This is a genomic window from Micromonospora wenchangensis, assembly GCF_002210435.1.
Classification (GTDB): Bacteria; Actinomycetota; Actinomycetes; order Mycobacteriales; family Micromonosporaceae; genus Micromonospora; species Micromonospora wenchangensis.
On sequence record NZ_MZMV01000049.1, the window covers coordinates 1 to 52,379 of the forward strand.

The following is a 52,379-nucleotide window of genomic DNA, read 5'->3' on the forward strand; positions in this document are numbered from 1 at the left end:
CCCGGCTCGGCGCGATCGAGCTGGTCAGCCGCCCACTGGCCCGGCCGGCGGCGGAGCTGCTGGCCGCCGCCCTGGCCGCCGGGCTCCGCCAGGCGGGCCTGGACCTGTTGACCTGGACCCCGGCGGCCCGGTCGCTGCGCCAGCGGCTGGCGTTCTGCCGGCAGGCGCTGGGCGGGCCGTGGCCGGAGGTCACCGACGACGCGCTGCTCGCCGCCGCCGACAGGTGGCTCGGGCCGGAACTGGCCGCCGCCCGCCGCCGGGCCGACCTGGCCCGGATCGACGTGGTCGGGGCGCTGCGCCGGCTGCTGCCCTGGCCGCAGGCGGGCCGGCTGGACGAGCTGGCCCCGGAACGCGTCGAGGTGCCCAGCGGCTCCCGGGTCCGGGTCGACTACGCCGATCCGGCCGCGCCGGTGCTGGCGGTGAAGCTCCAGGAGACGTTCGGCTGGCAGCAGACGCCCCGGCTGGCCGACGGCCGGGTGCCGCTGCTGCTGCACCTGCTCTCCCCCGCCGGCCGGCCGGTCGCGGTCACCGCCGACCTGGCGTCGTTCTGGCGTACCGGCTACCCGCAGGTGCGCGGCGAGCTGCGTGGGCGGTACCCGCGCCACCCCTGGCCGGAGGACCCGGTCACGGCCGCGCCGACCCGGCACACCACGCACCGCCGCCGCTGAGCCGGCGCACCGCCGGTCGCGGTCACTCGTCGACGACGTCGGCGATGAGCACGGTGATGTTGTCCGGGCCGCCGGCCCGCAGGGCGAGGTCGATCAGGCGGCGGGCGCATTCCTGGCGGTCCGGGGTCTCCCGCAGCACCTCGGTGAGGGTGTCCGGGCGGACGACGTTGGACAGGCCGTCGCTGCACAGCAGCCAGCGGTCGCCGGCCCGGGGCACCATCGTGGCGTACGACGGGGAGACCTGTTCGCCCTGCAACGCCTGGGTGACCACGGCCCGCCGGGGGTGGCTGGACGCCTCCTCGGGGCTGATCACCCCCTGGTCGACGAGCATCTGGACGAAGGTGTCGTCCCGGGTGACCTGTTTGAGGGTGCCCTCGCGGAACAGGTAGGCCCGGGAGTCGCCGACGTGGGCCAGCGCCAGGCAGCTGCCGGTACGGGAGAACAGCAGGGCGGTCAGTGTGGTGCCCATGCCCTGCCGCTCGGGGTCCTCCCGGACGGCCTGGTGGATCCGCGCGGTGGCCAGCTCGATGCCGGTCTGCAACGCCGCCACCAGGGCGTCCTCGGGGGTCTCCACGTCCAGTGGGGCGACCGCGTCGATGGCGATCCGGCTGGCCAGGTCGCCGGCCGCCATCCCGCCCATGCCGTCGGCGACGGCGACGAGCCAGGCACCGGAGTGCAGGGCGTCCTGGTTTCCGCTGCGGATCAGCCCACGGTCGCTCGTCCCGACGGAACGAAGCTTCAGGGTCATGGGTGGCAGCCTGCCAGGCGGAGGGCGGTGTTGTCTCTAGGAGATCAGGACGACTGCGCGTGGCGCGGTGAATCTCACTGCCGCAGGCGTCGGTCCGGGCCGCTCCGGCACGCCGCGACCAGCCCGAAGGTCATCCAGTCGAATCGATTGACAGAGACGAGACGCGCTGGAAACATCTGGCTGATAGCTGGGAGCGCTCCCAGTGACAGGCATCGACGGCACACCCCACCACTACCCTTCCGCCCGGAAAGGAATCCCGTGATCCTGACCCGACGACGTCGGCGGCATCTCGCGGTACTGGCAGCGACGACCCTGATCCTCACCGGCGCCGGCACCGGCGTGGCCCACGCCGAGGTCCCGCCGGACGCCCCCGAGCAGATCAGCAACGGCGACTTCAGCGAGGGCGTCGCGCCCTGGTTCTCCTACGGCACCGGCCCGCTCGACGTCGTCGACGGCCGGCTCTGCGTCACCGTCCCCGCCGGGCTGGCCAATCCGTGGGACGCCGGCATCGGCCACGACGGGGTCCGGCTCAACGCCGGCGCGGAGTACAAGCTGAGCTTCGACATCTCGGCCACCCCCGGGCTGAGCGTCAACGCCGTGCTCCAGCTCGGCAGCGCCCCCTACACGTCGTACGCGAGCGTGCCCGCGGTGGCCGCCCCGACGAGCAAGCGGGTCGAGCAGACGTTCACCGTCCCGGACGACAACCCCAACGCCCAGCTCATCTTCCAGGTCGGTGGGGCCGCCGCCGAGCAGCGGATCTGCCTGGACAACGTCTCGTTGCGCGGTGGTGAGGCCGCCCCGCCGTACGTGCCGGACACCGGCCCCCGGGTACGGGTCAACCAGGTCGGCTACCTGCCCGGCGGCCCGAAGAACGCGACCGTGGTGACCGAGTCGACCGGTGCGCTGCCCTGGCAGCTCAAGTCGGCCGCCGGCACGGTCGTGGCCAGCGGCCAGAGCACCCCGCGCGGGGTCGACGCCGCCTCCGGGCAGAACGTGCAGACCGTCGACTTCTCGTCCTTCCGCACCCCCGGCACCGGCTACACGCTGGTCGCCGACGGCGAGACCAGCCACCCGTTCGACATCTCCGGCGACCTCTACGACCGGCTGCGGGCCGACGCGATGCAGTTCTTCTACGCCCAGCGCAGCGGCATCGAGATCGACGGTGACCTGATCGGCGACGAGTACGCCCGCCCGGCCGGCCACCTCGGGGTGGCCCCCAACCAGGGCGACACGCAGGTGCCCTGCCAGCCCGGCGTCTGCGACTACTCGCTGGACGTGCGCGGTGGCTGGTACGACGCGGGCGACCACGGCAAGTACGTGGTCAACGGCGGTATCGCCGCCTACCAGCTGCTGAGCGCCTTCGAGCGGACCAAGACGGCGGAGACCGCCGCCGGTGGCGCCGCGCTGGGCGACTCGACGCTGCGGGTGCCCGAGCGGGGCAACGCGGTGCCGGACATCCTCGACGAGGCCCGCTGGGAGATCGAGTTCCTGCTCCGGATGCAGGTGCCGGCCGGCAAGCCGCTGGCCGGGATGGCCCACCACAAGATCCACGACAAGGCGTGGACCGGCCTGCCGCTCGCCCCGCAGGACGACGCCCAGCCGCGTGAGCTGCACCCGCCGTCGACCGCCGCCACCCTCAACCTGGCCGCCGTCGCCGCGCAGTGCCAGCGCCTGTTCGCCCCGTACGACGCGGCGTTCGCCGCCCGCTGCGGCACCGCCGCGACGACCGCGTACGCCGCGGCCAAGGCGCACCCGGCGGTCTACGCCGACCCGAACGACGGCATCGGCGGCGGCGCGTACGACGACACCAACGTCACCGACGAGTTCTACTGGGCCGCGGTCGAGCTGTACCTGACCACCGGCAAGAAGGCGTACCTGGACGACCTGACCGCCTCGCCCCAGCACACCGGCGACGTGTTCGCCACGGGCGGCGCGTTCAGCTGGCAGAGCGTGGGCGCGGTCGGCCGGCTCGAACTGGCCACCGTGCCGAACGGCCTGCCGGCCGCCGACCGGGCCCGGGTCCGCGCCTCGGTGACCGCCGCCGCCGACAACTACCTGGCCACCCTGCACGCCCAGGCGTACGGCCTGCCGGTGCCGGGCGAGGCGGCCAGCTACGTCTGGGGCAGCAACAGCAACATCATCAACAACATGGTCGTGCTGGCCACCGCGTTCGACCTGACCCGGGACGCGAAGTACCGGGACGGTGCCGTGCAGGCGACCGACTACCTGCTCGGCCGCAACGCGCTGAACATGTCGTACGTGACCGGCTGGGGCGAGCAGAACGCGCGCAACCAGCACAGCCGGATCTTCGGCAACCAGCTCAACCCGGCCATGCCGAACCCGCCGGTGGGCTCGCTCGCCGGTGGCCCGAACGCCGCCCTGCAGGACCCGTTCGTCGCCCAGTTGCTCAAGGACTGCGCGCCGATGTTCTGCTACGTCGACGACATCAACTCGTACTCGACCAACGAGGTGGCGATCAACTGGAACTCGGCGCTGGCCTGGCTCGCGTCGTTCCTCGCCGACCAGGGGGAGGCCAAGGCGGTGGCCCCGCGCACCTGCGCGGTGAGCTACCAGGTGCACGGCACCTGGCCGGACGGCTCCAACACCCAGGTCGTCCTGCGCAACACCGGTGACACCGCGATCGACGGCTGGACCCTGCGCTACGCCTACAACGGCGACCAGAAGGTCACCCAGGCGTGGTCGGCGAAGGTGACCCAGTCCGGGGCCACCGTGACGGCGAAGAACGAGTCGTACAACGCGAAGATCGCGCCGGGCGGCAGCATCACCTTCGGTCTGCTCGCCAAGACCGGCACGCTGGCCAACCCGGAACCGGATCTGATCACCGTCAACGGCGGCGCCTGCACGGTGTCCTGACCGGCACTCCTACCCTCGGACCCCGGGCTGCCACCCGGGGTCCGAGCGCGCCGGGCGGTCGTCCCCCGACCGCCCGGCGCCCCCGCCCGACCGCCCGGCACGCCCGGCCCAGCAGTGGAGACGAGTCCGATGCCCGAGCAGACCACGATCTCCGACGCCGAGCGTCGGCGCATCGTCCACGAGTTCGTCGACGGGACCGTCGGCGACGCCCACCCCGAGGTGGTGGCGATGGTCCGTGACCTCACCCACCGGGTCCGCGACACCGTCGAACTGGCCCGCGCCGCCGGCATCGCGCCCGAGTCGCCCCGCGCCGGTCACGTGGTGGCCGCGCTGGTCTGCGCGTACGGCGAGGTCTTCGACCGGGTCGACGACGCCGCCTACCGCAGCGCGCTGCTGGCCCGGCTGGAGGTCGCCAACGACCCGCGGACCGAGCGGTACTTCCAGCTCCTCGCGACGGTCAACGGCTGGACCGCGCCACCCACCCTGACCCCGGTGCTGGACTGGTTCATCGCCGCGCTGCGCCACCACCCGGCACCCTGACCCACGCCTCGCCGGCCCGGTGACGGCGGCGGGCGGGCCGGTCAGCCGGCCTGTCGCGTCGACCGGGCCAGGCGCAGGAAGCCGCGCCAGGCAGCCGGGGTGAAGGCCAGGGTGCCGCCCGCGCGGTCCTTCGTGTCGCGGACGAGGACGACGCCGGGCAGGTTGTCCGCCACCTCGACGCAGTTGCCACCGTTGTTGCCGCTCCTGGTGCTCGTGTGCCACCGGACGCCGCTCAGCTCCATGATGCCGCCGCTTTCCTGACGAGTTCCAGGGATCGCGCCCGGGGTAGGGCCTCCCCCACTATGCGCGCCCACCGGCGCTCCAGGACAGCGATATCCGTGCGCTGGTCGATGATCTGCGCGCGTACCTGCCCGTCGACGTGTGCCACCCGCGTGCCGTCGTCCAGCTCGGCGACGACGAACGGCCCGCCGAGGCCGGCGTACATGCCCGTCTCGGTGGGGACCACGTGCACCTGTACGGTCGGCAGCTCGGCGCAGGCGGCGAGGTGGGCGCACTGCTCACGCATGAGGTCGGGCCGTCCCGGCACCGGGCGGTGCAGCACCGACTCGTCGATGACGGCGACCAGCAGCGGCGGGCGGTCGCGGTGCAGGATCGCCTGGCGGGCGAGGCGCGCCGTGATGAGCTGGTCGACCTCCTCCTCGGTCAGGGTCTCCCCGGCCAGGGTCGCCCGTGCGTACGCCTCGGTCTGGAGCAGGCCGGGCACCCAGGCCAGCTCGAAGCCGCGCAGCACGACGGCCTCGCGTTCGATGTCGGCCCACGGCCGGAACCACGCGGGCTCGTGCCGCTTGTGCAGGTCGGGCCAGAGGTCGAGGACGTCCCGCTTGAGCAGCGCGGCGACCTCGGCACGATGCCGGGTCTGGGGGATCCTCCCCTGGCTGGCCCAGCGCGCGGCGGTCTTCGGGTCGACCCCGATGCGGGCGGCGAGGCTCTCGGCCGTCTCGCCCGCCTCGGCCATCGCCTCTTTGACTGCCAGATTCATCCTGACCCTCCCCGGACATCCTGGATATCCGGAGCCATCTTGCTACGCGGTGTGATCATGTCGCAACCCTTCGGCACGGCGGGATCAGGGCGGCGTCGCCGACGGGCCGGACCCCCGTCGGCGGCACCCCACCCGGGCCGCTCCCGGCCAGCGGCGGGAACGGCCCCTCCACCGTGGACCGACGGGGCTCAGGAACCGACGGCGACCGACGCGGGGGCACCGTCGCCCCGCCAGACGTAGCTGACCCCGGCCGGCGCGGTGAGCGAACCGGCGAACAACGCGTTGACCCGGGACGCCTCGGCGCTGCTGGGTGTGGCGTTGCGGCACGACACCGGGGCGCTGCTGCCCGACATCAGGTCGGTGCACAGGCCGGTCCGGTTGTCCGGCAGGCCGAGGATGTGACCGATCTCGTGGGTGGCGATCCGGGTCCGGTCGTACCCCTGGTCGACGGCCTGGGTGCCCATCCAGACCCGGCCGTTGCCCAGGCTGGTGGTCTGCGCCCGGGGCCAGCCGGTGTCGACGTAGATGGTGATGTTGCCGGGGGTGCGGGCGACCAGCCGGACGTTGCTCACCGAGCTGTTCCAGATCGTCGCGGCCTGGTCGAAGTTGGTGCGGAACTCCCCCGCCCGGCTCGCGTCGTAGTAGACCGTCCGCGCGGCGGCGGACGCCGCGCCGCCACCCGCGGCGACCGCGCCGGTCGCCGTGAGCACCAGCGCCAGCAGGGTCCCGGCGGTACGCGAGAACTGTCGTCGGCGCATCGTCCGACCTCCCATCGATAGAAGTTCACCGATGTTATGCGGTCGGTCGGAACCCGGTCGAATAGCGGTTACGTCATACCGCCACCACCTGACGGCTCAGCCGATCTCCTCGTCGACGAAGCACCAGCGCCAGGACTCCCCCGGCTGGATGGACCGCATCACCGGGTGCCCGCTGGACTCGAAGTGCTTCGTCGCGTGCTGGTACGGCGACGAGTCGCAGCACCCCACCTGCCCACACTCCACACACGACCGCAGGTGCACCCAGTCGTCGTTGCCGACGGCCACGCACTCCGGGCAGGCGTCGGTGACGCTCGGCTCGGCGGTTCCCGCCCCGGTCAGGTGCGCACAGCTCATCAGTCACTCTCCCGTCGCAACAACGACTCCTCCAGGTCCAGGTCGCGGTACGCCCGCACCAGCACCTCCTCGGGAATCCGTCCCTCGTCCCGGGCGGCCCGGAAGACCTCCCGCTCGGCGTCGATCATCTCCTGCCGCAGCCGACCGTACGCCTGCGACGGCGTCTCCCGGTCGCTGCCGCCGAGCCGCTCCCACGCCAGGTTGGTGCGGCTCTGCACCAGCCCGCGCAACCGCTCCACCACGGCCGGCGGCGCGCCCTCGGCCAGTTCGTCCAGCTTCTCCCGGGCCGCCCGGCCGGCCTGCTGCTGCACCGTCGCGGCGGAGAGCGCGTCGGCCACCGGGTCGTCCGGGGGCAGCTTCAACCGGCGGGCCACCCACGGCAGGGTCGCCCCCTGCCCGACCAGTGTCGCCACGATCACCGCGAAGGCCAGCCAGATGAACAGCGCCCGCTGGTAGGGCTGCTCCCCGGCCAGGGTCAGCGGCAGGCCCAGCGCGGCGGCCAGCGTCACCACCCCGCGCATCCCGGCCCAGCCGATGACGATCGGGAACTGCACCGGCGGCCCCGGGTCCCGCTGCCGGACCCGGGGCACCAGCCGGGCCAGGTAGGTGGCCGGGAAGACCCAGACGAAGCGGGCCAGGAAGACCGCCGCCAGCACCGCCGCGGTGATCCCCACCAGCCGGCCGGTCGGCTCGTCGAGATCCTGCAGCACCTCGGGCAGTTGCAGGCCGACCAGCAGGAAGACCAGCCCCTCCAGCAGGAACTGCACCAGCCGCCAGAACGCGCCGGTCTGCAACCGGGAGGCGGCCGACAGCAGCAGCGGCATCTTGTGGCCGATCCCCAACCCGGTCACCACCACCGCCACCACCCCGGAGGCGTGGATCTCCTCGGCCGCGAAGACCACCGCGAACGGCACGATCAACGACAGCGCGTTGTCCAACAGCGGATCGGTGGTCCGCTTGTGCAGGTAGCCGAAGACCACCACGCCCAGCAGCCCGACCAGCACCCCGCCGCCGGTGGCGACCACCACCTCCTGCGCCACGTACCCGAAGCTCACCGAGCCGGCGCTGGCGGTGGCCGCGACGATCGCCACCCGCAGCAGCACCAGCGCGGTGGCGTCGTTGACCAGGCTCTCCCCCTCCAGGATGGTCACCACCCGCCGGGGCAGGCCCACCCGCCGGGCCACCGCGGTGGCCGCGATCGCGTCCGGCGGGGCCACCACCGCGCCCAGCGCCACACAGATCGCGTACGGCAGCTCGGGCAGGAACAGGTGCACCACCGTGCCCACCACGAACGCGGTGAAGATCACCAGCCCCACCGCGAGCAGCAGGATCGGCCGCAGGTTGAGCCGGAACGCCGGCACCGAGGTCTCCAACGCCGCCACGTAGAGCAGCGGCGGCAGGATGCCCACCAGCACCAGGTCGGGGTCGAGCCGCACGTGCGGGAAGCCCGGCAGGAAGGACAGCCCGAGGCCGAGCACCACCAGCAGGATCGGCGCGAGCAGACCCAGCTTGCGGGCCAGCGCGGCACCGAAGGTCGCGATCGCCAGGAAGACCACGACCTCGAACAGAGCTTCCATGGAGTAGCAGCCTAGGCGTACGGAGGGGCCAGGGTGATCACCCGGCGGCGCGCAACTTCGGCAGCACCTCCGCACCGAACGTGTCGATGAAGGCGCGCTGCTCCTGCCCGACGTGGTGCAGGGCGATCTGGTCGAAGCCCAGCGACAGGTACTCCTCCAGCCAGCCCACGTGCCGGCCGAGGTCCGCCGACACGTTCACCACCTCGGCGACCTGCTCCATCGGCACCCGCTCGCTGACCGCGTCGAAGTGCTCGGCGGTGTCGAGGTCCCAGCAGACCGGCGGCGCGAAGACGTTGCTGCGCCACTGCTCGTACGCGATCGCCTCCGCCTCGGCCTGCTCCGGCGCCCAGCTCACGTGCACCTGGAGGTGCAACGGTCCCCGCCCGCCCGCGTCCCGGTAGGCGTCGATCATCTCGCGCAGGTGCGCGGTCGGTGCGTTCACCGTGATCAGGCCGTCCGCCCACTCGGCGCACCACCGGGCGGTGGCCACGCTGACCGCCGCCCCGATCAGCGCCGGCGGTTCCTCCGGCCGGGTCCACAGCCTCGCCCGGTCCACCCGGACCAGGCCGTCGTGGCTGACCTCCTCGCCGGCCAGCAGCGCCCGGATCACCTCCACGCACTCCCGCAGCCGGGCGGTCCGCACGTCCTTGCGCGGCCAGCCGTCGCCGGTGATGTGCTCGTTGCTCGCCTCGCCGGTGCCCAGCGCCGCCCAGAACCGGCCCGGGTACATCGCGCCCAGGGTGCCGATCGCCTGCGCGATGATCGCCGGGTGGTAACGCTGGCCGGGGGCGTTGACCACCCCGAACGGCAGCCCGGTGGCCTGCAGCGCCGCTCCCAGCCAGGACCAGGCGAAGCCGGACTGGCCCTGCCTGGTGCTCCACGGCGAGAAGTGGTCCGACGACATCGCGGCGTCGAAGCCGGCGCGTTCGGCGTGCACCACCGCCTCCAGCAGGCGGCTCGGATGGATCTGCTCGTGGGAGGCGTGGAAGCCGAACACCGTCATGGCGTCCTTCCGTACCCATGACGGTGTCCGGTTAAAGCTCGCCCGCGCCGGTCACCCGGCGCGGGGTCACTCGGCGTGCGCGCCGGCCCCGGCGGTGGCCGCGCCCTCCCCCACCCAGACGGTCTTGGTGTTGCAGAACTCCCGCATCCCCAGCGCCGACAGCTCCCGGCCGTAGCCGGAGTTCTTCACCCCACCGAACGGCAGTTCCGGGTACGAGGTGGTCATGCCGTTGACGAACACGTTGCCGGCGTCCAGGTCGGTGGCGAACCGCTCCTGCTCGGCCGGGTCGGTGGTCCAGGCGTTCGCGCCCAACCCGAACGGCGTGCCGTTGGCCACCGCGACCGCCTCGTCGTACGACGACACCCGGTAGAGCCCGGCGACCGGCCCGAAGACCTCCTCGGCCCACATCCGCATCTGCGGGTTCAGGTCGGTGACCACGGTCGGCGGGTAGAACCAGCCGTCGCCGTCCGGCTTCTCGCCCCCGCAGAGCACCGTCGCGCCGTGCGCCACCGCGTCCTGCACCTGGGCGTGGATCTCGTCCCGGCCGCTCTCGCTGGCCAGCGGGCCGACGTCGGTGCCGGCGTCCATCGGGTCACCGACCCGCAGCGCGGCCATGTTCGCGGCGAACTTCCCGGCGAACGCGTCGAAGACGTCGGTGTGCACGATGAACCGCTTGGCGGCGATGCAGGACTGGCCGTTGTTCTGGCAGCGGGCGGTGGTGGCCACCTCGGCGGCCCGGTCCAGGTCGGCCGAGGGCATCACCACGAACGGGTCGCTGCCGCCCAGCTCCAGCACCGTCTTCTTCAGCTCCCGGCCGGCGATCTGGGCGATCGAGCGGCCCGCGCCCTCGCTGCCGGTCAGCGTCGCCGCCCGGACCCGGGGGTCGCTGAGGATCCGGTCGACGGCGTCCGAGCCGGCCAGCAGGGTGGTGAACGCGCCCTCGGGGAACCCGGCCCGGCGGAACACGTCCTCCAGGTAGAGCGCGGTCTGCGGCACGTTGGACGCGTGCTTGAGCAGGCCGGTGTTCCCGGCCATCAGGGCCGGCGCGGCGAACCGCATCACCTGCCAGAGCGGGAAGTTCCACGGCATCACCGCGAGCACCGCCCCGATCGGCTGGTAGCGGACGAAGGCCCGCTTCGCCTTCACCGCGGCGGCGTCGGCGGGCTCGTCGGCGAGCATCCGCTCCGCGTTCGCCGCGTAGAACCGGCAGGCGGTGGCGCACTTGGTGACCTCGGCCTGCGCCGCGGCGTAGGTCTTGCCCATCTCGGTGGTCATCAGCCGGGCGGTCTCGTCGCGTTCGGCGTCGAGCAGGTCCGCGGCGGCGTTCATCCACTGCGCCCGCTGGGCGACAGTGGTCCGGCGCAGGTCCCGGAACGCCAGGTCGGCCCGTTCGATGGCGGCGTCGATCTGCTCGGTCGACATCGGCTCGTACGACTTGAGCACCTGACCGGTGGCGGGGTTGGTGGTGGCGATGGGCATCTCGTACTCCTGTCACTCGAAGAGTGAGTGCCGCGCGCCCGGCTGCTCACGGCGGCGGGCGGCACGGCGGCGCTGGATGACGACCAGGTCGACCACCGCCACGACGGCGAACAGCGCGCAGGGCACGCCCAGCCAGGCCAGCCCGGCCCAGAACGCCACGACCGCGAGGATGGTCATGGTGACCAGGCCGAACAGGGCCAGCGCCAGGCGCAGGTTCAACGCGCTGTAGGCGTGGCCGACCGTGCCACGGGCGCGCCGGGGCTGCGATCTCGTCATCGTCTCGGCCTACCCCGGCACGGACGCCACTAACCGGCCCCGACGCCCGGATCACCCGCGAAGGCGCTGCCCACCGGGTCGGCGGCGGAGGACGACCCGCCCGGAGAGCCCCGGTCCGACCTGTTCTTACCAGATTCATGTTTCGAGCTGTTGAATCTGCCCGGAAGTCGACACGAGCGGGCCGCCGCACCCCGTACGGCCCGTAGAGTGACCGGGCTGTCGCTCTGCGCCGCCTGACCGGGGGAAGACGCATGCCTCGACGCTGGGTCGCCGCCGTGGCCTGCCTGTTGGCGCTCACCGCGCTCGCCTGCGAGGAGGGCGGCGGGGCCTCCCCCCGCCCGACGAAGAGCGGATCGACACCGACCGGTCTGCCCGGCACGATGGCCGCCCTCGGCGACTCGATCACCACCGGGTTCGGTTCCTGCCTGGTGCTCACCTCGTGCCAGCGCAACTCCTGGTCCACCGGGGACGGCATCCGGGTGGAGAGCCACTACCGGCGGCTGCTCGACGCCGGCGCGCCGATCCGCAACCGGGCCCGCAACCACGCCGTGCCGGGGGCCCGCGCCGAGGCCCTCGCCGGGCAGGCCGGCGCCGCCGTCAAGGACAAGGCCGACTACGTCACCGTGCTGATCGGCGCGAACGACGCCTGCCGCGACGACATCGACGCGATGACCGCGACCGCCACCTTCCGCAGCCAGGTCGACCGGGCGCTGCGGGTGCTGCGCGAGGGCCGCCCGAAGGCCCGGGTCCTGGTGGCCAGCATCCCCGACCTGAACCGGCTCTGGGAGGTCGGGCGCACCGAGTCCCGCGCGGTGCGGATCTGGAAGACCGGGATCTGCCCCGCCCTGCTGGCCAATCCCACCTCGGACGCCAAGGCCGACCGGGACCGCCGGGCCCGCTTCGCCGAGCGGATCGACGCGTACAACAGCCAGCTCAAGGCGGCCTGCCGGGCGTACGGGTCGCGGTGCCGCTACGACGGCGGCGCGGTGCACCGGGTGCGGTTCAGCCTGGACGAGGTCAACGCGCTGGACTGGTTCCACCCCAACGTCGCCGGGCAGAACCGGCTCGCCGACGCGACGTTCCCGGCGGCCGGCTGGCGGCTCTGAGCCACCCCGGCACCGCGCCCGCTCGCGGGCGGGCGTCGCCCCGCGGTCGTGCCCTGCGCGGGCCGCGCCCGGTAATGGGCCGGACGCGGCGTGGCACCGGCTCCGGTCAGGAGCGGCGCGGGTGGGGCACTCCGCCCCGGTGCTCCCGGTAGAGCGCCTGGGCGCGCTCGGCCAGATCCTTGGTCGCCGACGAGTTGGCCCAGGTGCCGAGGATGATCGCGGCACCGGGGACGACCTTGGCGAAGACCCGCTTGGCCGCCCGCACCCCGGCCATCCGGGCCAGCCGGACGCCGAGTTGCAGCATCACCCGCCCGAGCGGGTTCTGGGCGGCGTGACCGAACAACGCACCCGCCCGCTCCCGACCGGCCGCGACGCCCAGCGCCAGCCGGGCCGTCTCGGCCGCCTTGTGCACCTTCTGCAGGACGAGCAGGTCGGTGGCCCGGTCGGGGTGCACCGGGTCCGCGCCGTACGCCGCGGCCACGTGCAGCACCAGCCGGGCCTGGGTCCAGGCCAGCACGCCGACGTCGATGACCGCACCGGGCAGCCCCGCCGCGCCCGAGACCGCTCCGGACAGGCGGGCCCGGTTGACGAAGCGCCGGACTGCCTGCTCGGCCAACTGGTCGGCGGTGGCGTCGGGGCGTTCCGCCCGGGTCCTGGCGACCCACTGCGCCGCCTCCGGGCCGAGCCGGCGGACCGCCTCCAGGGCCAGGTGCTCCGGGGCGTACTGCGGGTCGTCCCGCATCCGGTCCCAGAGCCGGGCCGGCGGGGCCTCCGGCGCGTCGCCCGGATCAGCGGCCGGCACCGCCGGGACCGGAGCCGACGCCCCCACGGTCGCCGGGACCGTGGCGGTCGGTGTCACGGGGACGGCCGCCGGGCCGGCGGTGTCCGCCGGTACCGGCGGCGTGGGGACGGTCGGTTCGTCGTCGACGGGGACGGCGTCGGTCACAGATGCTCCCGGGCTGGAATAGGTTCGCGGACGGTCAGCGGCGACGGCCCGACAGCCTGCCTGCCGCCTGCTTGAGCCGCGCCTGGTTCTCCGGCTTGGCCAGCTCGCGCCGACCCCGGTCGACCAGCTGCTGCCCCTTGGGTGAGCGCAGGAAGGCGCTGATCCGCTGCATCAGTGCTGACATGTCGTCCTCCGATCGGGTGTCCTGCGTCATGTGTACCCGATCCGAGCAACCACCAACCGTCCACTGTGTCCGGTCGAGGGTAGCCATCAGGCGACCCCGACGCGAACCGGCCCGGCCCACTCCGCGGGGTGGGCCGGGCCGGCGACTCAGACCAGGATGGCGGCGACCACCTCGGTGGCCCGCCACTCGTGCTGGGCGTAGAGGTCCGGGTAGGCGGAGATCTGCACGGCCTGCGCGGCGACGGTGAGCGGAAGGTCCGCCCAGCCGGGGATCTCCAGCAGCGCGGTGAGGAACGCCCGGGTGGCGAACGCCGGGTCCATCAGCTGGCCGACCTCTCCCCAGCCGCTGCTCGGCCGCTGCTGGAACAGCCCGACCGAGTCGTGGTCCCAGCCGATCGCCTGGTGCGGGTAGTTCTGCGACTCGGGCAGCACCCCGCTGGCGTAGTTGTAGAGGTTGCTCTCCTGCATCGCGGTGGCCACCGCGATGATCAGGGCCCGGCGCGGCACGCCCATCGCCCGGCCGGCCCTGACGATCTCCTTGGCGTTGTCCATCTGGGCCTGGTCGAGGCCGGCCACCGGGACGATCCGCTTCGGCCGGGGCTTCGGCTTCGGCCGGGGCTTGGGCTTGGTTGTCCTGGTCGCGCTCGGGGTCGGGCTCGGGGTGGCGGCGGTCGGGCTGGCGGCGGCCGGGGTGCTCGGCACGATGGTGACCGGGGTACGGATCTCGGCGCGGGAGGCGGCCTGCTGGCCACGCTCGGCGAGGGCGGCCTCGGTGCCGGCCCGGTCGTCGGCCCGCTCGTCCGGCCGGGCCTGGACGCCCGCGACGGCGGTGACGCCGAGGCAGCAGAGCACCCCGGCGGCGAGGAGCACCGGCCGGCGGCGGCGGAGGTTAACGAGCCCGCCGAGGCGGGTACGGAGGGAACGGGGTTCACGGAGAACGCCGACCTGAACGGACGAGGGGGTGTCGTCCGAACGGCCAGTCATGCCCTGGGGGGCGCCCTGGTCGTCGATGGTGTCGTCGTCACGCATCCGCCGAGGCTAGGCATGCCCTTTCCCGGCCACCCACCAGCAGGAAGTGGCCCTCGCCACATTTTCCGGCAGGGCGGCGGGACGCTCACCCCGGACGCGGGACCGGGGCGACAGACCACTCCCAACGGGCATTACGGTCAGCAACCGCGCGCGCCGTCGTCGGAGCGGGTCGACCACCCAGACCACCCCGGCCGACCGCAAGATCCATCATGTCCCCCTTTCGGGCGACACGCCGGAACCGTCCGGCCGGGTTGTCCCGGCCCGTCCGGCGAATTGGTGGCTTCCTCCGGGTTTGATAGCCGGATCGGTCACGACGCGCCCAGTGATGGAATGGATGACGCCGACGGGTACGTTCCCCGAACCGGGTGCCGTCCGTGCGCGGTCGCCCGTAGGCGCATTTCCTCAGGAGGTCCGACCGGTGCTCGACCCACACGAGCTGTACCAGCTCACCGACGATCTGCCCGACCTCGGTCAGCCGGTGCTGATCCAGGCGCTCACCGGCTTCGTCGACGCCGGCAACGCCACCCGGCTGGCCCGCGAGCAGCTCCTCACCTCACTGGACGCCCGTACGATCGCCACCTTCGACGTCGACCAGCTCTTCGACTACCGGTCCCGCCGCCCGGTGATGACCTTCGTCGAGGACCACTGGGAGGACTACGACGCCCCCGAACTCGCCCTGCACCTGCTCCGCGACGACGACGAGACGCCCTTCCTCCTGCTCACCGGCCCCGAGCCGGACCTGCAGTGGGAGCGGTTCGTGGCGGCGGTCGGCGCGGTGGCCGCCCGGCTCGACGTCCGGCTCACCGTCGGGCTCAACTCGATCCCGATGGCCGTCCCGCACACCCGGCCCACCGGGGTCACCGCGCACGCCACCCGCCGCGAGCTGATCGCCGGCTACGAACCGTGGTTGCAGCGGGTGCAGGTCCCGGGCAGCGTCGGTCACCTGCTGGAGTACCGGCTCGGCGAGGCCGGTCGGGACGCCCTCGGGTTCTCCGCGCACGTGCCACACTACGTTGCCCAGACGGAGTACCCGGCCGCCGCCGAGGTGCTGCTCGCCTCGGTGTCCCGCAGCACCGGGCTACTGCTGCCCAACGAGAGCCTGCGCTCCGCCGCCGAGGTGGTCCGGGTGGAGATCGACCGGCAGGTCGCCCAGACCGACGAGGCCGCCGCGCTGGTCACGGCCCTGGAGGAGCAGTACGACGCGTTCGCCCGGGGCCGGGGGGAGAAGAACCTGCTCGCCGCCGAGACCGGCCCCCTGCCCACCGCCGACGAGCTGGGCGCCGAGCTGGAGCGTTTCCTCGCCGAGCAGACCCGACCCGGGGAGACCCCGGGCGCCTGACCCCGCCGGCCGGGTGGCGGCGACCCGACCGGGACGCCGCCGCCCGCAGCCACCGGTGCGCCGGGGCCGGTCCGACGGCGGGCCGGCCCGGCGGGGTGGGCCGCGATGCGGCAGGCTGGGCACATGCGCCTGGCGACCTGGAACGTGAACTCGGTGAAGGCCCGCCTGCCCCGCCTGCTCGACTGGCTGGCCGGCACCGCCCCCGACGTGGTCTGCCTCCAGGAGACCAAGTGCCCCGACGGGGCCTTCCCCGTCGCCGAGGTCGGCGAGCTGGGCTACGAGGTGGCCAGCCACAGCGACGGCCGGTGGAACGGGGTGGCCGTCCTGTCCCGCGTCGGGCTGACCGACGTCGCCGTCGGGCTCCCCGACGAGCCGGGCTTCCCCCGGCCCGAGGCCCGCGCCATCGCCGCCACCTGCGCCGGGGTCCGGATCTGGTCGGTGTACGTGCCGAACGGCCGCGCCACCGACGACCCGCACTACGCGTACAAGCTGGCCTGGCTGGCGGCGCTGCGGGACGCGGTGAGGCCGGCGGTGGCCGCCGGTGGTCCCGTCGCCGTCTGCGGGGACTTCAACGTCGCCCCGACCGACGACGACGTCTGGGACCCGGCGCTCTTCGTCACCTCGACCCACGTCACCCCCGCCGAGCGGGCCGCCCTGGCCGCCCTGCGCGACCTCGGCCTCAGCGACGTGGTGCCCACCCCGATGAAGGGCCCGCACCCGTACACCTACTGGGACTACCGGGCCGGCATGTTCCACCAGAACAAGGGCATGCGGATCGACCTGGTGTACGCCTCCGCGGCGCTGGCCCGCGCGGTCCGCTCCGCGTACGTCGACCGGGAGGCCCGCAAGGGCAAGGGCCCCTCCGACCACGCCCCGATCGTGGTCGACGCCGACCTGCCCTTCGCGGAGCCGACCGGCCCGACCGAGGAGCGGTAGCGCCGCATCCCGGCCGGTCAGCGCCCGCCCGGCTGCTCTGCTACCGCGTCGGCGGGCTGCTGCTGCGCCGCATCGGCCCAGAGCGCCTCGAAGTGCTCGACATACCTGCTGAACGGCCCGTCGCTCTCCCGCCGGCGCAGATGGAACGTGACGGAGTCCTGGCCCAGCGCGCCGCCGATGTGGGTGGCCACGATCGCGTCGTCGTCGAACACCCAGACCGACATCGCGACGTGCCGGTCGGACAGCCGCACGGCCAGCGGGGTGGGCGATTTGGCGATCTCGGCACGCGTCATGGCGATCCGGGTCCCGAGGTCGAGGGGGGTCGCCTCGACCCGGTCCCGACCGGCGGTGACCGGGCTCGCCGGGTCACCGAGCAGAAACCGTACGTCCGCTCCGGCCTGTGCCTTCGCCCCCAGGGTCCCGGCGGCGTTCGGCACGTCCAGCCAGACGAAGTAGCTCGTGTAGCCGCCGAACCAGAGGCGGGACCGCGCTCCCTCGATCAACTCCCGGAGCAGCGACCGGGGCAGGTCGGAACGGCGGGCATAGACGCCCACCAACTCCCGGTCCGCACCCAACTTGACAGCGCGACGCACAGCATCAGGCCACAGCACGTCTACATCCTTACCCAGAACACCTGCCACCCGCACCCGCGAGCGTGGATGCGGCAGGCGACCCCGGCTGACCCACCGCTGCACGGTCTTGGCATCGACGTCACACTTCTCCGCGAGCTGGCCGACCGTGAGCCCGGCGGCGGTCAGCGCGTCCCGTAGAGATTCGTTCTTCGGCACCGGAGGGGACCTTTCCTAGACGTCCCTCGATGGTCGCATACGGGCGGTTAACTCGTCCGTCACCCACTGCGATGGTTCTTGCCGCAGCGACATCACTGGCGCTCCCTCCGCCAGATGCCCAGAAGGGATGGCCACCGTGATCGAGAGGCGCCCGATGCCACCGTCCGCCCCGGATGACGAGCATCGTCACGGTCCGTCGCCGGGCAGGAAGCCGGCGTCACCGCTGCCGGCGGCAGCGGTGCGTGCCGGTGAACTGCTGCACCTCACCAGAGACGCGAGCGTGCAGTTCATCTGGCCGATAACCGTCCGGGTCATCCGGGTGCTGACCGACTGGCACACGTACGACGGGTGGGTGTGGGTCGACGCGTACCAGCTGAATGCCGCCGGTGACGCGGTCCGGCGGCGGACCCTGTTCCTCAGGTCAGCCGGTGTCCGACGGTCCGCCCCACGACCAGAACCGGTGGCCGGCCGGCAACCAGGGGAAGCCGACCGGCCGGGACCGGCGACCCGGCGGCGCAACGCCCGGCCGGACCCGGCAGCGGTACGCGCCCCGGCGGCGACCCGGTGACCGGAGCGCTGCCGGGTCGGCACACGCCGCTGCGGCCGATCTGGTTGTGCCGGGTCGATGCCCGGCCCTGGCCCTGCGGGGAGGCGAAGCTCGCGCTCCTGGCCAGGTACGACGGTGACCGATCCGGCCTGTTGGTTCTCCTGGCCGAGTTGTCGGTGGAGGCTACCGAACACCTGAGGCAGCTCGACTGTGGTCGTCAGGTCGACCTGACCGACCGCTTCCTGGCCTGGCTCCACCCACCCACCGACTGATCGTTTCGCCGGGACGGGCCGGCGGCAGGTGGATCGTGGAGAGTTGTGGCGGGCGGGGCCACGACAACTCTCCACGATCCGTTCACCGGACGCGGCGCACCAGCCGGGGACCGGCCCGGTGGCGCGGGGCTAGGGTGGGGAGATGGCAGTCGTGAAGATCAACGCGATCGACGTCCCGCCCGGTGCCGGCGAGGAGCTGGAGAAGCGGTTCGCCGCCCGGGCCGGCGCGGTGGAGAACTCCCCCGGTTTCCTCGGCTTCGAACTGCTGCGCCCGGTGGCCGGTGAGAGCCGCTACTTCGTGTACACCCGCTGGGAGACCGAGGAGGCGTACCAGGCGTGGGCGGCCGGGCCGTCGCGCGCCGCGCACGCCGGTGGTGGGGGCGGCGAGCAGCAACGGCCGGTCGCCTCCGGCGCGACACTGCTGGAGTTCGAGGTGGTCCAGCAGGTGACCGGCAAGGGCTGAGCCGGCCCCGGGCGGTCAGAGCCAGGGCAGGACGGGCGCGGTGGTGGGGGCGGCGAGCCGGGCGAGCCAGCTGGCGATCCCGGCGGCGCCCTGCATGAACCCGGGCTCCGGCGGCAGTTCCGCCGGGGTCCGGGTGTGCTCGGTGTTGGACCAGGCGACCCCCGTCGGGGTGGACACCGTCCGGGCGAGCACGTCCTCGGCGAGCCGGTGCGCCCAGGCGAGCAGGGCGGGGTCGGCGGTGGCCCGGTAGCGGTCCACCAGCAACTGTCCGACCCCGGCCGTGCCGCAGCACCGGGCGAGGTTGTCCCAGTAGCCCGGGTACCGCCGCTGCGGCAGGCCGCTGTCGCGCAGCGCCCGCAGGCACCCGTCGACGGCCCGCTGCCAGCGGGGCTGCGGGTCGACGGTGTCGAGCAGGGTGAACAGCCGCACCGTGCCGGTGGGGCCGTGGCACCAGCCGAAGTTGACCGCCGGGCGGTCCGGGCGGGGCGGGACCAGCAACGGCAACGCCCAGCCGTCCGGCTGGTCACCCATCGCCAGCAGGCCGTCGGCGGCGCGGACGGCGGTGTCGAGCAGGTCGTCGCGGCGCAGGGTGACACCGGCGACGGCGAGGGCGTAGGCGACCCCGGCGGTGCCGTGCGAGAAGCCCGGCATCAGGCGCTCGTCGCCGGCCCGCATCCGCCAGTGCGGCCCGTCCGGGTGCTCCTCGGCGAGCCCCACCAGCCCGTCGGCGAGGACGTGCGCCGCCTGCGCCACCACCGGACGACCGGTGTCGTCGAGCAGGGTCAGCAGGATGCCCGCGTCGCCGGAGATGACGTCGGAGCACCGCTCCGGATCCACCGGGCGGTCCCGCAGCCGTTCGGCGATGCGTGCCGTCACCGACGCGGCGGCGTCGCGGGCGACCGGGTCACCGGTGACCCGGCCCCAGGCGCGCAGTGCGACGGCGGCCCCGGCCCAGCCGCCGAACACCCCGTCGTCGGGCAGCGTCGCGGCGTCCGGCTTGTGCCGGGCGAGGTGCACCAACCGGTCCCGGGCACCGGCCGCGACCCGGTCGAGAGCCGACCCGGCCCCGCTGCCCGAGCCGGTGACGGGGGGCGCGGCCCCGGCGGGCACCCCGCCCGGCGGGTAGGCACCGGCGGCGACTACCTCGGCGCAGCCGAGCAGCACCCCGGCGGTGCCGGCGTACAGGTCGTCGAAGGGTTCGCCCGCCTCCCGCCAGCACGGGCCGCCGTCGGCGGGCACCGCCACCGACTCGATCCAGGTGAAAGCCTGCCGCACCACGTCCGCCGTCACCGCGCGATCCTGCCATCCGCCGGCGGGCGGCGTCGCCGCAATATCGCCAGGCGGTCAGGGTGACCGGGTCGCCGCCAACGAGGCGAACGCGATGACGTTGTCGGCGTATCCGGTGCGTCCGCCTATCCACTGACCGCCGCAGGTGATCAGCCGCAGGGCCGGTGCGCCGTCGCGGCCGTAGACCCGGTCGGCGGGCAGGGCCGACTTGTCGAAGAACTCCACCGAGTCGACCCGGAACACCACCACCCGCCGGTCGTCCCGGGTCACCTCGATCGTGTCGCCCGGGTTGAGTTTGCGCAGGTCGTAGAAGACCGAGGGGCCGTCCTTCGAGTCGACGTGGCCGACGATGATCGCCCGGCCGGGCTCGCCGGGGGTCGGGCCCCGGTCGTACCAGCCGGTCTCGTCGTGCCGGTCGAGCGGCGGTACGTCGATCGAGCCGTCGCGGGCCTGACCGACCGGGGTCACCGGGGCGGCCACCTTGATCGCGGGCACGGTGAGCCGTACCGGGCGGCTGGCCGGCAGGCTGCCCGGCACGGGGCTGCGCCGGGCGTCGGCGGCCGGGCGTTGCGACGGCGTGCCCGTCCAGTCCAGGGGCCCGACTGAACGCCCCAGCCCGGCGCCGGTGGCGAAGATCCCGAGCAGCACCAGCGCCACGGCCAGCGGCACCGACCAGGGCCCGCGCGTCGAGGACCGCCCGCCGCGCGGGGCTGCCGGGGCCGGGCCGGCAGCCGTCGGGCCGCCGGTGGACGGGACCGGGGCACGGAACGGGGGCGACATCGGATCGTCGGGCGGCCGGGCCGGGGTGCTGCGCTGTGCAGTCGCCGCGACGGATGGCGGCGGACCGGGCACCGGGCCGGCCGGCGGGGGGATCAGACCGACCCACCGGGGGCGGGGACCGGGGCCGCCGGAGGGGGAACGGTGCGCCCGCGTGCCACCGGGGGGCGGGCTGCCGGGGGGCGGGAGCGGGCCGTTGCCCGGCCCCGGGGAGGCGGACGGCACGGTCACTGCCCGGCGACGCCACGCGGCCGGCGGGCCGCCACGATACCGACGACGGCCCCGGCGATGGTCAACGCCAGCCCGCCGGGCACGAGCAGCCCGCCGGGCATCCCGCCGCCGCCGGCCGCGCCGCCGAAGCCGGTGTGCGGCCCGGGGCTGGGCTTGACCTTCTTGACCACCTGGAGCGCCGTCGAGGCGGTCGCCCCGTCGGGGCATTCCAGCTTGACCCGGTAGTTGCCCGGCCGGACCCGCTCCCTGACCATTGGCGCGGCGGTGAGCAGGCCGTGCTGCGGCTGCACCTGGACCCGGCCGAAGGCGTCGGACACGACCGTCGCCGGGATCGAGTTGTCGTGGCAGCTCGCCCGGATACCGACCAGGTAACCCGGCTCGACGGTCCCCGGGGTCACCTCGACGAAGAGCACGCCGGGCGGCGGCTGCGGGTCACCGCCCCCGTCGGGCGGGGGTTGACCCGGCCCGGGGGCCGCAGCGAGGGCCGGTGGGGCGACCGGGACCGGGGCGGCGGATGCCGGGGCGGTGTGCCACAGGGCGGGGACGAGGGCGCCGACGGCGACCGCCAGCGCGGTGCGGTGCAGCGGAATCGACACGTCTCCCCCTTCCGGCGCCCCGGGGCAGCGCCGGACCGACCCGGACGCCGACCTGCCGTACGGGATGAATCGTCTCACCCTCCGACCGACGGCACATCCGATACGGCGGAACCGTCGCGTACGCTCGGGTCGCTGTGACCTCCATCGACCAGAACCCCGCCGTCCCGGTGGCCCGGCCGGGCACCGGGACGATCCGCACCTTCCACCCCCGACGGGGCCGGATGACCAGCCGGCAGACCGACGCGCTGGCCCGGCTGCGGCCGGCGTACGGGATCGAGATCGCCGACCTCGACGGGCCGGTCGATCCGGCCGGGTTCTTCGGTCGGGGCGCGCCGGTGGTGCTGGAGATCGGTTCCGGGATGGGTGACGCCACCGCGGCGATGGCCGCCGCCGACCCGGACCGGGACTACCTGGCGGTCGAGGTGCACACCCCGGGCATCGCCAACCTGCTCGACCTGGTGCAGCGCCACGGCCTGGGCAACGTCCGGGTCGCCCAGGGTGACGCGCTGGACCTGGTCCGGGCCATGCCGGAGAGCTGCCTGGACGCGGTGCATGTGTTCTTCCCCGACCCGTGGCCCAAGTCGCGGCACCACAAGCGGCGGATCATCCAGCCGGAGCACGTGGCGTTGCTGCGGTCCCGGCTGGCCGGCGGCGGGACGCTGCACTGCGCCACCGACTGGGCCGAGTACGCCGAGTCGATGCGCTCGACGCTGACCGCCGACCCGGAGCTGGTCGACGTGCACGGCGGGTACGCTCCCCGGCCCGCCCACCGCCCGGTGACCAAGTTCGAGCGGCGGGCCCTGACCGCCGGCCGTGCGGTCTTCGACCTGGTCCACCGCCGCCGCTGAGCCTGCTGTGTCGCCCGTCCGGCGGTGTCCGACCGCTGGCGATACCGCCACCTCGCCCCACCGGTGCTTCGGCCGGGCGGCCCGGTTGGCGTACGGGGTGGTGGTGCGGGCACGATGGGGGGCGCTATGACGCTGACTGCCGCGCTGCCTCGAAGCGCCGACCCCGACACCCTCTTCGACGCGTTCGCCGGCTGGGCGTCCGCGCGCGGCCTGGACCTCTATCCGCACCAGGAGGAGGCGATCATCGAGATCGTCTCCGGCGCGAACGTGATCATGAATACCCCTACCGGTTCGGGCAAGAGCCTGGTCGCGATCGCGGCGCACTTCACCGCCCTGGCCGACGACCGGACGAGCTTCTACACCGCGCCGATCAAGGCCCTGGTGTCGGAGAAGTTCTTCGCGCTCTGCGAGGTGTTCGGCGCGGAGAACGTCGGCATGCTGACCGGCGACGCCAGCGTCAACGCCGACGCCCCGATCATCTGCTGCACCGCCGAGATCCTGGCCAACCTGGCCCTGCGCGAGGGGACCCGGGCCGACGTCGGCCAGGTGGTGATGGACGAGTTCCACTTCTACGCCGAGCCGGACCGGGGCTGGGCCTGGCAGGTGCCGATCATCGAGCTGCCGCAGGCGCAGTTCGTGCTGATGTCGGCCACCCTGGGCGACACCACCCGGTTCGTCGACGACCTGACCCGGCGTACCGGCCGGTCGACCGCCGTCGTCCGGTCGGCCGAGCGGCCGGTCCCGCTGATCTTCTCGTACGCGATGACGCCGCTGCACGAGACCCTCGAAGAGCTGCTGGAGACCAAGCAGGCCCCGGTGTACGTGGTGCACTTCACCCAGGCCGCCGCGCTGGAACGCGCCCAGGCGCTGATGAGCGTGAACGTCTGCACCCGGGCCGAGAAGGACATGATCGCCGCCGCGATCGGCAGCTTCCGGTTCACCTCCGGCTTCGGCAAGACGCTGTCGAGGCTGGTGCGGCACGGCATCGGCGTGCACCACGCCGGGATGCTGCCCAAGTACCGCCGGCTCGTCGAGACGCTGGCCCAGGCCGGGCTGCTGAAGGTCATCTGCGGCACCGACACGTTGGGCGTGGGCATCAACGTGCCGATCCGCACGGTGCTGTTCACCGGCCTGAGCAAGTACGACGGGGTGCGCACCCGGCTGCTCAAGGCCCGCGAGTTCCACCAGATCGCCGGCCGGGCCGGGCGGGCCGGCTTCGACACCCTCGGGCGGGTGGTGGTGCAGGCCCCCGAGCACGTGATCGACAACGAGAAGGCCCTGGTTAAGGCCGGTGACGACCCGAAGAAGCGGCGCAAGGTGGTGAAGAAGAAGCCACCGGAGGGCTCGGTCGGTTGGGGCGAGCCGACGTTCCAGCGCCTGGTCGAGGCCGAGCCGGAGCCGTTGACCTCCAGCTTCCAGGTCAGCCACTCGATGCTGCTCAACGTGATCGGCCGCCCGGGTGACGCGTTCGCCTCGATGCGGCACCTGCTCACCGACAACCACGAGGACGCCGCCGCCCAGCGCCGGCACATCCGCCGGGCGATCGCCATCTACCGGGCGCTGCGGGCCGGCGGGGTGGTCGAACAGCTCGACGAGCCCGACGAGACGGGCCGCCGGGTCCGGCTCACCGTCGACCTCCAGCTCGACTTCGCGCTGAACCAGCCGCTGTCGCCGCTGGCCCTGGCCGCCATCGAACTGCTCGACGCCGACTCCCCGTCGTACGCCCTGGACGTGTTGAGCGTGATCGAGTCGATCCTCGACGACCCGCGCCAGGTGCTCTCCGCGCAGCAGTTCAAGGCGCGCGGCGAGGCGGTGGCCGCGATGAAGGCCGAGGGCATCGAGTACGAGGCCCGCATCGAACTGCTCGACGAGGTGACCTGGCCCAAGCCGCTGGCGGAGCTGCTGCACGCCGCGTACGAGATGTACCGGCAGGGGCACCCCTGGGTCGCCGACCACCAGCTCTCCCCCAAGTCCGTGGTGCGGGACATGTACGAACGCGCGATGACCTTCGGCGAGTACGTGCAGTTCTACGGGCTGACCCGCTCCGAGGGCCTGGTGCTGCGCTACCTCGCCGACGCGTACAAGACGCTGCGGCAGACCGTGCCCGAGGACGCCAAGACCGAGGAGCTGGTCGACCTCATCGAGTGGCTGGGCGAGCTGGTCCGGCAGGTCGACTCCAGCCTGATCGACGAGTGGGAGCGGCTGCGCAACCCCGCCGACGTCGCGGACGCCGCCCAGGCGCACGCGTCGCTTGAGGAGCGGGTGCCGGCGGTGACCCGCAACGCCCGCGCCTTCCGGGTGCTGGTCCGCAACGCGTTGTTCCGCCGGGTCGAGCTGGCCGCCCTGCGCCGCTGGTGGGACCTGGGCGAGCTGGACGGGGCGTCCGGGTGGGACGCCGACGCCTGGGCGGAGGCGCTGGAGCCGTACTTCGCGGCGTACGACGGGATCGGGGTGGGGCCGGACGCGCGCGGGCCGGCGCTGCTCATGATCGAGCAGGGGCGGGAGAAGTGGACCGTCCGGCAGATCCTGGACGACCCGGAGGGCGACCACGACTGGGGGATCAGCGCCGAGGTCGACCTGGCCGCCTCGGACGAGGTGGGGGCCGCCGTGGTGCGGGTGACGGACGTCGGGCAGTTGTAGCGCCGGGTCGGACGCCCGTGGCGTCGGGCCGGCCGATCGGCCCTGGTGACGGCTAGTTGACTAGACAGCTAGATGGCGTACAGTACGGACCGTGACGGGGAGACTTCCGCAAGAGACCAGCTTCGCGCCGAGGTACTACCTGATCGAGCAGGAACTGAAGTCGCGGATCCGGTCGATGCAACCGCACGAGCCGCTGCCGTCCGAGGCCGCCCTCACGGAGCAGTTCGGGGTGAGCCGGATGACCGCCCGCGCCGCCGTGCAACGGCTGGTGGCCGAGGGTCTGGTCTACCGACAGGCGGGCCGGGGGACGTTCGTCGCACCGCCGGTGGCGCAGCGCCGCGCCGACACCCTCGTGCGGTTCAGCAGCGAGATGCGCCGGCAGGGGCGGGTCCCCTCGTCGCGGGTCGTCTCCGCCCGCCTCCGGCCGGCCGAGCCCGGTGAGGTGAGCCGGCTGCGGCTGGCGGCCGACGCCGAGGTGGTGGCCATCGAGCGGGTGCGCCTGGCCGACGGGGTGCCGGTCGCCCTGGAACAGGCGACCTTCCCGCCGCACGTCCGCGACCTGCTGGCCGTCGACCTGACGGACCGGTCGCTGCACGAGACGCTGATCCGCCTCGGTCGGGTGCCGATGCGCGGGTACGCCACGGTCGAGGCGCACGCCGCCGGCGAGGACGACTGCCGGCTCCTCGACGTGACCCCCGGCACCGCCCTCCTGGTCGAGAACCGTCTGGTGCTCGACCAGGACGACAAACCGCTGGAGCTGACCCAGTCCCGGTACGTCGGCGCGCGGTACTCCCTGGAGGTCGCGTTCTCGGTGGACCACGACAACTCGCAGACGCGGCCCGGCCCGAAGGCGTAGTGGACCGGCGATCCCGGCCCTGACGAAAGGTGAACACCGTGAGTTCAGCCCCCACGCCAGCGAACGTCTCGGTGGACCGGGTCGCGAAGATGATCGATCACTCGCTGCTGCGGCCCGAACTCACCGTCACGGAGGTGGGTGCCGGCTGCGAGCTGGCCCTGCGCTACGACGTCGCATCGGTGTGCGTCAAGCCGGCCGACGTCCCGTTCGCCGCCAGCGTGCTGGCCGGCTCGGACGTCATGGTCGGCACCGTCGTCGGCTTTCCGCACGGCAGCAGCACCAGCCGGATCAAGGCGGCCGAGACCGCCGCCGCGCTCAGCGACGGCGCCCGCGAGATCGACATGGTGATCAACATCGGATGGCTCCGGCAGTGCCGGGACGACGACGTCCTCGCCGACATCGAGGCGGTCGTCCGGGAGGCGACCGACGTCGCCCGGGTGAAGGTGATCCTGGAGAACGCCTACCTGGACACGGACGAGAAGGTCCGGGGGTGCCTGCTCGCCGTGCAGGCCGGCGCGGACTTCGTCAAGACCTCCACGGGGTTCGCACCCGGCGGCGCGACCCTGGACGACCTGCGTCTCATGCGGGCGACCGTGCCGCCCGGCGTGGGCGTGAAGGCGGCCGGCGGGGTCCGCACCCTGGACCTGCTGCTGGAGATGGCCGAGATCGGCGTCACCAGGTTCGGTGCCACCGCCACCGCCGACATCCTCGACGACCTGCGCGCCCGCTCGACGGAAACCGCCGACAATCACGGATGCAATACGCGGCCAACCCGATGAATACGTGTCGGAAACAATTCGGCACACGATCCGCGGTCCACTAATAGAAGGCAACCGCACGCCCCCGCATTTCCCAGCACAGAAAATGACGGAACCACATTAACGCCACCGGCCCCGCGCCGGCATTTCAGCATTCCCGGAACAACGCCCATAAATGTGACCCAGCACACAGCGGGACCGGCTAGCTGCAAATAGAAAGCCGACCCTACCCTTCATTAAGAAACAGTGGGCGCCGAGTGCCGGCCCATTGTCACAGGAATTCACCTGGGGAGGTTCGATGCAGGCGTATGTCATGTATGGGCCGGGTGTTCTGGAGTCCACCGAGCAACCCGATCTCATTTATGGCGCAGACGAGATCCTGCTCCGCACGGAATCGGTGTCGATCTGTTCGACCGACGTCTCGTACTTCCGGGGACACCTCTTCCCCGAAACCTGGCCGATCGTGCCCGGTCACGAGTACGTCGGTGAGGTCGTCGGCATCGGCAGCTCACTCAAGGGAGTGGTCGAGATCGGGCAGCGGGTCTGCTACTGGGGTCAGACGGACTTCGGCGGCATGGCCGAGTACCGGGCCATCCGACCGATCTTCGGCCACCAGGTCGCCGCCGAGACGGCGTGGTACACCGAACGGAACTTCTACGACGCCGACCAGTCCGCCGCGGTCCTCGTGCCGGACGCCCTGTCCTGGGACGCCGCCACCATCATCGAGCCGTTGACCTCGGTGCTCCGCTCGATCCTGGTCAACCCGCCCCGGCCCGGCGACGTGTGCGTGGTCCTCGGCTGCGGTCCGAGCGCGGTGCTCGCGACGCAGGTCCTGACCCGCTACGTGGGCGCCCGCTCGGTCACCGTCGTCGACCGTAACGAATACCGCCTGAAGGTCGCGCTGAACTCCGGGGCGTCGCTGGGGTTCAACACCTCGACGGCGGCCGAGGCGCTGGAGACGTTCGTACGGGAGAACCACGACCAGTACGCGGACTACGTGTTCGACGCGCTGCCCCACGTGGCCGTCGACGGACACGGCAAGGACGTACGCGAACTGGCCATGGGACTGCTGCGTCCCGGCGGCACCTACGTCGTCTACGGCGCGACCGGCGTACGGCAACAGATCAACACCTGGCTCATTCTGGCGAAAGGGCTCAACATCCGGGCCACCCCGTTCGACGTACGCCTCTTTCCGATGGCCCGCTCGGCGCACGTCGCGAACATCGCCGTACGGCTTCTCGAATCCGGTCTGGTCGACGCCGCACCGGTGGTCAGCCACCGCATTTCCTTCTATGACCCGCCGGCCGTGGTGGGGGCGTTCGAGAGCTACGGGCAGGGCGATTCCATGAAGACGTGTCTGCGGCTGTCCCCGCTCGCACACGCCGCCGCCGACACCGGCATGCTCCTCGGAAAAATGTGATGAAATCCGAGGCCGCCTACACCCGCGACCGGGTCACCTGGCTGGCGTTCGCCATCCTGGCCGTCTACGCCTACGTGCTGTACGCCCTCGGGCCGATGCTGACCCTGCTGCGCCGGGACCTGGATCTCCCGTACGCGATGATCGGTGTCCATTCCACGGTGTTCGCCGCAGGCGTGCTGGTTCCCGGCCTGCTCTTCGGCCGGCTGGTGGCCACGTTCGGCAGGCGACGGCTGCTCTGGGCGGCCTCGGCTGCCGTCGCCGCCGGCGCGGTCGCCCTGGCGGTGGGCCGTACCCCCGTCGTCACCCTCCCGGCCACGGCGGTGCTCGGGGTCGGCGGGGTCTTCCTCCAGATCATGGCACTCGCCCTGCTCGCCGACCGGCACGGTCCACGGCGGGACCGGTCGCTCGTGGAGGCCAACGCCGGCGCCAGCGCCGCCGCCGTACTCGCCCCGCTCCTCGTCGGCGCCCTCGACGCCGCCGGGGCGAGTTGGCAGGTCAGCCTCGCCCTGCCGGTCATCGCGCTGCTGGCGCTGCGGGTCGGATACCGCACGGAGTCCCTCGCCGACGCGCCTCCCGGCTCCGCACCCCGCCGGGCCGGCGGCCGGACGCCGCTGCCCCGCACGTTCTGGCTGATGTGCGCCGTCTGCGGTCTGGTGGTCGGTGCGGAGTTCTGCGTCGTCTTCTTCGGCGCCTCCCTGCTCCGCCAGGTCGCCGGGGTCGGCACCGGTACCGCCGCGGCGGTGATGACCGTGTTCGCGGTCGGGGAACTCGTCGGCCGGCTCACCGGCAGCCGACTCACCTCCCGACCGGGCCGGACCCGACACGTCCTCTTCGCCACCCTGGGCGTCAGCGCCGTGGCGTTCGTCGCGCTCTGGGCGTCGCCGAGCCTCGTGCCGATGGTCGTGGCCCTGCTGCTGCTCGGCCTCGGCATGGCCAACCTGTTTCCCCTGGCGCTGTCCCTGGCCGTCGGGACCGTACCCGACCGCAGCGACGACGCGACCGCGCGGACCCAACTCGTCGTCGGTGTGGGCATCATGCTCGCGCCGCTGCTGCTCGGTACGCTCGCGGACCGGCTGGGCGTCCGGCTGGCCTTCGGCGTCGACCTGGCCCTGCTCGCCGCGGCGGGACTCCTGCTCCTGCTCGCCCGGGACCCACGGCGACCCGCCCGCACCGGCGTCGACCAGCAGTTGGTGGCCCGGTGATCGCCGACATCGACGGGACCGCCGCCGCGGTCACCGCCGCCACCGACATGCTGCGCGGCAATCGTCGCACCGGCTACTCCGCCGGCGCCGGGCACGAATTCCAGTTCACCTGCCCGTCACCGGACACGTACCCGTTCCAGTGGGCGTGGGACAGCGCCTTCCACGCGATCGCGCTGTCCCACGTCGACCCGGGCCGGGCGCAGGCCGAACTCGACTCGTTGCTCACCGCGGTGAGCCCGGAGGGATTCCTGCCGCACATGCTGCTGTGGCAGGACGACCTGCGGCCCCGCGCCGTCGAGGACTTCCGCATCCGGGTGACCGGCTGGACCTCGGCGACCCTCGCGCCGCCGGTGCTCGCCCGGGGCGTGGAACGGGTGTTCCTCGCCACCGGCGACCGGGACTGGCTGGCCGGCGTCCTGCCCCGCACGGTGGCGTTCTACGAGTGGCTGCGTTCCCACCGCAGCAGTCCGCACACCGGCCTGCTGCTCACCTACCAGCCCGACGAGTCCGGCCTCGACGCGAGCCCCAAGTACGACGAGGCGATCGGGCTCACCGTCACCACCGGGGACGTGGCACCGCACTGGCACGACGCGATGCGCAGGTTGCTCGACTCGTACGCGACGGCCACCGGCGGGGCGGATCTTCTCGCGGCCCGCCGGTTCGTCTGGCACGACGTGCTGTTCAACAGCATCTACGCCGACGGGCTCCGGGCGGCGGCCCGGCTGTGCCGGCAGTCCCCGAGGGCCGGGCGGGTGGCCGACGTGTTCGACAACCGCGCGCGCGCCATCACCGCGGCCCTGCACCGGCACTGCTGGGACGAGGAACGGGGGGTGTTCTGGGACCTCGACGTGGTGCGCGGCACACCGGTGCGGGTCCTGACCGTCAGCAGTCTGTTCCCACTGATCCTCGAGGACCTCCCCGCCCCGACGGCCCGCCGCCTGGTCGAGGAGCACCTGCTCAACGAGCGGGAGTTCTGGACGGCCTTCCCGGTGCCGAGCGTGGCGGTCGACGAACCGACGTTCGACCCGGACTTCCGGACCGGAGCGATCTTCCGGGGTTCGAGCTGGGTCAACCTGAACTGGTTCCTGCACGACGGGCTGCTCAGGCACGGCTACCGGAGAGTCGCCGAGGTGATCGCCCGGCGCACCGTGGAGATGACCGCCCGGTCCGGGATGCGGGAGTGCTACGGCCCGTTCGACGGGGTCGGGCACGCCGCCCGGCAGTTCGGCTGGAGCAGCCTCGTCATCGACCTGGTCGCCGGCATGGAGGGGGAGCGGCAGTGACCGTCCGGTGGGGCTTCCTCGGGGCCGGCTCGATCGCCCACTCCAGCGTGGGGCCGGCCGTGCGGGCGGCGGTCGGCCACACCCTGCACGCCGTCGCGGCCAGGGACGAACGGCGAGCCGCCGTTCTGCGGCCGGCCCGGGTCTACCGCCACTACGAACAGCTCCTGTCCGATCCCGACGTGGACGCGGTCTACGTCTGCCTGCACAACCGGGCGCACGTGACCCAGGTCCGGGCGGCACTGCGGCACGGCAAGCACGTCCTGTGCGAGAAGCCCCTCGGGCTGACCGCCGTCGAGGTCGCCGCGATGACCAGCGAGGCGACGGCCGCGCGACGCGTGCTCGTCGAGGCGGCCTGGAACCGGTGGCATCCCCGGACCAGGACGGTGGAGACGCTGCTCGCCGCCGGCGAGGTCGGTCGCGTCCAACGGGTCGTCGCCCGGTTCCACGGTGCGTCCCCGACGCCGGGGAACTACCGACGCCAGGCCGCCCTGGGCGGTGGCGCGCTGTGGGACGTCGGTTGTTACGCCGTCGCCGGGGCGCTGTCGGCGCTGGGCTGGCGGCAACCGACGGAGGTCAGCGCCACGGCGGTCCGGTGGGACGACGGCGACGCCGACGTCACCACCCGGGCGCGGCTGACCTTCGGCACCGGCACGACGGTGGACGTCGTCGCGGCGCTGGACGGCGGCGACGACCAGCTCCTCGAGGTGCACGGTGAGGCAGGTGTGCTGCGGCTGCCCCATCCGGCGTTCACCGCGGGCGCCGCGCCCGCCACGGCGCTCCTGACACCGCGCGGCGCGGCCACCCGGGTGTTCGACTACCCGGCCACCGACCCGTACCGCCTCATGGTCGAGGCGTTCGGCGCGGCGGTCCGGGGTGAGGGCACCTGGCTCGTGTCCCTCGCCGAGTCGGCGGCGGTCGCACGGACGCTCGACGCGATCCGGGCGGCCCTGGCCGTCCCGGACCGGGTACCGGGCGCAGGCGTGTCCCCCCGTCCCGGCGCGGGCCGGCCCTAGGGCGACGCCGGCCGGCCTTCGGGGCCCGGCGGAGCACGACGCACCCGAGCCTCCGGACCGGCCGACGGAGCCGCCGGCGGTGCGGACGCGAGGAGGATCGGCGGTCTCCAACCCTGGGCGATGTCACCCCCGTCGATTAGAATGTATGTACTAATCGAGTTCCTGACCTGGGAGGACGCTCGTGACTACGCCCGTCAACGCCCCCCTCACGCCGTACGCCACCCTCCTCGGTTTCACGCGGTACGTCGACCGCACCGGGCCCACCAAGGCAAGCTTCGTCGGCGGGCTGCGCAAGCAGCGGGCCAGCCGGCACGGCTTCAACCCGCACGGCCAGTTCGTCAAGGCGCTCAAGGCCGACATCGCCTTCCACACCGGCGGCACCCACCTGGCCGGGGTGGCCGACCTGGTCAAGCCGCGCTGGCGTCCGCTCTACCAGGCACTGACGCCCGGCGCGACGGCGTGGCTGGAGTCGCTCGGCGAGCCGGCCGGCGTCGACCTGGCGCAGACCCGCGACGCCCTCGCGATGCTCGGCGACCTGCCCGTCAAGATCAACCCCCACTTCGGCGTCCGGTACGCCGACGGCCACGCCGAGGCGGTGCGGCTGCACTTCGACGAGACCCCGCCGAGCGAGGAGGCGGCCCTGGCCACCCTGCACCTGATGGCCCGGCACATGGACGCGGTGCTGCCGCACGCCGAGCCGGTCCTGGTCGACGTGCGGCGGGGGGTGGCCCACCGGACGCCCGAGCACGTCAAGCCGGCGCAGGTCGAGCAGTGGCTGGCCGGCGAGGCGGCCGCCTTCCGGGCCATCTGGTCCACCGCCGCCTGACCGCACTTCCGGCACATCCACTTATCCATTGACCTGCATAACTGTTTAAGACAGATCGGACGGCAGCGTCGCCGTCCGATCTGTCCGTCGTTGCAGACTTTTCCAAAGACCGTTCCGATCACCATGAGAGCCGACGCCGACCGTAGAGTGTTGCGGAAATCATGTTCATCTACCTCGATGTGTAATGGCGCAGGGAAGCACCAGTTCGATCGGAGGTGGAATTCCCGATGAGTGACGTCCGGTTCCGCTACTTCGCCGGGGCAGAATCGATCCCCCCTGATTTCGTCCACCGAATACGCACCGACCTGGCCCGGTCGATGCCCCGGCACCGGGTGGCCGACTACCTGACCACCAAGCAGCACATCCTGCGGGAGAGCCACCACCTCGTCGCGGCCGAGACGGCCCACGGGTGCGTCGGGCTCGTCGCCGCCACCGAACGCGACCCCGACGAGCGGCCCTTCACCTACGTCGAGACCCTGCTGGTCGCCGAGGAACACCACGGGGGAACCGTCGCCTTCGGTCTGGTCTCCCGGCTGTTCCGCGAAATCACCCGCCGCCACGGCGATTTTCCGGAACTGGTGGCGATGAAGACCTACACGCCGAAGGCGTACACGGTGATGCGCCGGTTCACCGTCCACGACGACATCCGCTGCTATCCCCGCCTCGACGGTTCCGACCCCGACGAGGTGCGCCGGCTGGCCGCCCGGGTGGCCGCCCGACTGTCACCGGAGTGCCGGTTCGATCCCCGTACCGGGGTGGTCGTGCACGGCGGCGGCACGGTCGGCAGCGACTTCTGGCGGTACCGGCCACGCTCCGGAAACCGGCACGTCGACGAATTCTTCGCCACCGAGGTCGGCGAGTTCGACCGGGTGCTGTGCCTGGTGCACGCCCCGACCCCGGCCGCCCGGGCGGCACTGGCCGCGGCGCTGCGCATCACCCCGAATCCGGCACCCCGACAGGAGATCGCGTGAACGACGTAACCATGTCCGGCGGCACGGCACGGGACTGGCTGGCCGGGAAGGGCTACCCGTTCACCGACAACGTCGCGTTCCACCGCTCGGCCGGCGAGTTCGACGGGGGCGGCCAGTTCGGCGTCGAGATCCCGGCGGTGAACTCGATGCGCGACCTCGAAATCATGGTCAAACTGCTCAACGAGCACGGCGTGCGGGTCACCCGGTTCAACGAGACGCTGGGATCCTTCCTGCTCTCGGACGCCGAACTGACCGACATGTTCGCGCTGTGCCGGGAGAACGACCACGGCATCGTCGTCAGCCTGGGCCCCCGCCCCGAGTACGACACCAGGAGCGCCTTCTACCGCACCGGCTTCGGCCTGGAGATGGGCCGGCAGATCAACAACAGCGACGGCATCCGCGCCTGCGTGGCCGAGGCGCTGCGGCTCGCGGCGCTCGGCTGCCGGGGCATCACCGTCTACGACATCGGCGTGCTGCGGGTGCTCGCGGAGCTGCGGTCGGACGGGCTGCTCCCGGCCGACCTGGTCTTCAAGACCTCCAGCCACTGCATGCCGACGAACCCCTTCCTGGCGCGGATCTTCGCCGAGAACGGCGCCGACAGCATCACCCTGGCGCACGACCTGGGCCTGCCGATGATCCAGGAGATCCGGCGGCTCAACCCCGAACTGCCGATGGACGTGCCCACCGACGTCTACCGCACCAAGGGCGGCTTCATCCGGTTCTACGAGCTGGCCGAGATCGTCCAGATCGCCGCGCCGGTGATGCTCAAGATGGGCGCGAGCGTGCAGGAACACCCGTACGACCCGCCGAGTGAGGCACGGACCGTCGAACGGGTCCGGCGCGTCGCGCGCGGACTGGAAATGCTGGACCGCCACCTTCCCGACAAGACCGCCATCACCCGCCGCAGCCGGCAGTACGCGATTCCGGCCGCGGCGTCCGACCGACGACAGGGGCCGGCAAGCGCATGACCACCAACGAGCACGCCGCATTCAAGCAGGAGGTCGACGAACTGCTGCGGCAGATGGTGCAGCAGTTCTACCGCGAGGTCGAGGGCGCGGACCACCTCTTCCGGGCCAGGGACATCAACATGGCCTACTACCAACGCCACGTCATCGAGATCATTCTGCGGCTGCGGATGAAGCGGTGGATCGACGCGCTGACGATCCACTACTTCACCAAGCACAACCCGGTGCTGGCCAAGAAGTGGTGTGCGTACACCGAGGACGAGATGCTGCACGACTCGATGTTCGCCAAGGACCTGGAACGGGTCGGGGTGAGCCGGGAGGAGATCTACTCGACCGAGCCGATGTTCTCCACCAAACTGCTCCAGGGCTACTTCTACTACGGTCTCGAACACGAGGGCCGGCCGCTGGCCTCGCTGTCCAGCTCGTACTTCATCGAGAACGTCTCGCTGATGACCCAACCGGACTGGATCGAGAACGTCGAGCAGGTGCTCGGCGCGGGCATGGCCAAGGGGCAGCAGGCGCACGTCAACCACGACCTGGAGGACGACCACACCGATTTCGTGTGGGACGTGCTCATGACGTTCGTGCACACCGACGACGACCGGCGTCGGGTGGTGGAACACATCACCAACGTGTACCGGCTGTTCTGCGCCTTCTACACCGAGCTGTACCACCGCACCGTGCTCAAACAGGACGGCGCATTCGCGGTGGTGAAAGCACTGACCACCCCCTGAGGAGCCGAATCGCGGGCGGCCGCGGGTCACCTCGGGACGCCGGTCGCGGTGTTAGGGTCGGGCCCACCTTCCGTCGGACGGCGGTCACGCCACCACCTGTGGTGTGACCGCCCGTCGACCTCCGCCGCCGAGGAGAATGATCGCGATGGCCGTCACCGGCAACCGTCGTGCCGTCGTTTCCGTGCAGAGCCGGGAATGCAGCCCCGAACTGTTGGAACGGTTGAGCGGATCGACGCTTTTTCCCGAACGGCCGGTCGGGGCGGCGATCGTCGCGGTGGTCTGCCGGGGCGGCGGTTCGCTGCTCTACGTCACCGCGCCCCGGATGATCGACGCCGACCGTCAGGTGGACTACTTCCTCGGGCTGCTGCCGCAGGAGCCGGTCGACGGGCGGGACCCCCGCCGGGACCGGGTGGCCGTCGGCAGCCTCGACGACTCCTCGCCCCGCTGGCTGAGCGACAAGCTGCTCGACGCGACGAACCCGGCGGCCGCCCGGCTGCGCGGGCGCGTGGCCGACTTCGTCGCCGCCGCCCGGAAGGCGGGCGACGAGGTCGCGCTGAGCTACTTCGAACCGTCCCGCGCCCTGCAGGACTACGCCGCCGACCTCGGCGTCCCGGGGGACCAGGCCGACGCCGGGTACATCCCGCTCGGCACCAAGAGCGCCGGCCGGGACATGTTCCGGGCGCTCGGCATCGAGGTGCCGGCGGGCACCCCCGAGTGCCACGACGTCGACACGCTCGCCGAGGCGGTAGCCGACCTCGTGCTGGCCGGGCGACGCCGGCTGGTGCTCAAGCTGAGCAGCACCGCGTACGGCGCCGGGATGGGCAACGCGACCGTCGACCTCACCGACGTCACCGGCACCGACCGCGCCGGGGTGGTCACCGCCGTGGCCAAACGGCTACCCGGCAGCCGGCTCGTCGACGGCAGGCTGGGCTGGGCGGAGTTCGCCGGCCTGATCCCTGACGCCGGCATCGTCGCCGAGGAGTTCGTCGAGGCCGACGAGCTGCGCAGCCCCAGCTTCCAGGGGCGGGTGACCCCCGCCGGTGCCGTCGAGTGCGTCTCCACCCACGACCAGGTGCTCGGCGGGGCGGGCCTGACCTACGTCGGCAGCTCGTTCCCGGCCGACGCCGCCTACCGCGCCACCGTGGTCGAGTACGGCCTGCGCGTCGGCAGGTACCTCGTGGCGCAGGGCGTCACCACCGGGGACTACGGCGTCGACTTCATCGCCGCCCGCCGGGGTGACACGTTCCGGGTGCTCGGCTGCGAGCTGAACCTGCGCGCGACGGGGACCAAGCACGGTTTCGTGATGGCCAGCCAGCTGCTCGACACCGTGCCGGACGCCGACGGCAGGCTGTTCACCGACACTCCCGACGGCCGCGCCGAGCGCGTCTACCAGGCGTCGGACTCGATCACCGACCCGTCGTTGGTGGGGCTGGCCCCGGCCCGGTTGATCGACGCCGTCGAGCGGTCACCGCTGCGCTACGACCACACCCGGCGGACCGGCACGGTGCTGCACATGCTCAGCGCGCTGCCCGCCTACGGCAAGTTCGGCGCGGTCTGCATCGGCCGGGACGCGGCCGAGGCGGCAGAGCTGATGGACCGCACCCGCGCCCTCTCCCTGAACGTGGCGGCCCAGGACGGCTGACCGCGCGCCCGGCCCGCTCCGGTCGGCGGCCGGGCGGCACGACGACGGCTCAGTCCTCCGAGGCGGGGCGGCTCGCCGGGACCGTCGGCATCGGCCAGTGCCCCGTCCGGACGATGGCGGAGGCGTCGAGCCGCTGCTCGGCCCAGATGTAGGTGTCCGGCAGCAGATCGGCCACCGGCACCTTGCGCAGCGCGTCCAGCGGCCCGACGATGACCTGGATGGTCGGGTGGTAGTCGAGCAGCACCTGCCGGCACCGCCCGCACGGCGGGATCACCCCGCGCCCCCGGTCGCCCACCGCGACGATGGTCTCCAGCTCCCCCACGCCCTGGGTGGCGGCGGCACCGATGGCCACCAGCTCCGCGCAGGGTCCGCCGGTGAAGTGGAACAGGTTCACCCCGGTGAAGACCCGGCCGTCGGTGGTCCGGGCCGCCGCCGCGACGGTGTGGTTCTCGCTGCGGCAGCGCAGCTTGGCGACCGCCGTGGCGGCCTGGACCAGCGCGCGGTCGGTGTCCAGCATCGTCGTCGTCATCCGGCAGCCCCCCGTGGTCGCGTCGTCGGCGCTCAGCGTAGCCCGGCGGCGGCCGGTTCCCCGGGCAGCGCACCGGGGACGTGACCGCCGACCCGCCGCGCCGCACGCCCGCCCGTACCCGGCCCGTGACCTGCGCCGGGACGGCCGGGGGCACCCACCTCACCAGCGGCGGTGGGGCCTCGGGGCGTAACCCGGGGGCGGTCCGGCCCTCGGCTGCCTATCCTTGGCGACGACATGCAGAATCCAGCCGCCTCCGGTCCCGCCGCGCCCGCCGACGCCCCGACCGCCCGTGAGCTGCACCGCCGGCTCACCCCGTTGATGTTCCGTGACCAGCGTCGCCTCCAGCGGCGGCTGGACGGGGTGCGCCGGCTGCGCGACCCGCAGCGGCGCGACGAGGCGCTGGCCGAGATCGCCGCCGAGGTGTCCCGGGCGGAGGGCCGGCTGGCCACCCGGCGGGCCGCCGTGCCGACCATCACGTACCCCGCGCAGTTGCCGGTCAGCGAACGCCGCGACGACATCGCCGCCGCCATCCGCGATCACCAGGTGGTGATCGTGGCCGGCGAGACCGGCTCCGGCAAGACCACCCAGCTACCCAAGATCTGCCTGGAGCTGGGGCGCGGGATCACCGGCCTGATCGGGCACACCCAGCCCCGCCGGCTGGCCGCCCGGACGGTCGCCGACCGGATCGCCGAGGAGCTCGGCACCGAGCTGGGCGACGTGGTCGGCTACAAGGTGCGCTTCACCGACCAGGTGAGCGACCGCAGCCTGGTCAAGCTGATGACCGACGGCATCCTGCTGGCCGAGTTGCAGACCGACCGGATGCTGCGCCAGTACGACACGTTGATCATCGACGAGGCGCACGAGCGCAGCCTCAACATCGACTTCATCCTCGGCTACCTGCGTCAGCTGCTCCCCAGGCGTCCCGACCTGAAGGTGGTCATCACCTCGGCGACCATCGAGACCGACCGGTTCGCCAAGCACTTCGCCGACGCCGACGGGCGGCCCGCGCCGGTGGTCGAGGTCTCCGGGCGCACCTACCCGGTGGAGGTCCGGTACCGGCCGCTGGTGGAGGTCACCGAGGGCGACGACGACGAGGGCGACGACGAGGAGAACGTCCGCGACCAGATCCAGGCGATCGGCGACGCGGTGCAGGAGCTGGCCGCCGAGGGGCCGGGGGACATCCTGGTCTTCCTCAGCGGCGAACGCGAGATCCGGGACACCGCCGAGGCGCTGGGCAAGCTGACCCAGTCGAAACGCGCGCTGCTCGGCACCGAGATCCTGCCGCTGTACGCCCGGCTGTCGGCCGCCGAGCAGCACCGGGTCTTCGCCCCGCACGCCGGACGCCGGGTGGTGCTCGCCACGAACGTCGCGGAGACCTCGCTGACCGTCCCCGGCATCAAGTACGTGGTGGACCCGGGTTCGGCCCGGATCTCCCGCTACTCCAGCCGGCTCAAGGTGCAGCGGCTGCCCATCGAGCCGGTCTCCCAGGCGTCGGCCAACCAGCGCAAGGGCCGCTGCGGCCGGACCTCGGACGGCATCTGCATCCGGCTCTACGACGAACAGGACTTCGCCTCCCGGCCGGAGTTCACCGACCCGGAGATCCTGCGTACCAACCTCGCGTCGGTCATCCTCCAGATGACCGCGATCGGCCTCGGTGACCTCGCCGCGTTCCCGTTCATCGACCCGCCGGACCGGCGCAACGTCACCGACGGGGTCAACCTGCTGCACGAACTGGGCGCGCTGGACCCGACCGAGACCGACCCGGCCAAGCGGCTCACCCCGCTGGGCCGGCGGCTGGCCCAGCTCCCGGTCGACCCGCGGCTGGCCCGGATGGTCATCGAGGGCGAACGCAACGGCTGCGCCACCGAGGTGCTGGTGATCGCCGCCGCGCTGTCGATCCAGGACCCCCGGGAGCGGCCGGCGGACAAGCAGGCCCAGGCCGACCAGGCACACGCCCGGTTCGCCGACCGGGAATCGGACTTCGTGTCGTTCCTCAACCTGTGGCGGTACCTGCGCGAGCAGCAGCGGGAGCTGTCGTCCAGCGCGTTCCGCCGGATGTGCCGGGCGGAGTACCTCAACTACCTGCGGGTGCGCGAGTGGCAGGACATCGTCGCCCAGTTGCGGCAGGTGCTGCGTACCCCGGAACAGGACGACGGGCGGCGGGGCCGGCGGGGCGCGGCGCAGCCCCCGGCCGACGGTGGCCGGCGCGGGGTCACCGCCGACCTGCCGGAGGAGATCGACACCCCGAGGGTGCACCAGTCGCTGCTGCCCGGCCTGCTGTCGCACATCGGGCTCAAGGACGCCCAGAAGCACGAGTACCTGGGCGCGCGGGGGGCGAAGTTCGCGGTCTTCCCCGGTTCGGCGCTGTTCAGGAAGCCGCCGCGCTGGGTGATGGCCGCCGAACTGGTGGAGACCTCCCGGCTGTGGGGCCGGGTCGCCGGGCGGGTGGAGCCGGAGTGGGTCGAGCCGCTGGCCCAGCACCTGGTCAAACGCAGCTACAGCGAGCCGCACTGGGAGAAGAAGCAGGCCGCCGTGATGGCCTACGAGAAGGTCACCCTGTACGGCGTCCCGCTGGTCACCTCCCGCAAGGTCAACTTCGGTCGGATCGACCCGGTGCTGAGCCGGGAGCTGTTCATCAGGCACGCCCTGGTGGAGGGCGACTGGCAGACCCACCACCAGTTCTGGCGGGACAACGAGAAGCTCCGCACCGAGATCGAGGAACTGGAGAACCGGGCCCGCCGCCGGGACATCCTGGTCGACGACGAGAGCATCTTCGCCTTCTACGACCAGCGGATCCCCGCCGACGTGGTCTCCGGCCGGCACTTCGACGCCTGGTGGAAGACGGCCCGCCGCCAGCAGCCCGACCTGCTCACCTTCACCCGGGAACTGCTGGTCAACGCCGGGCGGGGCGGGGTCGACGAGGCCGACTTCCCGGATGAGTGGCGGGCCGACGGGGTGACCCTGCCGCTGACGTACACCTTCGACCCGACCGCGCCCACCGACGGCGTCACCGTCGACATCCCGCTGCCGCTGCTCAACCAGGTGCCGGCGGAGAGCTTCGACTGGCAGGTGCCGGGGCTGCGGGAGGAGCTGGTGATCGCGCTGATCCGGACGCTGCCCAAGGCGGTCCGGCGCAACTTCGTCCCGGTGCCCGACCACGCCCGCGCGGCGCTCGCCGCGATCACCCCGGGCGAGGAGCCGCTGCTGGACGCGTTGGCCCGGCAACTGCGCCGGATGACCGGGGTGACCGTGCCCCGGGAAGCGTGGGAGCCGGCGAAGCTGCCGCCGCACCTGCGGGTGACGTTCCGGGTGATCGGCGACGCCGACCAGCCGGTCGCCGAGGGCAAGGACCTGCCGGCCCTGCAACGCCAACTCCGCCAGGAGGTACGCCAGGTGGTGGCCGCCGCCGCGCCGGAGCTGGCCCGCACCGGGCTGACCGGGTGGACCATCGGCACCCTGCCGCGCACCGTCGAGCAGGTCCGGGCCGGCTACGCGGTGACCGCCTATCCGGCGCTGGTGGACGAGGGCACGACGGTCGGGGTGAAGGTCTTCGACTCCGAGGCCGAGCAGGCCGCCGCGCACTGGGCGGGCACGAGGCGGCTGTTGCGGCTGACCGTGCCGTCACCGGCGCAGTTCCTGCAGGGACGGCTCAGCAACGAGGCGAAGCTGGCGTTGAGCCGCAACCCGCACGGCGGGGTGCAGCAGCTCATCGCCGACGCCGCCGGGGCCGCCATCGACAAGCTGGTCGCCGACGCGGGCGGGCCGGCCTGGGACGCCGACGGCTTCGCCGCGCTGCGCGACCGGGTCCGCGCCGATCTGGTCGACACGGTCGTGGAGGTGATGGGCCGGGTGCGTCAGGTGCTCGCCGCCGCGTACGCGGTGGAGCAGCGGCTCGGCGCGACCCGCAACCTGGCGGTGGTGGCCGCCCTGGCCGACCTGCGCCAGCAGCTCACCGGCCTGGTGCACGACGGTTTCGTCACCGAGGCCGGCTACGCCCGGCTACCCGACCTGCTGCGCTACCTGACCGCGATGGAACGCCGGCTGGACCGGCTGACCGCCAACCCGCAGCGGGACAAGTCTCAGCAGGACCGGATCGCCGCCGTGCAGCAGGAGTACCGGGACCTGCTGGCCGCGCTGCCCCCGGCCCGCCGCGCCTCGGCCCCGGTGCGGCAGATCCGCTGGATGATCGAGGAGCTGCGGGTGAACGTCTTCGCGCAGGCCCTCGGCACCCCCTACCCGGTCTCCGAGCAGCGCATCTACCGCGCGATGGACGACGCCGAGGGGCGCTGATCAGGGCAGCGGCTCCACGCCCGGCGGCAGGTCGCTGGTGCTGGTGGCCGCGTGCACGTAGTCGAGCAGGATGCGGCGCAGTTCCCGCCCGGCGTGGGTGGGCACGACGTCGCGGCGGCGGGCCACCGCGATGGTCCGGCGCACCCCGGGCGGGGCGAGCCGGGTGACCCGGATGCCGGGGCGGCGGCTGACCACGATGCCCGGCACCAGGGCGATGCCCAGTCCGGCCTCGACGAAGCTGAGCACGGCGTCCATCTCGCCGCCGTCGACCGAGAAGGTGGGCTCGAAGCCGGCCTCCCGGCACGCCTGGATGGTGGCGTCACGCAGGTCGTAGCCCTCGCGGAACATCACCAGCGGCTGGTCGCGCAGGTCGGTGATCCGCAGCTCGCCGCTGACCAGCGCGGCGGGCAACGGCTCCACCGAGGCGATCACCAGGCTCTCCCGCAGGATCGGGTCGACCCGCAGCCCGGGGTCGGCCCCCTGCGCGGGCATGATGATCAGGGCGAGGTCGAGGTCGCCGCGCAGCAGGTCGCGGACGAGGTCCTGTGAGCCGCCCTCCTCGACGCGCAGGTCGACGGCGGGGTGGGCGTCGCGGAACCGGCGCAGCACCGGCGGGGCGAGCGAGGTGGCCAGGCTGGGGGTGGCTCCGAGCCGGACCCGGCCCCGGCGCAGGCCGACGAGTTCCTGCACCTCCCGGGTGGCGGTGTCGACGTCGGCGAGGATGCGTTTGGCCAGCGGCAGCAGCACCTCACCGGCGGCGGTGAGGGCGATGTTGCCGCGTACCCGCTCGAACAGGGGGGCACCGAGGGTGGTCTCCAGAGCGTGAACTTGCTTACTCAACGACGGCTGCGTTATGCCGACGATGTCGGCGGCTTGGGTGAAATGTCGTACTTCAGCCACCGCGACGAAGTACCTCAGCTGATGGAGCTGCATCTTCATAGCTTACGGCTATCGAGACTGCGAGTTCGATGCATTGGACGACTGATTGCCGGGCTCCTAGCGTCGGTCAGGTGGTAATCACGAAAACTCGGTCGCCCATCCGCTCCAACGTCGGCCTCAAGGCCGTCATGGCGGTGACGGGCATCATGCTCGTGCTGTTCCTCGTCGCCCACATGCTCGGCAACCTCAAGGTGTTCACCGGCGAGACCTCGTTCGACCACTACGCCCACTGGTTGCGCGACATCGGCAAGCCGCTGCTGCCCGGGGTCTGGTTCCTGTGGATCCTGCGCACCGCGCTGGTGGTGGCCGTGATCGGGCACATCTGGGCGGCGACCGTGCTGGCCGTACGGGCCCGCGCCGCCCGCCCGGTGCGCTACGCCCACCGCAAGAAGGTCCAGGGCAGCTACGCCGCGCGCACCATGCGCTGGGGCGGAGTGATCATCCTGCTGTTCGTGATCTACCACATCCTGGACCTGACCACCGGCACCCTCAACCCGGTAGGCGACGCCAGCAACCCGTACGGCAACGTGGTCGCCGACTTCGCCCCGGACCGCTGGTACGTGACGCTGTTCTACACGCTGGCGATCGTCACCGTCGGCTTCCACCTGCGGCACGGGCTGTTCTCCGCGTTGCGCAGCCTCGGCCAGCAGACCCCCCGGGGCGAGCGCCGGGCCCGTACCGCCGCGCTGGTCTTCGCCGTCGTGCTCTGCGCCGGCTACCTGGTGGTCCCGTTCGCCGTACTCACCGGATTGGTGTCCTGACATGGAACTCTTCACCGAGGGCGAGCCGATCGCCGACACGAAGGCTCCCGACGGCCCGGTCGAGAAGCGCTGGGAGACCCGCCGCTTCGAGGCCAAGCTGGTCAACCCGGCGAACCGGCGCAAGCTGACGGTGATCGTGGTGGGCACTGGCCTGGCCGGTGGCTCCGCCGCCGCCACCCTCGCCGAGCAGGGCTACCGGGTGCGCAGCTACTGCTACCAGGACAGCCCGCGCCGCGCCCACTCGATCGCCGCGCAGGGCGGCATCAACGCCGCCAAGAACTACCGCAACGACGGCGACTCGGTGCACCGGCTCTTCTACGACACGGTCAAGGGCGGCGACTTCCGCTCCCGCGAGTCGAACGTGCACCGGCTCGCCGAGGTGTCGGTCAACATCATCGACCAGTGCGTCGCCCAGGGCGTCCCGTTCGCCCGCGAGTACGGCGGGCTGCTGGACACCCGCTCCTTCGGCGGCGCGCAGGTGCAGCGCACCTTCTACGCCCGGGGCCAGACGGGCCAGCAGCTGCTGCTCGGCGCGTACCAGGCGCTGGAGCGGCAGATCGGCCTGGGCAACGTGGAGATGCACACCCGCCACGAGATGCTCGAACTGGTCGTCGTGGACGGCCGGGCCCGGGGCATCGTGGTGCGGGACATGGTCACCGGTGAGATCAGCACCGAGATGGCCGACGCGGTGGTGCTCGCCTCCGGCGGCTACGGCAACGTCTTCTACCTCTCCACCAACGCCAAGGGCTGCAACGTCACCGCCTCCTGGCGGGCGCACCGCAAGGGCGCGTACTTCGCCAACCCCTGCTACACCCAGATCCACCCGACCTGCATCCCGGTCTCCGGCGACCACCAGTCGAAGCTGACCCTGATGAGCGAGTCGCTGCGCAACGACGGCCGGGTCTGGGTGCCGAAGGCCAAGGGCGACGACCGCGACCCCCGGCAGATCCCGGAGGACGAGCGGGACTACTACCTGGAGCGGATCTACCCGTCGTTCGGCAACCTGGTCCCCCGGGACATCGCCTCCCGGGCCGCCAAGAACGTCTGCGACGAGGGCCGGGGCGTCGGGCCGACCAAGCTCGGGGTCTACCTCGACTTCGCCGACGCGATCGAACGGCTCGGCCGCAAGGCCATCGAGGCCAAGTACGGCAACCTGTTCGAGATGTACGAGCGGATCACCGGCGAGGACCCGTACCGGGTGCCGATGCGGATCTACCCCGCCGTGCACTACACGATGGGCGGGCTGTGGGTCGACTACGACCTCCAGTCGACCATCCCCGGCCTGTTCGTGATCGGCGAGGCGAACTTCTCCGACCACGGCGCGAACCGGCTCGGCGCGTCGGCCCTGATGCAGGGCCTGGCCGACGGGTACTTCGTGCTGCCCACCACCATCGCCCACTACCTGGCCTCCGGTCCGCTGGACAAGGTCGACGCCAGCCACCCGGCGGCGGTGCAGGCCCGGCGCGACGTGGAGGACCGGATCGCCCGGCTGCTGGCCGTGAACGGCGACCGGACGGTGGACTCGTTCCACCGGGAGCTGGGCCAGATCATGTGGGAACACTGCGGCATGGAGCGCTCCGAGGCCGGGCTGCGCAAGGCCATCGACGAGATCCGGGCGCTGCGGGAGCAGTTCTGGCAGCGGGTCCGGGTGCCGGGCGACGGCGAGGGGCTCAACCAGTCGCTGGAGAAGGCCGGCCGGGTGGCAGACTTCTTCGAGCTGGCCGAGCTGATGTGCATCGACGCCCTGCACCGTGAGGAGTCCTGCGGCGGCCACTTCCGGGCCGAGCACCAGACCCCCGACGGTGAGGCGCAGCGCGACGACGACCGGTTCGCCTACGTGGCGGCCTGGGAGTTCACCGCCACCGGTGAGCCGGCCGTGCTGCACAAGGAAGACCTGAAGTTCGAGTACGTCCACCCCACGCAGCGGAGCTACAAGTGAACCTGACCCTGCGCATCTGGCGTCAGTCCGGCCCCCAGGACAAGGGGCGGATGGTGACCTACCCGGTCGACGACGTCTCCCCCGACATGTCGTTCCTGGAGATGCTCGACGTGCTCAACGAGCGGCTGATCCTCGCCGGGGAGGAGCCGGTCGCGTTCGACCACGACTGCCGCGAGGGCATCTGCGGCATGTGCGGTCTCATGATCAACGGGGACGCGCACGGCCCGCAGCGCGGCACCACCGCCTGCCAGCTGCACATGCGGCAGTTCAAAGACGGCGAGACGATCGACATCGAGCCGTGGCGGGCCCGCGCCTTCCCGGTGATCAAGGACCTGGTGGTCAACCGGAGCGCCTTCGACAAGATCATCGCGGCCGGTGGCTACATCACCGCACCGACCGGCAGCGCCCCCGAGGCGCATGCCGCGCCGGTGGCCAAGGCCAACGCCGACGCCGCCTTCGAATCCGCCGCCTGCATCGGCTGCGGGGCCTGCGTGGCGGCCTGCCCCAACGGCTCCGGCATGCTCTTCACCGCCGCCAAGGTCACCCAGCTCTCGCTGCTGCCGCAGGGCCAGCCGGAGCGCTACACCCGGGTGATCGGCATGGTCGACGCGCACGACGAGGCCGGCTTCGGCGGCTGCACCAACGCCGGCGAGTGCACCGCGGTCTGCCCCAAGGGCATCCCGCTGAACACCATCGGCCGGCTCAACCGGGACTACCTCACCGCCACCGCCAAGCGCGGCGACACCCCCGGCTCCTGACAGCTGCTCCACCACGACCGCCGCACCCCCGGCTCCGGGGGTGCGGCGGTCGCCGTCTCTCCTGCGTTGGGCCGGCGTCCCCCGGGATACGCGGCGGCGGGTCGCCGGGCGGTCCGGCGCGGGCAGCAGGCACGCCGCCGGTTCAAGCGCCCCTGCCGGGGTAGCAGACCCCTCGACGGCACCGAGAGGGGACAGCAGCGATGAAGGCACTGACCTGGCACGGCAAGCGCGACGTCCGGGTGGACGAGGTCCCGGACCCCCGGATCGAGGCGCCGACGGACGCGATCGTGCGGATCACCTCGACCGCGATCTGCGGCTCCGACCTGCACCTGTACGAGGTGCTCGGGCCGTACCTGAAGCCCGGTGACATCCTCGGGCACGAACCGATGGGCATCGTCGAGGAGGTCGGCTCCGGGGTGACCCGGCTCAAGCCCGGCGACCGGGTGGTCGTCCCGTTCAACATCGCCTGCGGGCACTGCTGGATGTGCGAGCGGCAGCTCTTCGCCCAGTGCGAGACGACCCAGGTGACCGCCGAGGGCAAGGGCGCGTCGCTGTTCGGCTACACGTCGCTCTACGGCTCCGTCCCCGGCGGGCAGGCCGAGTACCTGCGGGTCCCGCAGGCCCAGTTCGGCCCGATCACCATCCCGCAGACCGGGGCCGACGAGCGCTACCTCTATCTCAGCGACATCCTGCCCACCGCCTGGCAGGCGGTGAAGTACGCCGACACCCCGCCCGGCGGCACCCTCGCCGTGTTCGGGCTCGGCCCGGTCGGGCAGTTCTGCGCCCGGATCGGCCGGCACCTCGGCGCGGGCCGGGTGATCGGGCTGGACCTGGTGCCCGAGCGGCTGGAGATGGCCCGCCGGCACGGCATCGAGACGCTCGACGTCAGCCAGCTCGACGACGTGCCCGGCGCGCTGGTCGACCTGGTCGACGGGCGCGGCCCGGACGCGGTGATCGACGCGGTAGGCATGGAGGCGCACGGCTCGACCAGCGGCAAGCTGGCCCAGCACGCCGCCGGGCTGCTGCCGGACAAGCTGGCCGAGAAAATGATCGACAAGGCCGGTGTGGACCGGTTGACCGTGCTCAAGGCCGCCCTCAAGGCCGTCCGGCGCGGCGGCACCGTCTCGATCTCCGGGGTGTACGGCGGCGAGGTGGACCCGATGCCGCTGATGGAGATGTTCGACCGGGGCATCCAGTTGCGGATGGGCCAGTGCCACGTGCGCCGGTGGACCGACGAGATCCTGCCGCTGCTGTCCGGCGACGACGACCCGCTGGGCGTGGAGGACCTGCGGACCCACCGGATGCCGCTGGTGGACGCGCCGAAGGCGTACGAGATGTTCCAGAAGAAGGAGGACGGCTGCGTGAAGGTCGTGCTCGCTCCGTGAGCCGGGTGGTGGTGGTCACCGGGGCCACCAGCGGCATCGGCCGCGCGGCGGCCCGGGAGTTCGCCGGGCGCGGGGACCGGGTGGTCCTCGCCGCCCGCTCCCCCGAAAGCCTGGCCGAGGTACGCCGGGAGTGCCACGACGCCGGCGCCGGGCGGGTACGCACGGTGCCCACCGACGTCACCGACCCCGACGCGCTCGACGCCCTGGCCGACACGGCGGTACGCGAGTTCGGCCGGATCGACGTCTGGGTGCACACCGCGGCGGTGATGGCCTACGGCCGGTTCGAGGAACTCCCGGCGGCGGTCTTCGACCGGGTGGTCCGCACCGACCTGCTCGGCGCGGCCGGCGTCGTCCGGGTGGCGCTGCGCCGGTTCCGGGCGGCCGGCGGGGGCACCCTGATCCTCACCGGCTCGGTCCTCGGGCACGTCACCGCCCCGTACATGAGCGGCTACGTGACCAGCAAGTGGGGCCTTCAGGGGCTGGTCCGCACCGTGCAGCAGGAGGCCCGGGAGCTGCCCGGGGTGCACGTCTGCCTGGTCACCCCGGGCAGCGTGGACACCCCGGTCTACCAGCGGGCGGCGAACTACCTCGGGCGGGCCGGCCGGCCCCCGCTGCCGGTCACCACCCCGCAGCGGGTGGCGCGGGCCGTCGCGCGCTGCGCCGACCGGCCCCGCCGGGAGGTCTCGGTGGGCCGGGTCAACCTGCTCATGCGGGGCGGCTTCATCCTCCTGCCGGGCGTCTACGACGCGCTCGTCGGGCCGCTGATGCGGCGCGGCGGGCTGACCGGGCAGGCCGTCGCCCCGCACGACGGCGTCGTGTTCGTCCCGGACCCGGCCGGCGCGGCGGTGCGCGGCGGCTGGCTGCCGGAGCTGTCCGCCCTGCTGCGCGGTGCCACCACGAGCAGGACGGCCACCGCGGTCGGTACGGGGGTGGCGGTCGCGGCCGGGACGGCGCTGGCGGTCGGTACGGCACTCGCGGCGGGTGGGGCGGCCCGGCGTCGGCGGCGCTGACCGGCCCCCCACGGGCCGGTCCGCTCACCTAGAGTGGTGGCCCGGAGACAGTTCCGGGCCACCGTCCGACGGGAGAGACGTGACCAGCAGGGTGAACCGCAGGACGGCGCTGGGCCTCGGCACGGCCGCCACGGCCGGGGCGGTGCTCGTCGGCGCACCGGCATCGGCCGCCGGCCGCCCCGGCAGGTCCGCTTCCGCCGCGGCGAGCCCGGAACTCGTCGCCCCGCGGATCGCCGCGGCCTTCCAGCGGGAGAAGTCGCTGACCGGCGGCAACTGGCAGGTCCACCTCAGCCTGGAGAACGGCGTCACCCCGCTGGTCGCGGTCTCCGAGTCCGCCGACCGGCGGGTCGAGGCGTACAGCGTCAACAAGATCGCGGTGGCCGTCGCGGTGCTCGACAGGATCGACCGGGGGCTGCTCACCCTCGACCAGCGGGTCGAGGTGGCCGCCTCGACCGTGGTGCCCGGCGGCGACGGCATCTTCGTTCTGGACACCGCCTACCCCAGTTCGGTGACCGTCGGGCACGTGCTGGCCAACCTGCTCACCGTCTCCGACGACACCGCGTCGCGGCTGTGCGGCCTGGTCTGCCCGGCCGCCGAGATCAACCGCACCCTGGCCGCCAAGGGCTTCCCCGACACCCAGGTGCAGCCGCTGTCCGACCCCCACCGGTTCTATCTCGGCACCAGCACCGCCCGGGAGACGCACGCGCTGCTGCGCGCCCTGGTCGCCGGCACGTTGCTGTCGCCGTCGTCGACCGCCCTCGTGCTCAAGCTGCTGCGCTCCCCGGTCGCCTTCACCGACGGCATCCGGCGCACCATGTCCTCGGCGGAGCGGGCCCGGGTGGCCACCAAGGCCGGCTGGTTCGTCGACGCCCGGCACGAGGCCGGTGTGGTCTTCGACACCACCGGGGCGGCCGTGCTGACCTACGTGCTCTTCGCCGACGGCCAGGCCGACCGGGACAACTTCGGCGCCACCCACCCGGTGGTGCAGGCCCGGGCCCGGCTCGGCCGGTTCTTCCTGGACGCGACCGCGCAGCTCAGGGGCACCGCCGACGCGCCCCGGCACCGGATCGCCCGGCAGCGACCCAGCAACGGCGGCTGACCGGCCCCGCCGCCCCGCCATCCGGGCCTCCCACCGCCAGGCGTCCGGGCCGGCCCTCGCCCCGGTCTCCCGCCGACCGACCGGCCCCCGAAGCGGGACGGACCGTGGCTCGGCGTGGGCGGGAGCGGCCGGCGGTGACTACCGTGTACTGCGGGACACCGGCGAGGGGGACGACACATGGGGCAACCAGCGGAACGTACGGCCGGACGGACGCTCGGCGGGCGGCTGTGGCAGGTGGCGGGGTTGGCGGCGGTCGCCGGCCTGGCATGGACGGCCCGGGACGTGCCGGCGGCGCTGGGCGGCCGGCTGACCGGCGCACGTGCGGAACGGGCCGCCCGGTCGGCGCAGTTCCGCGACGGGACCTTCCACAACCGGGTCGCCACCCGCACCATGCCCGGCGGCGATTCCGGCCGTAACCTGCTGCGGGAACTGCTCTTCGGCCAGCAGCGTCGCCGTCCGACCGCACCGGTCCCGCTGCTGCGGCCCGCCCCCGCCCCGACCACCGACGTGGCGCGGGAACTGAACGTCGTCTGGTACGGCCACGCCTCGACGCTGGTCGAGATCGAGGGGCACCGGGTGCTGATCGACCCGGTGTGGAGCGACAGGTGCTCGCCGTCGGCCGTGGTGGGGCCGAAGCGGCTGCACGAGCCCCCGGTACGCCTCGACGAGCTGCCCACCGTCGACGCGATCCTCATCTCCCACGACCACTACGACCACCTCGACATGGCCACCGTCCGGGAACTGGTCCACCGGCAGTCGGCGCCGTTCCTGGTGCCGCTGGGCGTCGGCGCGCACCTCGACCGGTGGGGGGTGCCCGACGACCGGATCATCGAGCTGGACTGGTCGCAGGGGCACCGGGTCGGCGGCCTGGAGATCACCGCCACCGCCGCCCAGCACTTCTCCGGCCGGGGGCTGCGCCGCGACGGCACGCTGTGGAGTTCGTGGGTGGTCGCCGGGGCGCACCGGAAGGTCTTCTACACCGGCGACTCCGGCTACTTCGACGGGTACGCCGAGATCGGCGCGGAGCACGGGCCGTTCGACGTGACGCTGATGCAGATCGGCGCGTACGACCGGGCCTGGCCGGGCATCCACATGTTCCCCGAGGAGGCCGTCGCCGCCCACCTCGACCTGCGCGGCGACCTGCTCGTCCCGGTGCACTGGGCCACCTTCAACCTGGCCCTGCACGACTGGTCCGAGCCGGTCGACCGGCTCTGGGCCGAGGCCAAGGCGCGGGGCGTGCGGCTGGCGGTGCCCCGCCCCGGCGAGCGGGTGGTGGTCGACGACCCGTCGGCGGTCGACGGCTGGTGGCAGACGATCGCCTGACCGCGGGCGTCCACCGCCCGCCGCTCAGAGCACGAAGGCGTCGGTCCACAGCGCGCCGGAGCGGCCGGACAGCACGTCCAGCATCGCCGCCGCCTGCCCGTCGGTGAGCTGGGCGACGAAGTCGACGATGGCCCGGCCCCGGGCCCGGGAGATCCGGTCCGGGGTACGCGGGTGCAGCTCCGCCTCGGCCAGCTCCACCAGGTCGGGCAGGCGGCGGGGCAGCCGGGACTCCTCCTCGGGGTCGAGCAGCCACTCCCACAGCGACTCGACCAGGGTGCCCAGCAGCCGGGCCTGGCCCCGCTGGTGCAGGGCCAGGTCGGGGCGGGCCAGCACGAACCGGTGGTGGACGAACTTGAGCACCTGCACCTCGTGCCACTGGGCGCGGGCCAGCAGCACGTGGCCGGAGCGCACGTCCGGGGCGGCGGTCACCGTGATCGCGTCGACCAGCCGGGTGGTCCACCGGGCCGAGAACCGGGCCACGTACTGCTCCGCCTCGATCGAGCCGTCGAAGGGCAGCGCCAGCAGCCCGTCCACCAGTTCCTCGCGGACGTGCTCGACGGCGGCGGCGAACGCGTCGTCGTCGGCGATCCAGGCGTCCTTGCGGTGCAGTTGCCGGCGCAGCGCCTCGATCGCCGAGCCGGGTCGGCGGGCGGCCCCGGCCAGCGCGGCGTCGGTGACCGCCCGCAGGTGCCCGCCCTCGCGCTGCCAGGCCATCAGCTCGGCGGCGACGGTGCCCTGCTGGAGCACCCCCACCCGGTAGAAGTCCTCCACGTCGTGGATGGCGTACGCGATGTCGTCGGCGGTGTCCATCACCGACGCCTCGACGGTCTGCTGCCACGGCGCGATCCGCCCCTCGAACGGGGCGCGGGCCTGCCGCAGGTCGGCGAGTTCCGTGCTGTACGCGCCGAACTTCACCGAGCCGCTGTCCGGGTCGTCCGGTGGGGCGGCGGCACCCCGGGGGGCGGGCCGCAGGTGCCGGGGGTGCGGGTCGGGGTGGTCCAGCCGGGTCCAGGGGTACTTCAGCATCGCCGCCCGCACGGCGGCGGTCAGGTCGAGCCCGGTGGTGGCGGCCCCCCGGATCTCGGTGCTGGTGACGATCCGGTACGACTGGGCGTTGCCCTCGAAGCCGTCGGCCAGCCCGAGCCGTTGCCGGGCCAACCGGTCGAGCACCCGCTCCCCCAGGTGCCCGAACGGCGGGTGGCCGAGGTCGTGGGCGAGGGCGGCGGCCTCCACCACGTCCGGGTCGCAGCCGCCCAGCTTGTCGACCAGGTCCCGCTGGGCCGGGTCGGCGGTCAGCCGCTCGGCGATCGCGCGGGCCACCTGGGCGACCTTGAGACTGTGGGTGAGCCGGTTGTGCACCAGCAGCCCGGAGCCGACCGGGCTGATCACCTGGGTCACCCCGCCGAGCCGG

At 72.9% G+C, this 52,379-nt stretch carries 48 protein-coding genes and 1 pseudogene; 30 read left to right on the forward strand and 19 right to left on the reverse strand.

Going from position 1 to position 52,379, the window contains the following annotated elements; translation table 11 throughout:
* On the forward strand, nt 1-668 hold a 668-nt coding region (locus B5D80_RS24185), incomplete at its 5' end, for an ATP-dependent helicase C-terminal domain-containing protein (RefSeq protein ID WP_281253495.1).
* Between the two features lie 22 nt (nt 669-690).
* On the opposite strand, the gene B5D80_RS24190 is transcribed toward B5D80_RS24185, so the two are convergent.
* The gene (locus tag B5D80_RS24190; protein ID WP_088646230.1) at nt 691-1,416 is read right to left on the reverse strand and encodes a PP2C family protein-serine/threonine phosphatase; all 726 of its coding nucleotides are present in this window, start codon (nt 1,414-1,416) and stop codon (nt 691-693) included.
* Between the two features lie 264 nt (nt 1,417-1,680).
* Here B5D80_RS24190 and B5D80_RS24195 point away from each other — a divergent pair, with 264 nt between their 5' ends.
* Nucleotides 1,681-4,290, forward strand: a complete 2,610-nt coding sequence (locus B5D80_RS24195; protein ID WP_088646269.1) for a glycoside hydrolase family 9 protein — start codon at nt 1,681-1,683, stop codon at nt 4,288-4,290.
* Nucleotides 4,291-4,419: 129 nt separating this feature from the next.
* Entirely contained in the window at nt 4,420-4,830 is a 411-nt protein-coding gene (locus B5D80_RS24200) for a hypothetical protein (protein WP_088646231.1), read from the forward strand.
* A 41-nt stretch (nt 4,831-4,871) separates the two neighbouring features.
* On the opposite strand, the gene B5D80_RS24205 is transcribed toward B5D80_RS24200, so the two are convergent.
* From B5D80_RS24205 to B5D80_RS24240, 8 genes and pseudogenes are all read right to left on the reverse strand, one after another.
* Complete coding sequence (locus B5D80_RS24205) at nt 4,872-5,072, reverse strand: DUF397 domain-containing protein (RefSeq protein WP_088646232.1); 201 nt, start codon at nt 5,070-5,072, stop codon at nt 4,872-4,874.
* Entirely contained in the window at nt 5,063-5,830 is a 768-nt protein-coding gene (locus tag B5D80_RS24210; RefSeq protein WP_088646233.1) for a Scr1 family TA system antitoxin-like transcriptional regulator, read from the reverse strand. The genes B5D80_RS24205 and B5D80_RS24210 overlap by 10 nt, the downstream gene beginning before the upstream one ends.
* A gap of 230 nt (nt 5,831-6,060) precedes the next feature.
* Nucleotides 6,061-6,588, reverse strand: a pseudogene (locus B5D80_RS24215) (snapalysin family zinc-dependent metalloprotease); the annotation flags it as partial.
* Between the two features lie 96 nt (nt 6,589-6,684).
* A complete protein-coding gene (locus B5D80_RS24220) occupies nt 6,685-6,942 on the reverse strand; it encodes a UBP-type zinc finger domain-containing protein (protein ID WP_088646235.1) in 258 nt (85 codons plus the stop codon).
* Nucleotides 6,942-8,519 (reverse strand): Na+/H+ antiporter, encoded by a 1,578-nt coding sequence (locus tag B5D80_RS24225; protein WP_088646236.1) that lies wholly within the window; start codon nt 8,517-8,519, stop codon nt 6,942-6,944. Before B5D80_RS24225 ends, B5D80_RS24220 begins: the two co-directional genes overlap by 1 nt.
* A 37-nt stretch (nt 8,520-8,556) precedes the next feature.
* Nucleotides 8,557-9,522, reverse strand: a complete 966-nt coding sequence (locus tag B5D80_RS24230; protein ID WP_088646237.1) for a TIGR03885 family FMN-dependent LLM class oxidoreductase — start codon at nt 9,520-9,522, stop codon at nt 8,557-8,559.
* A gap of 66 nt (nt 9,523-9,588) precedes the next feature.
* Nucleotides 9,589-11,001 carry an NADP-dependent succinic semialdehyde dehydrogenase gene (locus tag B5D80_RS24235; protein ID WP_088646238.1) on the reverse strand — a complete coding sequence of 471 codons (1,413 nt, stop codon included), beginning with the start codon at nt 10,999-11,001 and terminating at the stop codon, nt 9,589-9,591.
* A 12-nt stretch (nt 11,002-11,013) separates the two neighbouring features.
* Nucleotides 11,014-11,277, reverse strand: coding sequence for a DUF6343 family protein (locus B5D80_RS24240; protein WP_088646239.1), 264 nt, complete (start codon nt 11,275-11,277; stop codon nt 11,014-11,016).
* A 251-nt stretch (nt 11,278-11,528) separates the two neighbouring features.
* Here B5D80_RS24240 and B5D80_RS24245 point away from each other — a divergent pair, with 251 nt between their 5' ends.
* Nucleotides 11,529-12,383, forward strand: a complete 855-nt coding sequence (locus B5D80_RS24245; protein ID WP_088646240.1) for a GDSL-type esterase/lipase family protein — start codon at nt 11,529-11,531, stop codon at nt 12,381-12,383.
* A 106-nt stretch (nt 12,384-12,489) separates the two neighbouring features.
* Here B5D80_RS24245 and B5D80_RS24250 read toward each other — a convergent pair whose 3' ends face one another.
* The 3 genes from B5D80_RS24250 to B5D80_RS24260 form a co-directional block, all read right to left on the reverse strand.
* The gene (locus B5D80_RS24250; protein ID WP_425437248.1) at nt 12,490-13,212 is read right to left on the reverse strand and encodes an EcsC family protein; all 723 of its coding nucleotides are present in this window, start codon (nt 13,210-13,212) and stop codon (nt 12,490-12,492) included.
* 151 nt (nt 13,213-13,363) lie between these two features.
* Nucleotides 13,364-13,513 (reverse strand): hypothetical protein, encoded by a 150-nt coding sequence (locus tag B5D80_RS33740; protein WP_169733099.1) that lies wholly within the window; start codon nt 13,511-13,513, stop codon nt 13,364-13,366.
* Nucleotides 13,514-13,659: 146 nt separating this feature from the next.
* On the reverse strand, nt 13,660-14,541 hold the full coding sequence (locus B5D80_RS24260) for a peptidase M23 (protein WP_088646243.1): 882 nt from the start codon (nt 14,539-14,541) through the stop codon (nt 13,660-13,662).
* Nucleotides 14,542-14,959: 418 nt separating this feature from the next.
* Between B5D80_RS24260 and B5D80_RS24265 the strand changes: the two genes are divergently transcribed.
* Entirely contained in the window at nt 14,960-15,880 is a 921-nt protein-coding gene (locus B5D80_RS24265; RefSeq protein ID WP_088646244.1) for a proteasome assembly chaperone family protein, read from the forward strand.
* 123 nt (nt 15,881-16,003) lie between these two features.
* Nucleotides 16,004-16,816, forward strand: a complete 813-nt coding sequence (locus tag B5D80_RS24270; protein WP_088646245.1) for an exodeoxyribonuclease III — start codon at nt 16,004-16,006, stop codon at nt 16,814-16,816.
* A 17-nt stretch (nt 16,817-16,833) separates the two neighbouring features.
* On the opposite strand, the gene B5D80_RS24275 is transcribed toward B5D80_RS24270, so the two are convergent.
* Entirely contained in the window at nt 16,834-17,409 is a 576-nt protein-coding gene (locus B5D80_RS24275) for an XRE family transcriptional regulator (RefSeq protein ID WP_245854945.1), read from the reverse strand.
* A 475-nt stretch (nt 17,410-17,884) separates the two neighbouring features.
* Between B5D80_RS24275 and B5D80_RS24280 the strand changes: the two genes are divergently transcribed.
* The 3 genes from B5D80_RS24280 (at nt 17,885) to B5D80_RS24290 (ending at nt 18,886) form a co-directional block, all read left to right on the forward strand.
* A complete protein-coding gene (locus B5D80_RS24280) occupies nt 17,885-18,172 on the forward strand; it encodes a hypothetical protein (RefSeq protein WP_211291629.1) in 288 nt (95 codons plus the stop codon).
* Entirely contained in the window at nt 18,169-18,423 is a 255-nt protein-coding gene (locus tag B5D80_RS24285) for a flavin reductase (RefSeq protein WP_245854947.1), read from the forward strand. Before B5D80_RS24280 ends, B5D80_RS24285 begins: the two co-directional genes overlap by 4 nt.
* Before the next feature lie 142 nt (nt 18,424-18,565).
* Nucleotides 18,566-18,886 carry an antibiotic biosynthesis monooxygenase family protein gene (locus tag B5D80_RS24290; protein ID WP_088646246.1) on the forward strand — a complete coding sequence of 107 codons (321 nt, stop codon included), beginning with the start codon at nt 18,566-18,568 and terminating at the stop codon, nt 18,884-18,886.
* 15 nt (nt 18,887-18,901) lie between these two features.
* Here the strand turns inward: B5D80_RS24290 and B5D80_RS24295 are convergent, their stop codons facing one another.
* From B5D80_RS24295 to B5D80_RS34525, 3 genes are all read right to left on the reverse strand, one after another.
* Nucleotides 18,902-20,176 (reverse strand): lanthionine synthetase LanC family protein, encoded by a 1,275-nt coding sequence (locus B5D80_RS24295; protein ID WP_088646247.1) that lies wholly within the window; start codon nt 20,174-20,176, stop codon nt 18,902-18,904.
* 54 nt (nt 20,177-20,230) lie between these two features.
* Nucleotides 20,231-20,953, reverse strand: coding sequence for a class F sortase (locus B5D80_RS34520; RefSeq protein ID WP_357764165.1), 723 nt, complete (start codon nt 20,951-20,953; stop codon nt 20,231-20,233).
* Nucleotides 20,954-21,177: 224 nt separating this feature from the next.
* Nucleotides 21,178-21,777: a hypothetical protein gene (locus B5D80_RS34525; RefSeq protein WP_245854949.1), complete on the reverse strand. Its 600-nt coding sequence runs from the start codon at nt 21,775-21,777 to the stop codon at nt 21,178-21,180.
* Between the two features lie 221 nt (nt 21,778-21,998).
* Between B5D80_RS34525 and trmB the strand changes: the two genes are divergently transcribed.
* From trmB to B5D80_RS24360, 13 genes are all read left to right on the forward strand, one after another.
* A complete protein-coding gene (gene trmB, locus B5D80_RS24305; RefSeq protein WP_425437249.1) occupies nt 21,999-22,625 on the forward strand; it encodes a tRNA (guanosine(46)-N7)-methyltransferase TrmB in 627 nt (208 codons plus the stop codon).
* A 126-nt stretch (nt 22,626-22,751) separates the two neighbouring features.
* The gene (locus B5D80_RS24310; protein ID WP_088646250.1) at nt 22,752-25,265 is read left to right on the forward strand and encodes a DEAD/DEAH box helicase; all 2,514 of its coding nucleotides are present in this window, start codon (nt 22,752-22,754) and stop codon (nt 25,263-25,265) included.
* 91 nt (nt 25,266-25,356) lie between these two features.
* Nucleotides 25,357-26,121 carry a GntR family transcriptional regulator gene (locus tag B5D80_RS24315; RefSeq protein ID WP_245854950.1) on the forward strand — a complete coding sequence of 255 codons (765 nt, stop codon included), beginning with the start codon at nt 25,357-25,359 and terminating at the stop codon, nt 26,119-26,121.
* Nucleotides 26,122-26,159: 38 nt separating this feature from the next.
* Nucleotides 26,160-26,900 (forward strand): deoxyribose-phosphate aldolase, encoded by a 741-nt coding sequence (gene deoC, locus B5D80_RS24320; protein WP_245854951.1) that lies wholly within the window; start codon nt 26,160-26,162, stop codon nt 26,898-26,900.
* Nucleotides 26,901-27,177: 277 nt separating this feature from the next.
* On the forward strand, nt 27,178-28,299 hold the full coding sequence (locus tag B5D80_RS24325; protein WP_088646251.1) for a zinc-dependent alcohol dehydrogenase: 1,122 nt from the start codon (nt 27,178-27,180) through the stop codon (nt 28,297-28,299).
* Nucleotides 28,299-29,501 (forward strand): MFS transporter, encoded by a 1,203-nt coding sequence (locus B5D80_RS24330; RefSeq protein WP_088646252.1) that lies wholly within the window; start codon nt 28,299-28,301, stop codon nt 29,499-29,501. The genes B5D80_RS24325 and B5D80_RS24330 overlap by 1 nt, the downstream gene beginning before the upstream one ends.
* Nucleotides 29,498-30,784, forward strand: a complete 1,287-nt coding sequence (locus B5D80_RS33060; protein WP_144081750.1) for an amylo-alpha-1,6-glucosidase — start codon at nt 29,498-29,500, stop codon at nt 30,782-30,784. The genes B5D80_RS24330 and B5D80_RS33060 overlap by 4 nt, the downstream gene beginning before the upstream one ends.
* Complete coding sequence (locus tag B5D80_RS33465) at nt 30,781-31,797, forward strand: Gfo/Idh/MocA family protein (RefSeq protein WP_158224231.1); 1,017 nt, start codon at nt 30,781-30,783, stop codon at nt 31,795-31,797. The genes B5D80_RS33060 and B5D80_RS33465 overlap by 4 nt, the downstream gene beginning before the upstream one ends.
* A 181-nt stretch (nt 31,798-31,978) precedes the next feature.
* Nucleotides 31,979-32,623 (forward strand): hypothetical protein, encoded by a 645-nt coding sequence (locus tag B5D80_RS24340; protein ID WP_088646253.1) that lies wholly within the window; start codon nt 31,979-31,981, stop codon nt 32,621-32,623.
* 227 nt (nt 32,624-32,850) lie between these two features.
* On the forward strand, nt 32,851-33,594 hold the full coding sequence (locus B5D80_RS24345) for a hypothetical protein (protein ID WP_088646254.1): 744 nt from the start codon (nt 32,851-32,853) through the stop codon (nt 33,592-33,594).
* Complete coding sequence (locus tag B5D80_RS24350; RefSeq protein WP_211291630.1) at nt 33,591-34,562, forward strand: U32 family peptidase; 972 nt, start codon at nt 33,591-33,593, stop codon at nt 34,560-34,562. The genes B5D80_RS24345 and B5D80_RS24350 overlap by 4 nt, the downstream gene beginning before the upstream one ends.
* Nucleotides 34,559-35,293 carry an iron-containing redox enzyme family protein gene (locus B5D80_RS24355; RefSeq protein ID WP_088646256.1) on the forward strand — a complete coding sequence of 245 codons (735 nt, stop codon included), beginning with the start codon at nt 34,559-34,561 and terminating at the stop codon, nt 35,291-35,293. Before B5D80_RS24350 ends, B5D80_RS24355 begins: the two co-directional genes overlap by 4 nt.
* 145 nt (nt 35,294-35,438) lie before the next feature.
* Nucleotides 35,439-36,935 carry a peptide ligase PGM1-related protein gene (locus B5D80_RS24360; RefSeq protein WP_144081752.1) on the forward strand — a complete coding sequence of 499 codons (1,497 nt, stop codon included), beginning with the start codon at nt 35,439-35,441 and terminating at the stop codon, nt 36,933-36,935.
* Between the two features lie 49 nt (nt 36,936-36,984).
* Here the strand turns inward: B5D80_RS24360 and B5D80_RS24365 are convergent, their stop codons facing one another.
* Nucleotides 36,985-37,464: a cytidine deaminase family protein gene (locus B5D80_RS24365; RefSeq protein ID WP_088646258.1), complete on the reverse strand. Its 480-nt coding sequence runs from the start codon at nt 37,462-37,464 to the stop codon at nt 36,985-36,987.
* Nucleotides 37,465-37,698: 234 nt separating this feature from the next.
* Here B5D80_RS24365 and hrpA point away from each other — a divergent pair, with 234 nt between their 5' ends.
* Nucleotides 37,699-41,754, forward strand: coding sequence for an ATP-dependent RNA helicase HrpA (gene hrpA, locus B5D80_RS24370; RefSeq protein WP_088646259.1), 4,056 nt, complete (start codon nt 37,699-37,701; stop codon nt 41,752-41,754).
* On the opposite strand, the gene B5D80_RS24375 is transcribed toward hrpA, so the two are convergent.
* Complete coding sequence (locus B5D80_RS24375; protein WP_088646260.1) at nt 41,755-42,693, reverse strand: LysR family transcriptional regulator; 939 nt, start codon at nt 42,691-42,693, stop codon at nt 41,755-41,757.
* 29 nt (nt 42,694-42,722) lie between these two features.
* Here B5D80_RS24375 and B5D80_RS24380 point away from each other — a divergent pair, with 29 nt between their 5' ends.
* The 7 genes from B5D80_RS24380 to B5D80_RS24410 all read left to right on the forward strand — a co-directional run bounded on the left by B5D80_RS24380 (nt 42,723) and on the right by B5D80_RS24410 (nt 50,968).
* Nucleotides 42,723-43,454 carry a succinate dehydrogenase cytochrome b subunit gene (locus B5D80_RS24380; RefSeq protein ID WP_088646261.1) on the forward strand — a complete coding sequence of 244 codons (732 nt, stop codon included), beginning with the start codon at nt 42,723-42,725 and terminating at the stop codon, nt 43,452-43,454.
* A gap of 1 nt (nt 43,455) precedes the next feature.
* A complete protein-coding gene (locus B5D80_RS24385) occupies nt 43,456-45,393 on the forward strand; it encodes a fumarate reductase/succinate dehydrogenase flavoprotein subunit (protein ID WP_088646262.1) in 1,938 nt (645 codons plus the stop codon).
* Nucleotides 45,390-46,151: a succinate dehydrogenase/fumarate reductase iron-sulfur subunit gene (locus B5D80_RS24390; protein ID WP_088646263.1), complete on the forward strand. Its 762-nt coding sequence runs from the start codon at nt 45,390-45,392 to the stop codon at nt 46,149-46,151. Before B5D80_RS24385 ends, B5D80_RS24390 begins: the two co-directional genes overlap by 4 nt.
* Before the next feature lie 200 nt (nt 46,152-46,351).
* On the forward strand, nt 46,352-47,536 hold the full coding sequence (locus B5D80_RS24395; protein WP_088646264.1) for a zinc-dependent alcohol dehydrogenase: 1,185 nt from the start codon (nt 46,352-46,354) through the stop codon (nt 47,534-47,536).
* On the forward strand, nt 47,533-48,546 hold the full coding sequence (locus B5D80_RS24400) for an SDR family NAD(P)-dependent oxidoreductase (protein ID WP_088646265.1): 1,014 nt from the start codon (nt 47,533-47,535) through the stop codon (nt 48,544-48,546). The genes B5D80_RS24395 and B5D80_RS24400 overlap by 4 nt, the downstream gene beginning before the upstream one ends.
* A 79-nt stretch (nt 48,547-48,625) precedes the next feature.
* A complete protein-coding gene (locus tag B5D80_RS24405; protein WP_088646266.1) occupies nt 48,626-49,645 on the forward strand; it encodes a serine hydrolase in 1,020 nt (339 codons plus the stop codon).
* 177 nt (nt 49,646-49,822) lie between these two features.
* Nucleotides 49,823-50,968, forward strand: a complete 1,146-nt coding sequence (locus tag B5D80_RS24410; protein WP_088646267.1) for an MBL fold metallo-hydrolase — start codon at nt 49,823-49,825, stop codon at nt 50,966-50,968.
* A 24-nt stretch (nt 50,969-50,992) separates the two neighbouring features.
* On the opposite strand, the gene B5D80_RS24415 is transcribed toward B5D80_RS24410, so the two are convergent.
* Nucleotides 50,993-52,379: deoxyguanosinetriphosphate triphosphohydrolase family protein (locus tag B5D80_RS24415; protein ID WP_088646275.1), on the reverse strand; the 1,387-nt coding region annotated here is incomplete at its 5' end.

Bases quoted from the DNA above. Each gene is read 5' to 3' on its own strand.
- B5D80_RS24190 (WP_088646230.1), bottom strand. From the start codon at position 1,416: ATGACCCTGAAGCTTCGTTCCGTCGGGACGAGCGACCGTGGGCTGATC.
- B5D80_RS24200 (WP_088646231.1), top strand. From the start codon at position 4,420: ATGCCCGAGCAGACCACGATCTCCGACGCCGAGCGTCGGCGCATCGTC.
- B5D80_RS24205 (WP_088646232.1), bottom strand. From the start codon at position 5,072: ATGGAGCTGAGCGGCGTCCGGTGGCACACGAGCACCAGGAGCGGCAAC.
- B5D80_RS24210 (WP_088646233.1), bottom strand. From the start codon at position 5,830: ATGAATCTGGCAGTCAAAGAGGCGATGGCCGAGGCGGGCGAGACGGCC.
- B5D80_RS24220 (WP_088646235.1), bottom strand. From the start codon at position 6,942: ATGAGCTGTGCGCACCTGACCGGGGCGGGAACCGCCGAGCCGAGCGTC.
- B5D80_RS24225 (WP_088646236.1), bottom strand. From the start codon at position 8,519: ATGGAAGCTCTGTTCGAGGTCGTGGTCTTCCTGGCGATCGCGACCTTC.
- B5D80_RS24230 (WP_088646237.1), bottom strand. From the start codon at position 9,522: ATGACGGTGTTCGGCTTCCACGCCTCCCACGAGCAGATCCATCCGAGC.
- B5D80_RS24235 (WP_088646238.1), bottom strand. From the start codon at position 11,001: ATGCCCATCGCCACCACCAACCCCGCCACCGGTCAGGTGCTCAAGTCG.
- B5D80_RS24240 (WP_088646239.1), bottom strand. From the start codon at position 11,277: ATGACGAGATCGCAGCCCCGGCGCGCCCGTGGCACGGTCGGCCACGCC.
- B5D80_RS24245 (WP_088646240.1), top strand. From the start codon at position 11,529: ATGCCTCGACGCTGGGTCGCCGCCGTGGCCTGCCTGTTGGCGCTCACC.
- B5D80_RS33740 (WP_169733099.1), bottom strand. From the start codon at position 13,513: ATGTCAGCACTGATGCAGCGGATCAGCGCCTTCCTGCGCTCACCCAAG.
- B5D80_RS24260 (WP_088646243.1), bottom strand. From the start codon at position 14,541: ATGCGTGACGACGACACCATCGACGACCAGGGCGCCCCCCAGGGCATG.
- B5D80_RS24270 (WP_088646245.1), top strand. From the start codon at position 16,004: ATGCGCCTGGCGACCTGGAACGTGAACTCGGTGAAGGCCCGCCTGCCC.
- B5D80_RS24290 (WP_088646246.1), top strand. From the start codon at position 18,566: ATGGCAGTCGTGAAGATCAACGCGATCGACGTCCCGCCCGGTGCCGGC.
- B5D80_RS34520 (WP_357764165.1), bottom strand. From the start codon at position 20,953: ATGTCGCCCCCGTTCCGTGCCCCGGTCCCGTCCACCGGCGGCCCGACG.
- trmB (WP_425437249.1), top strand. From the start codon at position 21,999: ATGACCAGCCGGCAGACCGACGCGCTGGCCCGGCTGCGGCCGGCGTAC.
- B5D80_RS24310 (WP_088646250.1), top strand. From the start codon at position 22,752: ATGACGCTGACTGCCGCGCTGCCTCGAAGCGCCGACCCCGACACCCTC.
- B5D80_RS24325 (WP_088646251.1), top strand. From the start codon at position 27,178: ATGCAGGCGTATGTCATGTATGGGCCGGGTGTTCTGGAGTCCACCGAG.
- B5D80_RS24330 (WP_088646252.1), top strand. From the start codon at position 28,299: ATGAAATCCGAGGCCGCCTACACCCGCGACCGGGTCACCTGGCTGGCG.
- B5D80_RS24345 (WP_088646254.1), top strand. From the start codon at position 32,851: ATGAGTGACGTCCGGTTCCGCTACTTCGCCGGGGCAGAATCGATCCCC.
- B5D80_RS24355 (WP_088646256.1), top strand. From the start codon at position 34,559: ATGACCACCAACGAGCACGCCGCATTCAAGCAGGAGGTCGACGAACTG.
- B5D80_RS24360 (WP_144081752.1), top strand. From the start codon at position 35,439: ATGGCCGTCACCGGCAACCGTCGTGCCGTCGTTTCCGTGCAGAGCCGG.
- B5D80_RS24365 (WP_088646258.1), bottom strand. From the start codon at position 37,464: ATGACGACGACGATGCTGGACACCGACCGCGCGCTGGTCCAGGCCGCC.
- hrpA (WP_088646259.1), top strand. From the start codon at position 37,699: ATGCAGAATCCAGCCGCCTCCGGTCCCGCCGCGCCCGCCGACGCCCCG.
- B5D80_RS24375 (WP_088646260.1), bottom strand. From the start codon at position 42,693: ATGAAGATGCAGCTCCATCAGCTGAGGTACTTCGTCGCGGTGGCTGAA.
- B5D80_RS24380 (WP_088646261.1), top strand. From the start codon at position 42,723: ATGCATTGGACGACTGATTGCCGGGCTCCTAGCGTCGGTCAGGTGGTA.
- B5D80_RS24385 (WP_088646262.1), top strand. From the start codon at position 43,456: ATGGAACTCTTCACCGAGGGCGAGCCGATCGCCGACACGAAGGCTCCC.
- B5D80_RS24395 (WP_088646264.1), top strand. From the start codon at position 46,352: ATGAAGGCACTGACCTGGCACGGCAAGCGCGACGTCCGGGTGGACGAG.
- B5D80_RS24410 (WP_088646267.1), top strand. From the start codon at position 49,823: ATGGGGCAACCAGCGGAACGTACGGCCGGACGGACGCTCGGCGGGCGG.